The organism is Pseudomonas sp. EA_65y_Pfl2_P78, from assembly GCF_963970495.1.
GTDB lineage: Bacteria > Pseudomonadota > Gammaproteobacteria > Pseudomonadales > Pseudomonadaceae > Aquipseudomonas > Aquipseudomonas baetica_A.
The window spans coordinates 1-57671 of the sequence record NZ_CAXAON010000021.1; the positions used below are offsets into that span (position 1 = coordinate 1).

The following is a 57671-nucleotide window of genomic DNA, read 5'->3' on the forward strand; positions in this document are numbered from 1 at the left end:
AAAGTTCGCAGCGATAGACCGATTTCCCGGCAGGCTCTGATTTTTCTGGCGCCTGCCGTGATCGCGCTACCCAGCCAGGCAACGAGCAACTGGCGCTCTGGCAAAGACGTTAGTTGTCCTCGTTGTCTTTGGTCCCCCAGTAGTCGTTGAGCTTTTTTCGCAGCACCAACAACGCGGCTGTTTCAGCGAGCGCCTTGTCTTTGCGGCGCAGCTCGCGCTCAAGTTCCTGGATGCGTTTCTTGTCTTTGCGAGATTGTTCCCGATCTTCTTTTTGCTGGGCCTTTTCCGATTTCTGTCCGGTGATGAAAGCTCGTCGCCAGGCGGTGATTTGTTCGGGATAAAGGCCTTTGCGGCGGCAGTACTCACCCAGGTCGATCTCAGACAAACCGGCGGCTTCAAGCACGACAGCAAACTTGGTTTCGGCTGACCAGTTCTCGGTCAACGGCTTGTTTTCAGACACTGCATTTCCTTCAGAACTGAGCTGCTTGCGCCAGTTGGACAAAGACATTTCGCTGACCCCTTCTCGCCGGGAAACCTCGGCCATCGACAGGTTCAGCGGGGGAAGCAGCATCTTAAGTAACGCGGCTCTGCGTTCAGGTGAATAGTACGGCACGACCAGTCTCTTTCCGCCCCCGATATGCTTTTTTTGGAAAAACCGGAGAGGCGACAACTATCCTGACACCGGGGGTGATAGCCCAAATGCTCAGTCCGCAAGCCTCAGGACTTAAGCAAAGCGCATCCCCCGAAAACGCACCGTCCTACGCCTTCGGCAGTGCCAAGAACGCCGATTCTTCCCTCGAGACAAAATTCCGAACCACTAGATTTGGATGTCGGTGAGCGGGTTCGCTATCGGCACAAAGCTAGCGCGCGCGGCTGCTTCTGGCCCAATGTGTGTGAAAACGCGTCGCCAAAACTGAAGTGAGCGTGTTTGCGTTAGATCTGAAATTTATAGGCCGGGAAGAGTCGGGATAACGGGACGGATCTATTTCGGGATGCATGACGGGAAGAGAGCTCGATAAACACCAGCGTTTAAAAAGAAATTTCCAGACACTCTCTCAGGCTATACACCCTTGCGCCTTTGCCTACAGCTACGCCAGAATCCGCCGGCTTGTGCGCTTTGTACCTGGTCTTTATCGTCTACGTGTCGCTGGCAACCCAGCGACCGGGTTTAGCGACCCGACCAGGTATAAGTGCAACGACGCTCCAGTTTGTCGCAGACGTTTGCGACGACGATATGGTGGCTGTGCGTGGGAGACCTTCGGGTCTGCCGGGTCTTATACCTCTCGGTTCGCTAACCCGCGTACAGCTGCCACCCTTACTTGTTTAGCGACAGGTGTCGGTGGTTCCACCAGGTATAAAAATGGAGCTTCACCGTGATCAAACCCACACCCAACCCGCCCGAAACCGACTCGGTTTCCCCCTACGAATCCCTCGACTCAAAAAAACTCCACGAAGCCGCCGACCGCGCGCTCGACCATTACCTCTGTCCGCCCGGTTCCACGCCGCCGCCACGCAAAACCCGCGGGATGTACGCCGTGACGGCGGACAACAAAAACGAAGAACTGCTGATCGATGCCAGTGAAACACTCGCTTCGGCGCAAACCATCGCGCAGAACGTCGCCAGTCTGTTGCCGGCATCGCAGCGTCGGGCGTTGTTGGGGATTGCGCAGTTGATCATGCTCGGGGAGTTGGCGGTGAATCGGGCGTTGGATAATTTGCAAGTGCCGGGGTGATGCGGGTGCCGGGATCACCTGGTGATTGATCGGGTGTTCATTCTGGCGCCTTCGCGAGCAAGCTCGCTGGGTTTTATGCTGATTGCAGATTTTGTGTAAGACGCTGAAACCGGTGGGAGCCAAGGACAGAGGGGACGGATTCATGTTCGAAAAATAAATCCGTCCCCTCTGTCGCGTTTGCTGTTTTTGGCTCTGCATTTCCTTGAACACGGGGAAATGCAGCTACCGCTAAGGTGGCCCGTTATGCAGTCGCCACGTCTTTTGGTGTAAATGTATCGCGCGCTACATTACCGATGGTGTTGGTCGTGTAGGCATCGAAACTTCCGCCAATCAGACCTCCCAGCAGCGGCACGGCTTTGCCAAGATTGATCACGCCTTTTTCACCAAACTTGGTGAACAGCTTGAAGCCGACCTTTTTGTTTATCTCTATCAAAGTCTTACCGGAAATCGACTTCACGGCGTTCATCGCGAGTTTGTTGCCCACGGCAATACCGATGTCTTTCAGCACTTCTTTGGCGGAGTTGGCTGTGAGACAGGCGAAAACGAGGGTCTTTACCTTGTCATCCTTCACATCGTAACCACCTAGGTGGGCGATGGCAGCGATCATGCGAATTTGTACGAAAAGCACACTTGTGATGTTGGCGGGCAACGCTACGGGCAGTGTAATTAATCCACCCAGGCCGGTAATGAAGCCTGAGGTGGCCGATTTGGTGTTCTGCCAGCGAATCAGGGAGTTAGCTTGATCGTAAGCAGGGCTTTCTTCCTTGGCGTAGCTGGCTGCGAGCTCCTCGGCGGAATCAAGACCGGAGAACCCATTCACAGATCTTTCGTAGGCCCAATCAAGTACCTGCATTATCTTTTCTTGACTTATCAGTTCCATCTTCAGTCTCAGCGTTTGAATGATGGCCTTATGATGCCATGTCTGCCTGGTTATTTGCATCACTCCGCTTTGAACAAATTCCCTCCCAATACCTTCGCCGCCGCGCTGACGGCATAACTCCACTTTCTAAATAATCGCCCAGCCCCCCGCGATTAAATGCTGCAGGACAGAGGGGACACCTTTGTGGGCGCGATAAACGCCAACGTTTAAAAGTCAAAGTCAAAGTCAAAAGATCGCAGCTTTCGGCAGCTCCTACAGGGGGCGGCTTAGTAGGGTTTCTAGTCGGGCCAACGGGGGGGCGTCCTGGTTGCGGTCGAAGACCTGGATGCCGACTTTGAGCAATCGGCCGTTTTCGGCTGTTGCTATGGCTTGTTCGCAGCGGAGTAGCAGACTTCCTTGGTCACAGTCCTGCGCCTTTAGTCCTATCGGTAATTGACCTTCCAATTGCAGCTCAGCCATCCGACTCTGCGCCGCAATCATCGCCACCGACCGATCCCTTAAAACCCCGCTACTCTGCGTCATCAACCCCGCCACGCGCACAGCCGCCGACATCGCCACGGCAATAATCGCCAGCGCCACCAGCACCTCAATCAATGTGAAACCCGCTTCTCGGGAACGCGCACGCATAAATGGCCCAAAACCAAAGCACAGCCCTCGACGCTAACCCCCGTCCTTGACGGCTTGACGACGAAAACTCCCGAGGTTTTTCAACATCCCTGACATATCTTCTTGCAACACTGCGCGTCGAATCGAATCAAGCCAAAGGAATGTCGAGATGGATATCGCACCGTGCACACCGCCTGAACAGTCGCCGCGCAAGCCCCGTGGGCAGCAGGGTTTTACCCTGATCGAGATCATGGTGGTGGTGGTGATTTTGGGGATTCTGGCGGCGATGGTGGTGCCCAAGGTGCTCGACCGGCCGGATCAGGCGCGGGCGACGGCGGCGAAGCAGGACATTGGCGGGTTGATGCAGGCGTTGAAGCTGTATCGTCTCGATCACGGCACTTACCCGAGCATGAATCAGGGCTTGAAAGTGCTGGTAGAGCGCCCGGCGGATGCGAAGAACAGCAACTGGCGTTCGTACCTGGAGCGTTTGCCGAATGATCCGTGGGGCCGTCCTTATCAGTACCTCAATCCGGGTGCCAACGGCGAGATCGACATTTTCTCGCTCGGTGCCGACGGTCAGCCGGACGGCGACGGCGTCAATGCCGATATCGGTTCCTGGCAGCTTTAAGGCCGGCCATGAACAGACGTTCGCCTAATGGGGCGAAGCAACAGGGCATGGCGATCATCAGCGCGTTGCTGATTGCCGCCGTGGTGGCGGTGATTGCGGCGGGCATGTTGACGCGCCAGAGCGTCGCCACCCGTGCGCTGGAGGCCGATCAGCAGCGGGTGCAGGGGCGTTGGATGGTGCAGGGCGGCGTGGAGATCAGCCGCCAAATTCTTTGGGATGCCCGCCAGCGCGATCCGTTGACCCGGCTCGATCAGCCGTGGGCACAGCGCTTGGTGGCGCAGGGTTTTGAGGGGCGACTGGAAGACGAACAAGGCAAGTTCAACCTGCGCAATCTGGTGGCCAACGAACGTGTCGATGAGGCGCAGGTGCAGGCGTTTGAGCGTTTGTGCGAGTTGATCGGGGTCAGTGCCGCTTTGAATCAGCGTATCCGTCAGCGGGTGATCGAGTCGTACCCGCGCCTGTTGAATGTGCAGATTGCCGAGAACAACAACGGCTTCGACAGCGGTCGCGCCACATCGCCTAACGCCTCGCGCAAACCACAAAATCCGACGCTGCCGATGCTGCGCAGCATCGATGATTTGCGCAGTGTTGACGGTGTGAATGACGCGGTGATTGGCAAACTGGCGCCGTACCTCACGGTGATTCCCGCGACCACCTGGATCAACGGCAATACCGCCACTGCACCGGTGCTGGCGGCGTATGTGCCGGGGCTGTCGCTGGCGCGCGCGCAGGCGTTGATCAATGAGCGGGACGCCGGACGCTGGTTCATCAACCGGGGCGACTTCGTCAACCGCTTGCGCATGCCGAATCTGGAAGTCAGCAGCGTCAAGGTCGGCATCACCAGCGACTGGTTTCGCCTGCGCGGTGAAGCGCGACGCGAGCTGCGCCGGGTCAGCCTTGATGCGTTGTTGCATCGTAGCCAGGACCGTTTGCCGCAGGTGATCTGGTCGCGGGTGGGCGTATGACTCAGTTAAGGGTTGCGCTGCCGCCATTGGCGGAACTGGACTTGGACAGCACGCTGAATTGCGCATGGCTGGATCGTCAGGGCCAGGTCAGCCGTGAAGACTGGCTGACGTTGGCGCAGTTGATTCAGCTGCCGAAACTGCCGCCACTGCTGTGTTTTCTGCACCCGGCGGACAGTCTGTTGGCGAGTATCGATCTGCCGCCGCTGCCCGCAAACAAGACCGCAGCGGCGGTGCAGTGCGCGGCGCAGGCGCTGATGCTCGGCGACAGCAGCGAAATGCACATCGCCCACAGTCCGCGTGACGAGGCGGGGCGGGTGCAAATCGCGTGGGCGTCGCGTCAACGCCTGCTGCACCTTGCGCATCTCCTCAAGCATTCCGGCCTGAACCTGCGCGGTCTGTACCCGGCGGTCTACAGCTTGCCGGTGCTGCCGGGCCTTGTCGCGTACGTGCAGGACGGCCATCTGTTGCTGCGCGAAAGTCTGCAATCGGCACGGGTGCAACCGTTGTTTGATGAAGGCGTCGACAACTCGCTGTGGGAGCCGGGCGTTACGCTGCACTGGATCGGCGCTGCGCCGCCACCCGGTGCCGAACTGCCCATGAGCGAAGCCCAGCGCTGGACCGGGCCGGTACCGGGGTGGGGCTTGCACGGCGCGGTGCAACAACAAAGCCATGAACATCGCGGCTGGGGGCGGGCGATTGGTTTTTGCGCGTTGGCCGTGGCGGTGTGGGTAATCGGATTGAACCTCTATGCCGCCCGCGAAGCGAGCCAGGGCCAGCAACTCAAGGCACAAATGAGTCAGCGGGTAAAACAGGCTTTCCCGCAGTTACCGGTGATCCTCAATCCGCTGCAACAGGCTCGTCAGCAATTGGCGGCGCGGCGCAAAGGCGCGGCGGATGATCCGGCGCAAACCTTCAATCGCCTGGTGCTGCAGGCCGGCACTGGCATGCCGTTCATGGCCGGCAGCGTCGAGCGTCTGGCCTATGTCGACGGGATGTTGCAATTGACTCTGCCGACCGACGCTCGCCGCAGCGGCAATGACAAGGATTGGCAAAGCGCCCTGGCCCAGGCCGGGACCAGCGTGACAGCCGACGACGAGGGCTGGACGTTGCGCCCGGCCGCTGAAGCCAGCACCCATGAAACCGAAGACAACAGCAGCGAGGCAGACGATGAATAAGGCTGCGTTTGTGGTGTACCGCGCCCGCTGGCAGGGCTTCAATCGTCAGTTGCAGGCGCGTTGGCAGCCGTTGGCGTTGCGCGAGAAACGTATGGTCGCGGGGATGGCCATCGCGCTGTTCGGGTTGCTGGTCTGGGTGGCGCTGATCCAGCCACCGCTGAAGAAAATCGCCTATTGGCAAGCCGAAACGCCAAAACTGCGCGCCCAGACCGAGGCGCTGCAAGTGCTGCTGCGCGAGGTCAACGTGCGCCCGGACGGGCAAAGCGTCGGCCAGTCACTGGAGCAAACCCTGCAGGCCAGTGGTCTGGCCGGACACTACCAATTACACGCCGCAGGCGCCGGTTCATGGCAACTGACCTTCGACGCCGCACCGGCCGACGCGGTGCTCGACTGGCTGCTGAGCCAGCCGTCGCAACGTTCTCTGCAAGTGGTCGAGGCCCGTTTGCAACGCACCGACAACACCTCGACCGAGGTTACTGCCGGCACTCTGTCAGGCACCGTTCGCATGGATCAGGCGCTGGGCGCTAAGGAAGCTTCATGAAGGGGTCAGGATCCAAACCGGCACGCATGGCATTGCCGATGCTGCTGATGGCATTGAGCGCGTGCAGCAACACCTCTACACCGCCAAATCCGCCGCCGTTGCTGGTCGACAGCGAACTCGGCCGGCCGTTGGCCAACACTCAGCGCAGCGGTGATGCGGTGCTTGATCGCGAGCGGGCTCAGGCGCAAGTCAGGCCCGCGCCCAAGCAATTGCACAACATCACCCAGCGCGCTCGTGGTAGCGCCGCCTCACGGGGCAGCGCCGTGCGGAGCAATCCGCTGGGTGATCAACCGGTGACGCTGAATTTTGTCGAGGCCGATATTCAGGCGGTGGTGCGCGCCTTGTCACGTTCGACCGGTCAGCAGTTTCTGGTCGATCCGCGGGTCAAGGGCACTCTGACGCTGGTTTCGCAAGGGCAGGTGCCGGCGCACCAGGCCTACGACATGCTGCTGTCGGCTCTGCGCATGCAAGGCTTTGCCGTGGTCGATGTCGGCGGGGTCGCCCACGTCGTGCCTGAGGCCGATGCCAAACTGCTCGGCGGGCCGATCTACAGCGCCGACAAGCCTGCCGGCAACGGCATGCTCACCCGCACGTTTCGACTGCAATACGAGAACGCGGTGAACCTGATTCCGGTGTTGCGGCCGATTGTCTCGCCGAATAATCCGATCAACGCCTATCCCGGCAACAACACCGTGGTCATCACCGATTACGCCGACAACCTGACCCGCGTCGCGCAGTTGATCGCCAGTATCGACACGCCAAGCGCCATCGACACCGACGTGGTACAGATCCAGAACGGCATCGCTGCTGACATCGCGCCGATGGTCGCTGATTTACTCGACACGCCGGGCAATGATCCGACGCAGAAAATCGCGGTGATTGGCGATCCGCGTTCGAACACCATCATCATTCGCGCCGGCAGTCCGGAGCGCACGGAACTGGCGCGTAATCTGATCTACAAACTGGATAACGCGCAGAGCAATCCGAGCAATCTGCATGTGGTGTATCTGCGCAATGCGCAGGCGTCGAAACTGGCACAGGCGTTACGTGGTTTGCTCACTGGCGAAAGCGACAGCGGCACCAGTGACAGCGCGCGTTCGGTGCTCAGTGCCATGGGCAGCAGCGGCAGTAATGGTGGTTCGAGCGCTCAGAGTGGTACGCAAACTAGCGGCACTACTTCGACCACTTCCAGCAACGGTAGCACTGGCGGCAGTTATGCCCAGGGCAGCAGCGCCACCAGCGGCAGCGCCCAAAGCACCGAACAGAACGTTGCGTTCAGCGCGGGTGGCGTGACGATTCAGGCGGACGCGACCACTAACACCTTGCTGATTTCCGCGCCGGAGCCGCTCTACCGCAACCTGCGCGAAGTCATTGATCTGCTCGACCAGCGCCGCGCGCAAGTGGTGATCGAAAGCCTGATCGTTGAAGTCGGCGAGGATGATGCCAGTGAGTTCGGCGTGCAGTGGCAGACTGGCAACCTGGGCGGCAATGGCGTGATCGGCGGGGCGAATCTCGGTGGTTCCGGGATCAACCTTAGCGGCAAGACCAGCCTAGACGTGTTGCCGCAAGGCTTGAACCTCGGTTACGTCAACGGCACCGTCGACATCCCCGGCATCGGCAAGATTCTTGATCTGAAGGTGTTGGCGCGAGCGCTGAAGAGCAAGGGCGGTACCAACGTGCTGTCGACACCGAACCTGCTGACGCTGGACAACGAAGCGGCGAGCATTTTCGTCGGCCAGACCATCCCGTTTGTCAGCGGCAGCTACGTCACCGGCGGCGGGGGCACCAGCAACAACCCGTTCCAGACCGTGACGCGTGAAGAAGTGGGGTTGAAACTCAACGTGCGCCCGCAGATTTCCGAGGGCGGTACGGTCAAACTCGACATCTATCAGGAAGTCAGCAGCATTGACGAGCGCGCGTCCAACAGCGCGAGAGCGGCGGGCATTGTCACCAACAAACGTGCGATCGACACCAGCATCCTGCTCGATGACGGACAGATCATGGTGCTCGGCGGCTTGCTGCAGGATGGCTACAGCCAGAGCAATGACGCGGTGCCGTGGCTGTCGACCATCCCCGGAATTGGCGCGCTGTTTCGCAACGAGCGCCGGGCGATCAGCAAGACCAACCTGATGGTGTTCCTGCGCCCGTACATCATTCGCGACAGCGAAGCGGGACGCAGCATCACACTGAACCGTTATGACTTCATGCGCCGCGCACAGGGCGGTTTGCAACCGGAGCGCAGTTGGGCGATGCCGGACATGCAGGCGCCGCAATTACCCACGGCGGCGCAAGGCGTTCCGGTGAGCAGGCCGACGTCGGGGCCGCGCGCCACGATTAAAGCAGTGCCTTTGCAATGAGCGTCTTGCCTTACGCCTGGGCCAAGGCTCAACGCATTCTGTTGTGTGACGGCGTGCTGACGGTGTGCCCGTCAACGCCCGGCTGGTCGATCAGCGAGGTGCGACGCCAGTTCGGCGCGGCAAAAGTTGCGCGGGTGCGCGATGACGAACTCGACGGTTTGCTCGCCGCCGCCTACGCCGACACGGGCAGCGCCGCGGCGGTGGTCGGCGCTGCTGAAAACGAAGTCGACCTTGATCGTCTGATGCAGGACATGCCGGAAATCACCGACCTGCTGGACACCCAGGACGGCGCGCCGGTGATCCGCATGATCAACGCGCTGCTCACCCAGGCCGCTCGCGATGAGGCCAGCGATATTCACATCGAACCGTTCGAAACCCATTCAGTGGTGCGCTATCGGGTCGACGGCACCCTGCGTGACGTGGTCTCGCCGCGCAAGGCGTTGCACGGTGCATTGGTGTCGCGGATCAAGATCATGGCCCAGCTCGACATCGCCGAAAAACGCCTGCCGCAGGACGGTCGAATTGCCCTGCGGGTGGCCGGGCGGCCGATTGATATTCGAGTTTCCACCGTACCGACTGGACATGGCGAACGCGTGGTGATGCGTTTGCTCGACAAACAGGCCGGGCGTCTGCATCTGGAAACCCTCGGCATGGACGCGCAGGTGCTGGCCAAACTCGACCACCTGATCCGCCAGCCCCACGGCATCGTCCTGGTCACCGGCCCCACCGGCAGTGGCAAGACCACCAGCCTTTACGCGGCGCTGGCGCGACTCGATGCCAGCACCAGCAACATCCTCACCGTCGAAGACCCGGTGGAATACGACCTGCCGGGGATCAGCCAGATCCAGGTCAACGCCAAGATCGACATGACCTTCGCCCTCGCGCTGCGGGCAATTCTGCGCCAGGACCCGGACATCATCATGATCGGCGAGATCCGCGATCTGGAAACCGCGCAAATCGCTGTACAGGCTTCGCTGACCGGTCACCTGGTGTTGGCGACATTGCACACCAACGACGCGGTGTCGGCGGTCAACCGCTTGATCGACATGGGCGTCGAGCCGTTTCTGCTGGCCTCGTCGATGCTCGGCGTGCTGGCGCAGCGCTTGGTGCGGCGCCTGTGCAATCAGTGCAAACAGGAAGACCCGGCAGCCCCCGGCACCTGGCGCCCCATCGGTTGCCCGGCGTGTAATCAAACCGGCTACAGCGGCCGCACCGGCATTCACGAATTGTTCTGCATCGACGACGACATTCGCACCTTGATTCACCAAGGGGCAGGGGAGCAAGCCTTGCGCGCTTCGGCAGCCAAGGCCGGCATGTTCAGCTTGCGCGAGGACGGTGAGCGCTGGATTCGCAGCGGTGCCACCGCCCCCGAAGAAATCCTGCGTGTGACACGGGACGCCTGATGAATCGCTATCGTTTTGAAGCCGCCGACGCCAGCGGCAAAATCGAATCCGGGCACCTGGAAGCGGACAGTCAAACCGCCGCGTTCAGTGCCTTGCGTGGGCGCGGCTTGACCGCGTTGTCGGTGCAAAAGGAAAGCAACGTCGCCCATCAGGGCGGTGGTGGATTGTTCAGTGCCAAGCTCTCGGACAACGACCTGGCCTGGGCCACCCGGCAACTGGCGAGCCTGCTCGGCGCCAGTTTGCCGCTGGAAGCGGCGTTGAGTGCCACGGTCGAGCAGGCCGAGAAAAAGCACATCGCCCACACCCTCAGCGCGGTGCGCGCCGACGTGCGCAGTGGCATGCGTCTGGCCGAATCGCTGGCGTCGCGACCACGGGATTTTCCCGAGATCTACCGGGCGCTGATCGCGGCGGGGGAGGAGTCCGGTGATCTGGCGCAGGTCATGGAGCGGCTCGCGGATTACATCGAGGAGCGCAACAATTTGCGGGGCAAGATTCTCACCGCGTTTATCTATCCGGGCGTGGTCGGGCTGGTGTCGATCGGCATTGTGATTTTCCTGCTCAGTTATGTGGTGCCGCAGGTGGTCAGTGCGTTTTCTCAGGCGCGACAGGATCTGCCGGGTTTAACCCTGGCGATGCTTAACGCGAGTGATTTCATCCGCAGTTGGGGCTGGCTGTGCGCGGGGATCATGGCCGCAAGCTTCTGGAGCTGGCGCCTGTATCTGCGCAACCCGGCGGCGCGTTTGAGTTGGCATCATCGGGTGCTGAAACTGCCGCTGATCGGGCGCTTCATCCTCGGCCTGAACACCGCCCGATTCGCCTCGACCCTGGCGATTCTCGGCGGCGCCGGGGTACCGCTGCTGCGCGCACTGGAAGCGGCGCGGCAGACCTTGTCCAACGACCGCTTGAGCCTGAGTGTCAGCGACGCCACGGCCAAGGTGCGCGAGGGCGTGAACCTCGCGGCGGCGTTGCGGGTGGAGAACGTGTTTCCGCCAGTGCTGATTCACCTGATCGCCAGCGGCGAGAAAACCGGTTCGCTGCCACCGATGCTCGAACGGGCGGCGCTGACCCTGTCCCGGGATATCGAGCGGCGGGCGATGGGCATGACCGCGCTGCTTGAGCCCTTGATGATTGTGGTGATGGGCGCGGTGGTGCTGGTGATTGTGATGGCAGTGTTGTTGCCGATCATTGAGATCAATCAGTTGGTGCAGTAGCGGGTTTTGATGGTGTCTGATCGGGCCTCTTCGCGAGCAAGCCCGCTCCCACAGGAGGAACGCATTTCAACTGTGGGAGCGGGCTTGCTCGCGAAGAGGCCAGTCAGGGCAATAAATAATCCAGATTTTTTCCCAGGACTTCAGCATCACCCGACCGTTGACTCAACCATCCTCGGGTTCTCCTTTCTGTCATCTGCAACGACCCGTCAACGGCTCCAGCCCGATTCAGCCAAAACCCTGATCCAGACACCCCGCCAGCCACTGCAAACACCCGAGAAAATCGCGCAAAAATCACCGCGCACCTCCCGAGGTTTTTTCCTTTATCTGTCACCGGAACCTGCGAATTTCTCAGTGCGACTTAACCCGGGCCAACGCCTGCGAGGGCCAGGTGAGTCTTTCAAGTGTCATGCAGCCCCCTGAAAACCTGTGTTCACACCCTAGTTGAAAAGGAGATTCTTCATGTTCAAGCGCACTCTGATCGCCGCTTCCCTGACCGTCGCCGCTCTGGCCTCCGCTCAAGCCATGGCCGTTACCGGTGGTGGCGCAACTCTGCCAGCCGCTCTGTACAAAGGTTCTGCCGACAGCATCCTGCCAGCCAACTTCAGTTACGCCGCCATCGGTAGCGGCGGTGGCAAGACGGCTTTCCTGACCAACAACCCAGCCGGTTTCGGCACCACCGGCACTGTGCACTTCGCCGGTAGCGACTCGATTCTCAGCGCTTCGGAAATCAACACCTACAACACCAACTTCGGTGCGTCGTACGGCCCGCTGATCCAACTGCCATCGGTTGCCACTTCGGTTGTCATTCCGTACAAAAAAGCCGGCCAGACTGCTCTGAACCTGACCAGTGCTCAGCTGTGCGATGCTTTCTCTGGCGCAAAAACCACTTGGGGCGCGCTGCTGGGTACTTCCGACTCCACCAAGATCCGCATTGTTTATCGCAACGTCTCCAGCGGCACTTCGGAAATCCTGACCCGCCACCTGACTTCGGTCTGCCCGGCTCAGTTCACCACCAGCACCACCTTCACCAACGCTCGTCTGCCAGCCGGTTCGACCCTGCCTTCGAACTGGGTCGGCGTCGCCAGCACTTCTGAAGTCGCCACTGCCGTGAACGCGGTTGACGGTTCCATCGGTTATGTCGGCCCGGACGGCGTTGATGCGACCAGCAACGCGGTCGTTGCTCGTGTGAACGGTGTTCAGCCGACTTCGGCTAACGTCAACCTGGCACTGGCCGCTGTTGCTGCTCCGTCTACCGCTACTCAGGCTGCCAACCCAGCCAACTGGTCGCCCGTGGTACCTAACCCTGCCGTGGGTTACAAACTGGCTGCCTACACCAACTTCATCTTCGGCCAGTGCTACAAGGATGCAGCGGTGGCCGCTGACGTCAAAGCCTTCCTGACCACTCACTACAGCAACCCGGGTAACAACACCGCGACTCAGGCTCACAAATTCGTCGCTGTGCCTAACGCCTGGAAAACCGCTGTAACCGCCAACTTCATCACCAACACGTCGGGCTACAACCTGGACATCAACAACGCCAGCGTCTGCAACGCTATCGGTCGTCCTTTGTAAGCTCAAGCTGGCGTAATCGAAATGGCGGCAACCTTCGGGTTGCCGCCATTTTTTTGCTCGAATACACCCCGAACATGAAGTTTGTGTGACATCCGTTCGGTCGTGACTCTCGCCAACGGCCTATGTCGTAACAGCAGGTTTTTGCACGCCTGCGGCCTTGCGTGGCAACCCAAGTGTGGCAATCAAAAAGGATCTCGTAGTGATGCTCGCTCGCCCATCCCGTCGTCGTACCAACGTTCCGTCCTTCAAGCGTGATGCCGTGGACCCGGCGCTGTGGCTGCTCAAGCCGTTGGCGCAAGCGGTGGCGTTGTGTCTGGTGGCGGGCAGCGCGCACGCGCAGACGGCCTTCAGTTCGAGCTGGTTCGCTGCCAAGGGCGCCGCGCAGCAAGCCGCGGCAGCGCGGCCGAGCGTCGGTGGTTTGCCGGGGATGACGCCGCCATTGGCTCAGCAACAGAGGGCCAATCAGCAGTTGCAGCGGTCGATCCAGACCTTGAACAACACCGTTGCCGCGATTGCAGCACAGCAAGCGGCGCAGGCGGCCGGGCGCGCAACGGCGCTGGGTTCGGTGCAGTTTGTCCCGGACGGTCTGGGCGAGGGCGGTTTGAAGGTCGATAACAGCCTTGCGCAAGGTTGGCAGAACGCCAAGGGGCCGCAACAGACCCTGGCCGACGGCAAGACCACGGTGAAGATCGAGCAGACCGCCGACAAGGCGATTCTCAACTGGGAAACTTTCAACGTCGGTCGTAACACCTCGGTCGAGTTCGCCCAACAAGCGAACTGGGCAGTGCTCAACCGCGTCAATGATCCTAACGCACGCGCCAGCCAGATCCAGGGTCAGATCAAGGGTGACGGCACGGTGATGCTGATCAACCGCAACGGCATCGTCTTCAGTGGCAGCAGCCAGGTCAACGTGCGCAACCTGGTGGCGGCGGCAGCGAATATCACCGATATCCAGTTCCGTGATCGTGGCCTGTACTTCGACAGCACCGGCACAGCGCCGACCTTCACTGATGCCGCCGGCAAGGTGCTGGTGGAGCGCGGCGCCTCCATCGCGACGCATAAACCTGTGGCCTCCACCGATGCCGGGGGGTACGCGTTACTGCTCGGCAACGAAGTGCAGAACGACGGCAGCATTGGCACCATCAAGGGCCAGACGGTATTAGCGGCCGGTGACCGTTTCTACATCCGTAAAGGTTCGGGCACCGAAGGCAATGCGCTGTCCACCACCTTCGGTAACGAAGTCATTCCGGGCTTCAAGGCCGGGGCTGTGGCGGGCAAAGTCACTAACAATGGGTTGATTCAATCCGCCACCGGCGACATCACCCTGACCGGTCATGAAGTGGTGCAGAACGGCGTGTTGCTCGCCAGCACTTCAGTGGCGACACGCGGCACGATTCACCTGACGAACCCGATCACCGACACCAGCGGTAGCGTCACGCTGGGGCAGGGCAGTGCCACGGCGATCATGCTCGACAGCAGTGAACTCACGGCCCTCGACAGTCAGCGCGACGCGGCCCTGACCGCCGTCAGCGCCAACAACCGGATTCGTGGCGATCAGTCGCGCATCGAAATCCAGAGTGGCGCCAGCGTCGAGTTCCAGAACGGCTCGATCACCCTGGCCACTGGTGGTCAGGTTGCGGTCAATGCCCAGCGCCGCAGTCTGGTGCGTGACGGCGCGATGATCGATGTGTCCGGTGCTCTTGGCGTCAAAGTGGCGATGGAAAACAACAACATCAAGATCAATGTGCAGGGCAACGAGCAGCGCGATGCCTCGGTCAACCGTGAGAAAGGTGCGCTCAACAGCAATGACATCTGGGTCGATGTGCGCGAGCTGGTCTACGTGCCGGCCGGCACCAACGGCTATGCCACGGATCGTTGGTACACGGCGGGCGGTTTGCTTGAAGTCGGCGGCTACTTAGGCACTCAGGGCCACCGCGTTGGCGAGTGGATGGCGCAGGGCGGCACGGTGAGTTTTGCCGGCAACGATGTGGTCACTGAAAAGGGCTCGCTGATCAACCTGTCCGGCGGCACCCTGGATGTGCAGAGCGGGCAGATCCGCCAGAGCTGGTTGCGTGGCGCGGATGGGCGCTTGTATGAAGTTTCCCGTGCTCCGGGGGATCTGCTCTATACCGGGCTGTACAAAGGTTATGAAGACAACAGCGAGCGCTGGGGCCAGACGAGCTACTTCTACAATCCGCTGATTGCGCCGCGCGCACGTTTCGAGTCGGGGTACACCGTGGGGCGTGATGCCGGGCAACTGGTAATCGCCACCGCCAACGCCGTGCTCGAGGGGCAGATGATTGGCCAGGTGTATCAGGGCGAGCGGCAGAATCAGGCGCCGAAACCGTTGCTTGATGGCTACGAACAAAGCCAGACGGCGCTGGCACGTCGTGCGCAATTGATTGTCGGCAGTTATGACCCGGCGTATGTGGCGGCGGCGAGTGGATTGCTCTACACGCTCAATCCGTTGCTGGATCAGGTGCAGATTGGCGGCGAGCGTCCGGTGGCCGGCAGTGATCTGGATCTGGCCGGCGCGGTATCCGATTCGCGCAAGGGCAAGCTGTTTCTGGATAACGGTCAACTCAATGGTTTTCGCCTCGGCGCGCTCAAGGTTTCGGCCAAGGATCAAGTCGCCGTGGATGGCGCGCTCGCGGTCGATGCCGGTGGCGACATCACCCTGTATGCCCCGGATGTGCAAATGGGCGCCGACCTGACGGCTCGCGGTGGCAGTGTGCGGCTGGGTAACGTGCTCAATCAGTTCAACGGCTCGACAACCACCGACACGCAACTCACGGCGAAACCCGGCAACGCGGCACAGGTAGTGGTTGCCGAAGGCGTGCGACTGGATACTCGCGGTGTGTGGAGCAACCTGCGCACCAATCCGGATGATGGCGCGAGCCTGGCGTATCTCAACGGGGGGCTGGTGTCGATTCGCAGCAGTGGCGATATCGATATCGACGCCGGCAGTCTGCTCGATGTGTCTTCTGGCGGCGCGCTGCTCGCCAACGGCAAGACCCGGGGCGGCAAGGGCGGTGATTTGACGCTGGAATCCAGCGCCATTAGCGCACCGGGCCAATCGCATTTGAACCTTGCTGGCGAAGTGCGTGGCTACGGTGTGACGGGCGGCGGCACCCTGACCGTGCAGGCTAACAAGCTACTCATCGGGCAGGCTGACAAGGTGCTGGCCGACAACACCCTGCAGTTGTCCGCCGACCTGTTCAACAAGGGCTTCAGCGCTTACAACCTGATCGGTCTGAGCGGGCTCGACGTTGCCGAAGACACGGCGATTGACGTGAGCATGCCGGTGTACCGCTTTGCCGAAGCCGCGCCGGATCAGGTCAGCGGTGTTGATCCGCAATCGGCACTGGAACTGTGGACGCCAATGCTCTTCCAGGAAAACCCGATCAAGGGAGTGCTGACCCAACGTGCCGGAGCCAGCCTGACATTGCAGGGCGGGGCCAGTCTGGTCGGTCTGATCGACGCGGCCAACAGTGCGTTGACGCTTGGCCGTGGTTCGCGCGTCAGCGTCGATCCGGGGCAGAGCATCAAGCTGCGCGGTGCCGGGCAGATCACGGTTGAAGGTGAGCTCAATGCCTGGGGCGGCACGGTTGATATCCGCCAGCAACAGTTCGGCTCGATCAAACCGGATACGTCGATTCAATTGGCCGATCCGACTGCGCATAACCGTTCTATCTGGATCGGCGAGCAGGCGGTGCTGGATGTCGCTGGACGCGCCAACACCGCGCTCGATGCCTTGGGTCGAACCTACGGGCAGGTCGGCAAGGGTGGCAGCATCATCATCGGCGGTGAAATCGATTCGAAACGCGCGACTGCCACGGCTGCCGACGCCTACGTGATTGTGCGTCCGGGCGCGCGGCTTGATGCCTCTGGCACCGAGGCGATTCTGGATGTCGCCGGTCAGGGGCCAACCCGCGTTGCGACAGATGGCGGTCGCATCAGCCTGGGTTCCTACAACGGCCTGTTCATTGATGGTCACTTGCGTGCGGCGGCGGGCGGTGTCGGCGCTGCCGGCGGTCGTCTGGACATCGCCCTTGAGACGCCGCTTTACGCTGACTCGGCAAGCAATGCGGTGCGGGCGCCGAGGGAGATCATCATCGGCCAAGGCGCAGGTGAGGAATCGCTGGCCGTCAATCTGCGACCGGGCCAGGGCGCCGAAGGCTTGCGCTATGGCCAGGCTCGTCTGAGTGCCGACGGCTTGATGGCGGGCGGTTTCGATAACCTGGGCCTGTTGAGCAACGGCCTGCTGTCGTTTGACGGCGACGTCAATCTGCACATGAACCAGAGCCTCAATCTGTACGCCGCAGCGTTGTCGCTGGCCGAAACGTCCAGGGAAACGACACGTGTCGACTTGAGCGCTCCGTACTTGCGTTTGTCCGGTGTGGGCAGCTACTTCGCGGGCGTCAACAGGATCCGGCCGCGGTTGACCAATAACCCGACGGCTCAACTGTCGGACGCGACATTCAATGCGTCGGCAGACTTGCTGGACGTGGGTAATGGCCTTTCCGTCGGCACGCAGGGTTCGATTCTGCAACTCAATGCCCCGGCTGTTGAGTACAGCCGCCGGGCGTTCGGTGTGGTGTCACTTGACAGCCGCGGCGACCTGCGTTTCCTCGCGCCAAACGATGGTGCCGAGAAAACCCGGCTGTGGACGCCGGGTGACTTGAATCTTGGTGCTGCGCAGATCTATCCGGGCACTGGCGTCCAGGCTGAAGTGCGGGTCGGTTATCAGGGCGCCGTTGCGGAATCCGACCACACCCTGCGCATCAGCGGCCACGGCGCGGCGCCCGCTGAGGTGCCGTACTCGGTTTTCGGCAATCTGAGCTTTTCCGCTGCGTACATCGAGCAGGGCGGTGTTGTGCGGGCACCGTTGGGCAAGATTGTCCTGGGCGACGATTTGCTGACTACCAGCCACGAGGTACGCTTGCTTTCTGGCAGTACAACGTCGGTGAGCGGTGCCGGTCTGGTCATGCCCTACGGCGGCACCACCGACGGCATCGATTATCTCTACAACGGCAAATCCGTGGTGTTGAACGGCATCACTGGCGAAAAAAACGGTGTGGCAATCGGTGGGCAATACGTTGATGTGCAGAGCGGTGCCCTGATTGATCTGTCCGGTGGTGGCGATCTTCGCGGCGCTGGTTTCATCTCCGGGCGCGGCGGTTCTACCGATGCGCGTTTCAATCCGCTGGTGCGCAATGCCACCGACGGCACTTTCAGCTTGCCGGGGCTGACGAGCAACCCGGTCTATGCCATCGTTCCGGGCAATCAGAGCCGCTATGCGCCAGTGCTGGCGGAAGCGGGCGCGGTCGATCCGCGCGTGGGCCAGCAAATCACCATTGGCGCCGGTGTCCCGGGGTTGGCGGCGGGAACTTACACGCTGTTGCCATCCACCTTTGCCTTGTTGCCGGGGGCGTTCCGGGTCGAAGTCAACGGTCAGGCAACACCGACTGCGACGACGGCGGCGCTGCAACTGCGCAATGGTTCGTGGACCAGCAGCGGGCAGATGTCGATTGCCAATACCGGCCTGCGCGACAGCCTGGCCAGTCAGGTCATCCTGACGTCGGCGGACGTGCTGCGCCGTTACTCGCAGTACAACGAAACCGGGCTTACCCCATTCATCCGCAATGATGCCGCCAGGCGCGGGCTGCCCCGTGCATTGGCGCCTATGGACGGCAAGACCCTGGATCTGCGTTTGAGTACCGGTGGTCAGCAAGACATTGCTTTGCAGTTCAACGGGCGCGCGCTGTTCAACCCCGCCGAGGGTGGGTTGACCGGGACGGCGGTGGTGCGCGGTGGTTATGCCGGCAGTGACCTGGAAATCCTCGGAACCGGGCAGGCGCCGACCGCGCACGTCGCTGGTGTGTCGTTGTATGCCGACACGCTGAATAACCTCAACGCCGGGCGTTTGACCCTCGGTGCAATGCCGGACGTTGTGTACAACACGTCAGGCAATATCATCAGCTTCCTCGGCACCACCGCCAATATCGTGTTGCGTGAGGGGGCCGTCCTTTCTGCGCCGGAAGTCTTGCTGCGCACCACCTTGACCACTGGCGGTATTACGGTCGAGGCGGGTGCCGGGATCAACACGCTCGGTCGCGGCAACGTACCTTACGATTCAACGGCGGGCTTCATATATCAGCCGGGGGCATCAAGCCTGTTGCTCGTGTCGAACGGCTGGACCCACGTGTTGGCGCCACAAGCGGGCTCAAATCTGAGTGGTGCCGGCAGTATCCGAATTGGCACCTGTGCGGCTGATTCATGCAGTAATCCGGCGCTGCTTTATTCGAACGGCAGCATCACCGCTGCCACGGATAACCAGTTTGAGCTCGGTGAAGCCGTGCGCTTCGGCACGCGTCATCTGGCGTTGTCGGTCGGTTCGGTGAATGCCGGCAGTGCCGAGGCGCTGGCGGCGGCAGGCAATCGCGTACCGGCAGGTTTGACCCTCAACCAGAATGTGCTTGATCGACTGTTGCGCGGCGATACCCAATTTGGCGCTCCGGCACTGGAAACCTTGAGCCTGACTACCCGCGATGCTTTCAATTTCTACGGCAGTGTAAGCCTCGATACGCTTGATCCGCAGACCGGCCAAAGCAAACTGCAGAACCTGGTGCTCATCACTCCGGCGATCTACGGTCTGGGCGATGCCAACGATGTGGCGACCATCCGCACCGCCAACCTGGTCTGGAACGGCGCCACCCAAACACCCGGCAGCGTTATCACTGGCGGCGCCGGCACGGGCAGCGGCACGCTGGATATCCAGGCGCAACGCATCGAACTGGGTTACGGCCCGATGCCACAGCCCAGCGGCCTGGATCAGAACAATCGTCTGGCGCTGGGTTTTGCCAACGTCAACCTGACGGCCAGCGAACGCATCACCGCCAACCACAAGGGCAGTCTGGCGGTGTATCAGGAGCAGGGCGCTTACGACCCGGTCAAGGGCTACAGCTACAGCGGCGGCAATCTGAACCTGCGCACGCCGCTGCTCACCGGTGAAGCAGCATCGGTCAGTTTGCTCAAGGCCGGCAACAGCCTGACGCTCAGCAGTGGCGGGGCTTATGGGGTGGCGGATGCCTTGGGTGCGGAACTCAACCTTGAGGCTCGCAACATCGTTCTCGATAGCCGTATCGCCTTGGCCAGCGGCAAACTGACCGTGAAGTCCGAAGATGATTTAAGCCTTGGCAACGCCGCCGTGCTGGATCTGACCGGGCGTACCTTGCCGTTCAACGATGTCAGCAAGTACAGCTGGGGCGGTGACATATCGCTGTACAGCGCCAACGGCAATATTCGTCAGGCGGCGGGCTCGCGAATCGATCTGTCGGCGAAGAACAATCAGGCCGGTAATCTCAGCGTCGTCGCGTTGGCCGAGGCGGCCGGTATGGTCGATCTGCAAGGCGAGATCCTTGGTGGCAGCAGCGGTTACTACGACGCCGGGGGCACGTTGGTGCCGTACAAGGCCGGCGGCGTTGACATTCGCGCGCAGCGTCTGGGGGGGGATGCCACTGAACAGTTCGCCGCGCTCAACCAGCGTTTGAATGCCGGGCAGGTCTTCGGCAGCCGCAGCTTGCAGCTCAAGCAAGGCAACCTGCTCATCGGCGACGGCCTCAAGGCTGGCGAGGTCAATGTCTCGGTGGACAATGGCAGTCTGACGGTGGCCGGTCTGATCGACGCCAGCGGCGAGCGTGTCGGCAGTATTCGTCTGTCGGCGAAAAACGCTCTGACCCTGACCGGCAACAGCGTGCTCGATGCCCATGGTCGTGTGCTGCGGGTCGACAGCTACGGCAAGATCATCGATGCGCCGAACCGGGCGACGGTCGAGCTCAATTCCGGTGATGGTCTGCTCACCCTGGCTTCTGGTGCGCGGATCGATCTGCGTCACGGCACTGATGCGGTACCTGGCATTCTCGCGGGGCAAAACGATGGAATGCTGCGTGGCACGCTGGAGCTGAACGCGCCGCGGCTGGGCAGCAATGACATCGCCATTGATGCCAGTGGTGCGTTGACCATTCAGGGCGCACGTTCCATCGGTCTCAATGGCGTGCGTCGCTACACCGATGCTCGCGATGGCACCGATCAGGCCGTCACTGGCCGCCCGTATCAAGTGCTCGATCAGGCCATGCTCGATCGCATTCACGGTGACAGCAACAACTTCATCAACGCCGCTCTGGGCAACAATGATCTGTTGCAACGCAAACTCGCCGGGCTGAACAACGCCACCTATGCCGATGCGTTCCATCTGCGCCCGGGCGTAGAGATTGCCAGCAAGACTGCCGACGGCGACCTGGCGGTGGAGGGTGATCTGGACTTGTCTGGCTATCGCTACGCGAGCCTCAATCCGCATACGCGACTGGACCCGTCGGTTTACGGCTCGGGTGAGGCCGGCAGTCTGGTCATCCGCGCCGGCGGCAACCTCGATATTTACGGCAGCATCAACGACGGCTTTGCGCCGCCACCGCAAACCCAGGATGACGCCGGTTGGAAGCTGATCACCGGTGTGCAGCCGTTCGGTGGCGATCTTATCGTGCCGGGCACTGGCGTTTCACTGGCCGAAGGCACGCAGTTTCCGGTGGGGGCCGTGCTTAATTACGACGTGATGATTCAAGGCGCGGTATTGGCCAGCGGCACCTTGCTGCCGACTCAAGCGGTATTGGCCCAGGCCTATACCTTTGGCGCTGGCACCGTGCTGGCGGCGGCGATTCATGACGGCAATGGCAATCTGTTGTTTGCCGCCGGCACCTTGCTCTCCGAGAGTGTGACGTTGCCGGCGTCAACGCGCCTGGGGGCGGGGATTCGCCTGAACGACGCCACGTCGCTGCAAGCTATGACCTGGCCAAAAGGCGTGCCGCTGCCGGCCGTATACGATGTGGATGTGGGAACCGTTTCCGGGGTGAAATTGAGCGGTTCACTGGCATTGCTGCGCGGGTCACTCATCCCGTCCATGACGGACGTGAAGTTGGCTGATGGGACAACGATTATCGAATTGCGGTCGTTCAACGGCACCCAGCAGGGCAAGAACTGGGCGGTGGCGAGCATGCTGCCTGCAGGCACTGCCTCGTGGTCGATGCGTGTGGTGGCCGGCGCTGATCTTGACGCGGCGGATAATCGCACGGTCCAGCCGTTGACCAGCGGAGGTCATCTGCGGCTGGCGGACACTCACTATGGTGCGACGATTACGCAGGGCGTAGCGAAACTGGTCTGGGCCGTAGACAATCAGTATGGCTTCCCGCCCTACGAACCCATCCCCGACGAGTATCTGATTCTTTGTGAAATCGGCCCAAGCGATTGTGCGCCGATGGCGCGTTGGGTCTGGGCGCCGGGTAGCGGCATGGGCGCTGATTACGAGCCGGTTCCTGATGATTATCTGATCCTCTGCGAACTGCAGCCGGACCTGTGTCTGGAAAACAACCCGCAAAAATCCGCCAAGGTGCACACCCAGATGTTCAGCGTGCTGCGAACCGGCACGGGCGATCTCGACTTGATGGCGGCCGGCAATCTGAGTATGGATTCGCCTTTCGGCGTGTACACCGCAGGGACGCAGTCGGCCAATGTCGACCCGCTCTACAACCAGATGCGCGGGCACCTGTCCGATACAAACTCGGTTTTAGGCAGCACGGGAGCCGATTACGAAAAATGGGTCAACGGCGGCACTGACAGCCTCTATCAGGCCTGGTATCCGCAACTGGGCGGTAACCTCAGCATCAATGCCGGTGGCTCGATCTCCGGCGATTCGGTGGGGCGTAAAGAGCAGAAGTCGGGCGGTACTCGTGAGCAGATAGCCAGTGTTGCCGTTGGCAACTGGCTGTGGCGTCAAGGCACGGGGAATGCCGATGTTCCAACGGCCTGGTGGATCAATTTCGGCAGCTACATCACTCAACCGATACCCGACAGCAATATGAGTACCGAGCCGTACCTGGTGGGTTTCACCGGCTTTGGTACGTTGGGCGGCGGCAACATCAGTCTGCGCGCCGGGGCCGATGCGGGCATGTTGAAGCCGCTGGGAGACGCGACGAGTTACCTGCGCAGCCAGGGGCTCAACGTTGCAGTCGGCAGCACCGGCAGGGTCGGCAGCGATGGCCGCGTGCAAATGACGGGTGGCGGTGACATGGATATCCGCATTGGCGGCCAGCTCAACCCGTCACTGCAGGCCCGGGCTGGCGATACCGGCGGGGCGCGGCCGTTTCACGACCTGCAAGGTGCGTTGGTCAACCTGCGCGGCGCGGTGCAATTGACTGGCGGCGCCTTGGGCGGCATCGATCTGCAGTACGGCGCCGCGTCACGTTCGCATGACATCAGGGAAACCCGCGCGCTTGACCCGTTTACATCAACTACAAGCACAGCCTCTGGTGGTCTGGTATTGATCCCCGGTGACTCGGGGATGAGCCTCAGCACCCGTGGCGATCTGGTGCTGGGCGGAGCAAGCGACCCGGGACGCGTCAGCCTGCAGAACGCTACCCCGGTCTTCGACGCCAATGGTGACATCCAGAGAGGCGGGATCCTCAGTGGGTTTTCATTGTGGACCGAGCACACCGCCATCGACTTGTTTTCGGCCGGGGGAAACCTTACGCCTTCTACCCAAATGGCAGAGTTTAATGAGTTCAACAACTTCAGTTTACCGCTGGGGCGAAACACATCGCCTACAGACGGTCGATTCGTCTATCCGTCGATTTTGCGCGCAGTGGCGGGTCAGGGATCGATTTATGCCGGGCCTTCAGCATCGGTAAAAAGGAACGATTTCCCGCTGTCCGCCTACTCATTGCTCTTGGCGCCGTCGACAGCTGGCCAGCTGGAAATGCTGGCGGGCGATTCCATCTACGCCGGCGGCTATGCGATCAATCAGTCCGGAGCGAGTCCAGCGTCCATTGCCACGCCGTTCAATCCGGCGTTCAACCGCTTTGACAACAACGCGCAAGTCAGCCCCGTCGCCACCAATTACAGCAGTGACGGCGTCGCATCGGACGGCAACTTGCGTTATCCGTTGTTCGCATTTGGCCCCAACACGTATTCGGGTCTCAGCGGAGTGCAGGGGCCCGCACGCTTCTATGCATTAACTGGCGATCTGGTGGGCGTACGCAACGGCGAAACTCTGAATTTCACTACGTCCAAACGTACTTGGTATGAGGCGGCGGGGCCGGTGTGGATGATTGCCGGTCGCGACATCGTGGCGTCCGGGACCAATCTGGGCCAGCCCACTCAAGTCCAGTCGGATGAAATGGGTGTCGGGCGAGAGCTCATCACCTCCGCTGGCAACCTGTTCATCCACAATAATCCGCGAGACGTTTCACGGGTTTCGGCAGGTCGCGACATCCTCTATAGCAGTTTCGATATCGCCGGGCCGGGTGTTCTGGATATCAACGCCGGACGCAACATTCTCATGGAAAACCGTGCCAGCATCACCAGCCTCGGGTCGTTGGTGGCGGGGGATAATCGTGCGGGTGCCAGTGTGGTGCTGCAGGCCGGCGCGGGGGCGCAAGGCCCGGATTATGCGCAGTTCATCGCGCGCTATCTGAGCCGGCAGAATCTCGCCAATCCGGAAAGGTCCCTTACCGGGCAACCGGGCAAAGTGGTCAAGACCTACCTTGACGAACTGCAGAGCTGGCTGACCCTCGGCTACGGCTTCAGTGGCAACGCCGAACAGGCGCAAGCGTTCTACGCCGCGCTGCCAAGTGCCCAGCAGGCGATTTTCGCGCGGCAGGTGTACTTCGCCGAACTGCGTGCCGGCGGCCTGGAGTACAACGATGTCGACGGCCCGCGTCAGGGCAGTTATTTGCGCGGTCGCAACGCCATCGCGGCGCTGTTCCCGACTACCGACGTGGCCGGCAATCCGATCCGTTACGACGGCGACATCACGATGTATGGCGGAGCAGGGGTCAAGACCCTGTTCGGCGGCGACATTCAGATGCTCACCCCGGGCGGTGGTCAGGTGTTCGGCATCGAAGGCGCGGTGCCGCCATCGACGGCGGGGATCATCACTCAGGGTTCGGGCAATATTCAGCTGTACTCGCAGGGCAGCATTTTGCTCGGCCAGAGCCGGATCATGACCACGTTCGGCGGGTCGATCCTCGGCTGGTCGGCCGAGGGCGACATCAACGCCGGTCGTGGTTCGAAAACCACCGTGGTCTACACGCCGCCAAAACGCATTTACGACACCTGGGGCAACGTGAGCCTGTCGCCATCGGTACCGAGTACCGGCGCCGGTATCGCCACGCTCAACCCGATTGCCGAAGTGGCGCCGGGCGATATCGACCTGATCGCGCCGCTGGGTACCATCGACGCGGGGGAGGCGGGGATTCGTGTGTCGGGCAACGTCAACATCGCCGCGCTGACGGTGGTCAACGCCGCCAACATTTCGGTTCAGGGCAAGGCGACGGGGGTGCCGGTGGTATCGGCGGTGAATACCGGGGCGATCACTTCGGCCAGCTCCGCCGCATCATCTGCCACGCAAGCGGCAGAAGACGTCGCCCGTCAGCAGCAGGCAGCGTCGCGGCAGAACCAGGCCTCGGTGTTCACCGTGCAGGTGCTGAGCTTCGGCAACGAACAGCTCGCGCCTTCTCGCGATGGCGCGAGCCGTGCATCGGCGCCGGGTTACAACCCGAACAGCCCGGTGCAGGTGTTGGGTGCCGGGGCGCTGGATGAACAGGCGAAGCAGCAGTTGACCGAGGAGGAACGTGGGCAACTGACGTTGTAAAAGACTCTCGTGCGCAGTACGTTTGGGCGGCCGGTGGGTCGCCCTTTTTTTGCATGCCTTATTCCATTCTGTACAGCGGACAGCGTACGTCCAGGGCAGCAGTCGCTGATTCGTCATTGACCGACCCACAATTGAACCCGCACCCAAGGCGCGCAAGCCGGCGGATTCTGGCTTGGCTGTAGGCAAAGGCGCAAGGATTTGTAGCCTCGAAGGCGTGCCTGAAGGTGTCTTTTAAACACCTGAGTTTAAAGGTCCATTTGCGCTGACTTCACTGGCCCCTTCGCGAGCAAGCTCGCACACATTTGCAATGCATTTCCCTGTGGGCGAGCTTGCTCGCGAAAGGGCCATCCCGGTCAGCAGAAAAATCTCGATCAAGCTAGTTTTTGCAAGTTATTTTTTTGATCCAAATCTGTACATGTCCGTAGGGAGGCTTCGTAGATGCTAGTTGCACTATCTCAAAGCCGCTATATGACTGTTCTCCAGGCATTGTGTACTCACGTATAACGTATTCGCCTGCATCGCTGAGTATTGATTGAGTATGAAATACACCTTGTGGTCCTATAAAATTAAAATAGCCAATGACTTCGGTAACAGGGTCCATAACTTTATAGCTTTTTAGTACTACTGTTATCGTTTTTCGAGATTTGTTTTTCAAGTCAAAAATTGCTTTGTGTTGGCCTACTTGATTATTAATAAATGTATTCTGAATTAGTAACTCTTTGGCGTTGTTGGCGTACATGGTAGGGTTTCCGCTAATAACTCTGTAAGTGATGGTGGCATTTCCTATGTCACGGGTTTCGCCATTTGAAAAGGCGCCTGCTCCGAACTGGTCGATAACAATATCTTCTTTTGTCACAGTCAGGTCATACGGAGGCTGTGATTCCTGCCCGGTGCCATACAGTCCTTTGACGGTGAAACTATGCGGGCCTAGTTCCAGGTCGGAAACGGTGTGTGTCCACACACCGGTTAATACATCGGCTTCTGCTTGCCCTTCCGAATGCTTGCCATCAAAAACTTCGACCTTCTGCCCCAAAGCAGCAGCCCCTTTCAGCTTTACTGCGGTCTCTACTGTATTTTCGCCGTTGCCGATGTCGGCGCCACTCGGGGAGCCTTTGATTGACGTTAATGTCGGTGCCATGTCGTCTGTCACCGTCAGCGTTCTGGCTGCGGACACGAGGCTCGGTTGCTCCAGATCTCTGGCCGTAAAACTGTGTTTGGCTTTACTCAGGTCTGAAACGGACAGACGCCAGATGCCGGTTACTCCATCGGCGGGCTCTTTACCTTTGATATCCGTACCGTCGAGCACTTCAACGTCTCGCCCGGCTGCGGCAACGCCGCTCAAGATGACGGCCGTTTCCACGGTGAAGCCATTCTCGGGGATCTCGTTGTCGCTCAGCGAGCCTTTGACGGACGATAACGTCGGCGCCCTGAGGGCTTCCACCGTCAGGAGTCGCACATTGGAATAGGTCGATGTGGGGTGATAAAGGGATTTGGCATACAACCGGCGCGCGCCGACTACAACCGTGATCGTGCATTGCCACAGGCCTGTGATCGTATCCGCGGTCGCGGTTCCCTTGAGCACTGCGCCTGAACCGCTGCCATCGTAAACCTCGACATCCTGACCCTTGCTGGCGGTGCCTTTGAGTGTCAGCGATGTACTGAAGGTGGTTTTACCCTCCGGCACTTCGTTGTTGCGGTCGTCCAGCACGTTGCTCAGCGTCGGCACAATGACGGCCGTGACGGTGAGGGTGTAGGCAGCGGAGGCAGGTTCGGCACCATACTTTCCTGTCGCGGCAAAACTGTGTTTCGTCACAGTCAGCCCCGACACGGTGCATGTCCAGATTCCAGAGACCGGATCGGCCGTGACCTCATCAACGACGGTGGCGCCATTGCGTATTTCAACGTTCTTGCCCTTGGCGCCCGTGCCGCTCAGCACCACGCTGGTTTCAACGGTGGTGCCACCCTCGACAATGTCCTTGCCGCTTGGCGAGCCCTTGACCGAGTCGATGGTCGGCGGATCGAGTGCCACCGGCTCGCCGATGACAAACTCCAGCACATTCGAATAACTGGTCGTGTTGCTCGCCGCCCGGAAGATTTCGTAGTGCACCTGCACTTTTTTCCCGCGATTAGGTTCGATGTGCTGGGCCACAAACGCCGCGTTCAGCGGGAAAGCCACGTCCCTGTCCTTGGACAGTGCATTGAGTTTTTTAAAGTCGGTAACAGGCTCATTGCCTTCAACGATCCAGAAATACTTCACGATATCGTTGGCCTCGCTCGGAACAGCCACCGGCCGTGGCGCGGTGATTTTGCTGACACCACCGGGCAGGTCTTTGGGGTCCAGCACGCCATCCTTTTCCCCCTGCACGATGGGTTTCACCAGTTCGCGTTGCGCTTCGCCAATGTTCAACAGCGAGGCGTGCAGGGACGCGCGACGGGTGATGGTGCCGTCTTCATCGCTCAGCAGGCAGTACGACAGACGCAGCGTGCCGCCCTCGATGGTTTTGCCGTGTTCGCCGGCGACGGTGACGATGAACCCTTCGGGGGCATTGGCCTCGTCTTCGCTGGGGGAATACCAGTCCAGGTCCGGGTCGTAGGTGGTCAGGTCGGGCCGGGTGCCGAACCATTTCAGTTCGATCGCGTTCTCCGGGGTGATCAGTGGATCGGGGGGAATGCAGATGCGGTATTCGGGCGCGTCGGGGTCGAGCGCGCCACTGATCTGGTCGATTGCGATGGGCGCGGCCAGGCGTGTCGGTTCACCGATAACGCTGTAGGCGCGGGACTTGGATATGGAATTGTCGACCACGGTGCCGCCGCGGCGTACATGATAGGAGTACACCACCGTGCGTTTGGCCAAGGTACGCAGGGTGCTGTTCTTGTGCGCGATCGAGACCCGCACTGGCGGCGTGCTTTCAATACGCTGGATCACCACTTCGCTGATCTCTTTACCTTCGTCGTCGGTACCGAAGACGCTGAGGTAGATCTCGTCGTACTTTTTGAAGATGTTCACGTCCTCCGCCCAGACTTCCACCAGCGGCTGTTCGTCCCCCAGCACCTCCAGATCGACGATGAGACCGTCGGCGTGTTTGAGGATGGGCGCACCCAGGCGCAAGCCCTGGGTGTCGACGACAATACGCACGGCCTCGCACCAGTCTTCGGACTCGTTGTACACGCGGTCGCGGATCTTGTAGCTGACCGACACGCCGTCGGAGTCTCCGGCTGAGAGGATGGTGGACTGGTCGGCCAGCACCACGATGGGATTACCCTCCGGATCGTCGATTTGTTCCTGGGTGACGGGCTCGGACTCCACGGTTTTCCCGGCCCAGGCCAGGATGAGCACGTCACCGACGGCGCAGTTCAGGTAGAGCCAGCCATCGCCGGGCTTGGGTTTGGCGTAGATCAGCACGCCTGCCTCGGCGGTGGCCTTGTCGACACCGTCGCGCACGACATCCGGCGGATCGAAGGCCATGGTCAGTTCGGAGTGGCCATAGTCGGGATTAATATCCTGGCCACCGGGCAGTTCGAGTTTGACGAAGAGCTTGATCATCGGTCCTGGCTCGGGCCTCTGCCCGAAACGCGTGATCTGGTAAGACAGCTCCCAGTCGCCGCTGGGCAAGCGCGGCGGCTCGATGAACAGAGTGACGTGCTTGTCCACCTCGATGTCTTCGGTGATGGTCTTTTGCGCGACCATGGTGGTGCCCAGGTACACCTTGCAGTTATCGCTCTTGCTCATGTCGTTCCAGGCGGGAATCTGGACTTTCAACCCCTTGTCGGGGTAGTTGAGTCGTGCGGCGGCGAGGTTGATGCCCCTGGAGCCGTCATCCAGCATCCGGCCGCCGGGGATTTCCGGATCGAGCAAGGCCAGGACGGAGATTGGTTTGCGCGGTTGGACGAGCATCGCGGGGCACTCCTGCCGAAGGTGGGGCGATGGAGTGATTAGGGGATAAAACCGGGAAATGCGCACCTGTCAGATCTGACAGGTGTACGTTGAACTCAGACGAACGGTATCGTTGCTTTTCAGTTCGTGACCGGAAATCCATTCTCTGACGTAGAGAACGGATTTCACGGTTTGACATCAAGCAGGGCAATCGCGATTTTAATAGCGTATTTCACTCCGCGAGTCAGCGAATCCCGACAATATTCGAGGCATGCCCGAATTCTTTCGCGTCGCCATAGCCGCCCCAAACCAGATACTTGGTTCTTCTACTTTTGAATGGCCACCAATCGCTGCCCCTATCGGTAGACCAATAATGGTGATTTCCCATGGGCCATGATGCGCCATACGCGGCGTGTATTTCGTTCAATTCCCCCATGCTGGGAATACGTGCCCCAACTGCGGCGACGTTCCTGTTGGCCATGTTCCAGCCACCATTCCCACCGCCAAAACAGAGAATGACGTTCGTCACTGTTACGGTAAAGCTTTTGGATTGCTGGGCAGTGTCTCTGGCCGTGATAGTCGCTGTGCCTCTCCCCCTGGCGGTGACAAAACCTCTGGAATCAACTGCTGCCACCGCTGAGTTGCTGGTGCTGTAAGTGATGGTTCCTGTTCCCCCGGTGGCTGATCGCAATATCGAGTTACCTGAATTCGGAGTGGGGAACAGGTTAGGGTAGCCCGCACAAATATAGGTCTTGCCACCCAATGTGACCGGATTTTCGTTGAAGCTCATTGGATGGATTCTGCGAAATGTTCGCGTTGTGGAGATCTGCTCGGTACTCAATGCTTTGGCGTACACCGAATGTTCACCAAGGGCGATTGCAAAGGGGGTCGTCCAGATTCCTTTGGCATCGGCGGACACGATGATATGTGTGGCTGCACCCAAATCATAAATCTGCACTTGATACAAAGGCGTGACCCCGCCCGTCAAAACAACCGACGTATCGACAGTAGGTCCCCCGTTACTCAACTCGCCTCCCGAGTGCCTTACCGATGTCAGCGTCACGGCCTTGTGGGGGGTGACCGTAAAGTTGTGGGCGGGGGATTCCAGTTGTTCACCATAAAGGGCTCGTACCTTGATGGCGTAGGATTTCAGGGCCAGCGTCGATAGTTTTGTCGAGCCGTTGCCCTCACCATCCAGAGTGACAGGGTCGCCGATGGGAGCGTTTTCGTCATAAAGCTGCACACGCTGGTCGGGATCTGCCATTACGGCAACGGTGATTTCTCTGTCGTAAGTTATGCCGTTGTGCGCGACCGATCCTTTGGAGTCATTGACTGCCGTGATACTGGGTTTGGTGGCAATGCCGATGGTAAATGTGCGTGGATTGCCGTCCGGTACATCGGCGTCGTACAAGGCTTTCACGGTAATGGTTTGCAGGCCTTCGACGAGGCCGTCTGCAGGAGATTCCCACTCCCACAGATCCGTGGCTTGCGGTGTGCCTTTGGGAACACCATTGACCCTGATCTCGACCTTTTCACCGCGCGTCGCCGTGCCATGGATCGTCACGCGCTTGTCGTAGGTCAACCCGGCTTCGGGAATTTCCTGGCCTTGCGGATTGAGGATTCTGGTGATGGCCGGGGTCACGTAGTCGTAACGTGTGCGGATAGTCAGCGGCAGGGCAGGGAACTCGATTGCAGCGGTCTCTTCCGTGCTGTTGTCGAAAATCACTTTGCATTTCACCACGGCGGGAGAACTGTGCCGCAATTTCAGGATTTCACTTCTGAGCAAGGGTTCGTCGAGGCCTCCAGCCACTTGCTGGTCACTGATTTGATGATCTCTCAGTACATCGATCCGGTAGCTGCCGGTGCTGGTTTCGCCCTCGACATAGAGCCACGTGCGCTGGCCCTTGGCAATAAATGGCCATACGTTCACCAGCACCCTCGCATCGCCGACAAACTCCATCAAGTCCAGAACCGCCTTGTCTGCCTGAGGTACATGCGGAGTGGGCAGATCGTTTTCCGGATCCTGGAAGTCGAGGATGTTCAGCGGCAGCGCTTCGGAGGGTGTCCACAAGCCATAGCGCTGTACGTCATAGTTGACGTCAACCGAGCGCCGAATGTTGGCACCCACAAACGAGGAGGGCAGGTGAAAGGTGACGATGCCGGAAGGTTCAGCGGGTTGTTCCAGGTCCTCCGAAGTGCCGGCCCCGGGCGTCCCCCGCCATTTCAGAGCGAGGGTGTCGAGTGCTTCGTCCATGCTGAGATAACTGCACTCGATATCGACACCGTTGAGCGCATCCATCGGGTTCAGCGAACCGTTGGGTGCTTGTAAAACGGTAGGCGCAGGCAAAAGCCCCACGGGGATGCCAACCATCACCTCGAAGGGCGCCGAATAGCTGTACTTTCCCGTCGCGGCATGCAGCAGGGTGTAACGGACAGTGACCGTATAGCCGATATTGGCCGAGACGTATTTGACATCCACCCGAAAGCGCGCGTTCTTGTCGATCGACAACTCAGTGATGGGTCTGCTGCCTTTGGTTGAGCTGAAGGCGGAGAGTCCGATCCAGTGATACGTCAGCGTGTCGCCCTTCATCCAATTGACCGGTTTGACCAGCACATGAGCCTGGGTATAAACCAGCGTCGGGTCGATCACGCCATCTTTTGCTTCTTCTACATCGGGGGCCGGCAGAGTGGCGGGAACTGCGCGCACCTCGACCCGCAGAAAGTCAGACTCACTGAGTCCATAGTCGGCAGGATCATCGTTGTACACCCGGTAATAGAGTTTGAGGCTGCCGTTGTTCAACGGGAGAATGTGCTCGTTCATCACATAGATGTACGTAAAGCCTGCCTGCTCATCATTATTGCTGACGTCATACGCTTCCTCATACTCATAGGCGCTGCCATCTGGTTTCTTGCCTTCCCAGATCACGTTGATCGAGTCGCCGACTTTAAGGCTCGGATAAGCAAGTCTGACGGTCGCTGTTTTGCTGTCGGCGGGCAAAATGGCACCGATAACCTCTTCGATAATCGGCGCCGGCAACAGCGCCGGGTTGCCGATCACTTTGACGAAGGTGCGTTTGGAGTAGAGCTTCGAGCCATCGCTTTTTTTGTGCAGTACATAGGAGCCATCAAGCGTCCCGGTGGCGAAGAGACTGACAAATGCGAAAGGGATCGGGAACTCGAGAATGTAGGGCAGCTTGCCGACGGTGACTTCTTCGGTCAGCGTGCGAGGCGCTGTTCCGGTGCCCCCGACACCGGCGACATTGATTATTATCGTGTCGCCCGTGGTGAATTCTTTATTGATTTCGAGGCGGATCAGCAGATTGGTCGCCTGATGGTCCAGTTGGTCGAGATGGAGCTCGCGATCATCGGCATCTTCGAAAATGGCCGGATCCAGGCGAGCGGCACCGGCATCCACCTGAACCGTAGTCTCCTTCGACCATTTCTCGCACCAGTTCCAGACCTCATCATGGATTTCGTACCTGATCGGCAACGAATTGCCATCGCCGGCGGTCAGGATGTCACCGGGCGACGCGGTGATGACAATTTCTTGCGTGCCTTCGACCTCGGCTTCTGTTACTACGTGGGGGGGCAGAGGAACACTGCCCCAGCGCACCCAGATGACATCGCGCACCGTCATCTCTCGATAGCGCTTGATGGTCATGGGCACGCCCTTGCTCGACCATTCTTTGCTGACACCATTGTCGATGACATCCTGCGGCAACCCGACAATGTCGAGGTGTGAGTGCCAGGGAAGATGCTGCTCCTCATCCTTGCCGGCGGGCAAATTCAATTTGACCAACAGCGTCAATACGGGGGAGGGATTATCCGGCAGCGGTTCGCCTGAACGGGTCACCTGGCAATAACACTCGGAGTAGCCGGGGGCGATTTCAGTGGTCGGGAGAAAGAAGAACAATCTTTTACCGACATCTTCGGGCTTTATTTTCAGTTCGAAGATGACGTTGTCGTTCCAGAAAACCTCGATTTCATCGCCAGCCCCCATCCCGGGGTAAGGGTCGATAATACTGAATATGCCGGCCTCGGAATTTTCGAACGTTGCCAGGTTGATACCGCCGTCGCCATTCGCAACCGGCTGAGTCATGTCAGCGATGTACACCGGATAGATTTGCAACGGTGTGACGGATAAATCTCTTCGCGGGGGAAGCCGAAATAATCTGAAAGAAGTCATGAGCAACGCCGCCTGAAAGGGAAAAACGAGTGATTCCCTTTTAGTCCCATTGATTGTTCATTGACTACTGTCAGATCTGACAGGGGTAAGCGGTTTTCAGACGGACGGTCTGGTGCGGGATGAGTCTGTTTATTGGGCGCCCGTCTGAGTACTGTTCGCATCTGAGCGCAATCTGGCAGGGTCAGAAGGCGTACGGAATACTCACCTTCGCCCACAACATTTCCCCCTTCGGCCGGTTCTCCACGTCAAATTCCTTGGCCCAGCGAATCTCCGCACTGGCGTACTTGAGAAAGGTGAAGTGCAGTGCCGGCCCGATTGCGAACACCTTGCCGCGCACGCCGTCATCCACATCCTGCCCGGCGAACTGCACGGTGCGGCCGAACTGTTTGTCGTCTGTGGTCTGCTTGAGGTAGTAGCCGTTGATGCCGAGCATCAGGTCGTCGGTAATCTTGTAGCTGGCCGAATAATCGAAGTGAAAGATCTGCCCGGATTTGTAGTCGGTGTCCTTGTTCTTCTCGTTGAAACTGTAGCTGGTCTTCATCGAGACTTCGGTGTTGTCGGTCGGCAGCCAGGTGAAGGAGAACATGGGTTTGTAGGTGTAGAAATTGTTGCTGGTGTTGGCCAGCCGGTCGACGCTGTATTCACCGGTGGGCACAGTGATTTCCAGGGCGGCGCCGAGGGTCAGATGCTTGCCCATGTCCCACAGAATGATCGGTGCGATGGTGGTATCGCCTATGCCTTCACGGGTGTCGCTCAAGCCGAACACCGAGACTTCCTGCTTCAACCACGGCTGGGCGATGTAACCGGCCAGGCGCCCGCCGAACACCCGTACCGGGCTTAAATAATCGAGACGCGGAATCACCGCGGTGGATTCGATTTCGACATTCTGCACTTTGCCGCCCAGTGAACTGATGTTGAGTCGGGTCGACTTGTAATGGTTGTAGTAGAGGTTGAACGCGACCATGTTCTGCGCAAGGCTGTCGACCTCCAGCGGCAGCATGAAGAAGCCATCGGTGCCCGGGCCGATGTTGTCGACGCCGGCTTCGGTGGCGAGCGCCGGCAGGGTCGCGGTGCAGCCCAGCAATGTCAGGGCCAGGCGCAAGGGGGATGTCGCGCGGTTCGGGTACATATCCGTCCTCATTATTATTGTGTTTGGGCGAAACGCCGGCACGCAGGACGCCCGGCACTCTAGAAATAAGCGCTTGGAGCCTGACGGGGCAGGGTATTGGCGGACACGTAGGGGGGCTTCTGCGGACAGTCGATAAACCCTGTGCTAACTTTCTTCGACATAACCGGTAACAAAAATAACAATCAAGCGTAATCCGGAATGTCAGCCGCTCATGAACGTAAAAGTCCAAGACCCGACCTTCGAACTGGCGCTGGTGTCGCCGTTCCTCCTGCAAACCCTGGCTGAAGTCGCGCAAATCAACGGCGTCGAGCCCGAGAGCCTGTGCCGTGGTCTGGGTTTTACCCTCGAAGACCTGCAGGATCCGGCGCAACGGATTTCCTATCGCCAGGCTGTGGCAATGATTCAGCGTGCGCTCAAAGTGCTGCCCAATCAGGGGCTCGGCCTGTGGGTCGGGGCGCAGAACGTGCTTGGCACGCTCGGTTTGCTCGGACATGTGCTATCGCTGTGCAGAACCTTGCGTGATGCGTTTTCCGTAGGGATTCGCCATCAGCACACCTCCGGCGCGATTGTGGTGTCCAGCGTCGATGTGGTGGGTGACCGAGTGCATCTCGATGCCGAATGTCGCTTGCCGTTCGCCGATGTGCAGGTGTTTGCGGTCGAGGAGTTTTTCGCCAGCCTCCTGGTGTACGGTCGGGCGTTGGCCGGGGCGGATTTCAAGCCGATCGCCGTGCAATTTGTCCATGCCGCGCCAGGCTACCTGAGCGAGTACCACCGCCTGCTTGGGCCGGACGTGCGCTTTGGTTGCCTGCACAACCGTATGCTGATCGATGTGCAATGGCTGGACGTCAAGCTGCCCAATCATCATGCGCTGGCGTTGCGTCAGGCGGTGGCCTTGCTGGAGCTTGAAGCCGCGCAGGTGCATCAGAAGCTCGATCTGATTCAGGCCGTGGAGCGGGCGATAGCTCGGGATCTTGCTTGTGGCACTCATATCGAGAAGATTGCTTGCGACCTGAACATGAGCAGCCGCACCTTGCGCCGGCGTTTGACCGAGCATTCGCTGACGTTTGAAGCTTTACAGGAGCAAGTGCGGCAGGCGCGCACCCTGAGTCTGCTGGCCAATCCGGATATGTCTATCGAGCGCATCACCGAAGAGGCCGGTTATAGCGATGTGCGCAGCTTTCGCCGGGCGTTCAAACGCTGGACAGGGATGAGCCCGAGTGCGTGGCGTATTGAGAACGGCCCTTCGTCTCTGAGACAAGACTAGGGTGAGGGTTTTGCGGCATCTGAACCCACACAAATCCTCTGGCCAGGGGTAAACTCCCGCGCACTTTCCCAAGGAGTTCACATGAGTTACTACCAGCCGGGCATTCTCGCCACCCCTGTTCCTGCGCAAGCACGTCATCTGTTCTTCGCCCTTGAGTCGGTTGCAGCACTGCCGCAGGCGATCGACAACCTGATGAATCTGGTGGATGGCAAGTCGGTGGTGGTCGGTTTCGGTGAATCCCTGACCAGGGCCCTCAACGTAGAAATCGACGGCCTGCGCAGTTTCCCGGCCATGACCGGCGTCGGCGTGGAAAACCCGTCGACCCAGCACGCGCTGTGGGTCTGGCTGCACGGTGTCGACCGTGGTGAACTGCTCAATCGTTGCAATGCTTTTGAAGCCGCTCTGGCGCCGGCCTTGTGTCTGGTAGAGGCCCAGGAAGCCTTCCGCCACAAGGAAGGTCATGACCTGACGGGCTACGAAGACGGTACTGAAAACCCGCACGATGAAGCGGCTATTGCCGCTGCGTTGCTAGCAGAGGGCGCTGAAGGTCTGGTTGGTGGCAGCTTCGCGGCGATCCAGCAGTGGCAGCATGACCTCAAGGGTTTTCACACATTGTCCGCCGAAGACAAGGACAACATCATGGGCCGTCGCTTGAGCGACAACGAAGAAATCGACGACGCACCCATTTCCGCCCACGTCAAACGCACGGCGCAGGAAAGCTTCGCCCCTGAGGCGTTTGTCGTGCGTCGCTCGATGCCGTGGATCGAGGGTCATCGCGCCGGTTTGATGTTCCTCGCGTTCGGTTTTTCGCTGGATGCCTTCGAAGCGCAACTGCGCCGCATGAGCGGTCTGGAAGATGGCATCACCGATGGTCTGTATCGCATCAGCCGGCCGATCACCGGCGGCTACTACTGGTGCCCGCCGCTCAAGGACGGGCGCCTCGATCTGCGTGCCTTGCGTATCGGCTGATCGTCAAGACACAGGGAGGCAACAATGGACGTGGTGCGTTGGGGCATGATCGGTTGTGGCAGCGTCGCCGAGCGCAAGAGCGGGCCGGCCTTTTACAAGGCTCCCGGTTCGGCGCTGGTGGCGGTGATGGGACGACGTCTTGAGGCGGTGAGCGATTACGCCGCGCGCCACGGCATCGAACGGGTCTACACCGATGTCGATGCGCTGATCAACGATCCCGAGGTGGACGCGGTGTACATCGCCACGCCTCCCGACAGTCACCACGCCTACAGCCTGAAAGTCGCTGCCGCCGGTAAACATGGCTGCGTGGAAAAACCCATGTCGCTCAATGCCGGGCAAAGCCGTGAGATGCAGCAGGCGTTTGCCGACGCCGGGTTGCACCTGTTCGTTTCCTACTATCGGCGTTCGTTGCCGCGCTTTGCGCAAGTGCGGCAATGGCTGGAGCAGGGGCGTATCGGCGCGGTGCGGCACCTGAGCTGGACACTGACCAAAGCGCCGTCCTCCGCAGACCTGGATGGGCGTCACAACTGGCGTACGGATCCGGCGGTCGCCGGTGGCGGTTACTTCGCCGATCTGGCCAGCCATGGCATTGACCTGTTCCAGTATTTGCTCGGCGACATCATTGATGTCGCTGGTTTCACCGCGCATCAGGCCGGGTTGTACGCGGCGGAAGATGCGGTCAGCGCCAGTTGGCGCTTCGCCAGCGGAGCGTTGGGCATGGGGTGCTGGAGCTTTGTTGCCGATCGGCGCGAGGATCGGGTCGAGATCATCGGCAGCCAGGGGCGAATCAGCTTTTCGGTGTTTGATGAACATCCCGTTCAATTGCATACCGATCAAACCGTCAGCCTGGACATCCCCCATCACGAACACATCCAATGGCACCACGTCTTGGGCATGAACGCCCACATTCGCGGTGATTCGCAACACCCGGCGATGGCCGAACAGGCCCTGAAAACCGACTGGGTCATGGACCAGATCCTCAAGCGTCAATGACCTCTCAAGCGACACACCATCCCCTGTAGGAGCAAGCCCGCTCCCACAAGGGGGTTGTGGGGGCGGGTTATTGTGCGGCGGTCATGGACGGGCGGCAGCCGTGGAAAATATCCAGCCCCGGCTGATACAGCGAGGTCTTCACCCCGAACAACCCCAGCACCGAATGAAACAGGTTGTCATGGCTCAGATCCGCCTGGCCGGTCTTGCCTTGCAGGCAGCCCCGGTCGATGCCTTCGCTGGCCAAGGTGTTGTTGCCAAACCACATCACCATCGGCACATGGGTCTGTGCCTCGGGTGCCAGTGCATAAGGCGCTGCATGCAGATACAACCCGTTTTCCCCCAACGATTCCCCGTGATCAGAGACGTAAACCATCGATGTATCCAGTGCATCCTGATTGCGCTTGAGCAACTCGATCACCTTGGCCAGGAAATGGTCGGTGTAGAGGATGGTGTTGTCGTAGACGTTCACCAGCTCATCACGGCTGCAACTGCCCAATTGGTTGGTGTGGCAGATTGGTTTGAAACGCTCCATGTCCTTCGGATAGCGCTCGTAGTATTCCGGGCCATGGCTGCCATCGGCATGCAGAACAATGATCGCGTGGCCCTTGAGGCTGTCGATGTAGCTTTGCAGATCGGCCAGCAAGGCTTCGTCGAGGCAGTTGTTGCCGTCACAGAACGGTCCCGGCTGGTTCTTCGAAATATCGCGATGCGGTACGCGCAGGCAGGTGCCTTTGCAGTCGCTGTTGTTGTCCAGCCACAGCACTTGCACGCCGGCGCGCTGGAGGATGTCCAGCAGGCCTTCGTAGGTTTTGCCTTTCTTGTCGCTGTAATCCTCGCGGGGGAACATCGAGAACATGCACGGCACCGACACCGCTGTCGACGTGCCGCAGGAATGCACCTGGGTGAAGTTGAGGATGTCCAGTTTGCTCAGCTCTGGATTGGTCTCACGCTCATAACCGTTCAACGAAAAGTGATCGGCGCGGGCGGTTTCACCGACCACGAACACCATCAGCGATTTCTTCTCGCGGCTGGCAGCCTTGGCGCTCATCACTGCGTCTTCGCCGACAGCCTGCACCACGAAGTGCTTTTTGATGCCCAGGCGTTGCTTGGTGTATTTGCTGATCGCGTAGATGTAGTTGGTCGGGTTGATGAAGTGGGTGAGTTTGTCTTCTTCGCGAAAGATCGGCGCGTAGGTCGAATAGAACGTGCCCACCGAGGCCGCGATCACCAGCACGCAGGCGATGATCACCAGAATCTTGTTCAGCAGGCCGCGAAAGAACGGTCGATAGCTCACCGGCCAACGCCAGATCAGCGCCGCCGGCAGTACGCCGAGCACTAGCACATAGGCCATCAGCTTGCCGCTCAACAGCGCGGTGGCTTCACCGGGGTTGGTTTCGAACACGTTCTGGATCATCACCGTGTCGATGGTGATCCCGTATTCGTTCATGAAATACGCGGCGCAAGCCGAGAGCAGGGCGACCACGGTCAGCACCGGTTTCAGCGTCCAGCGGAACGACACCAGGGTCAGCAGCAGAGTGATTGCGGACCATAAAAACAGCCCGAAAGAGGCGAAAAATGCCAGTTTGTACGCGCCTTGCAGGGTGATCAGTGTGCCCAGCGCCTTCCAGGTCGCCAGGTTGTACAACGCCACCAGCGCCAGGGAAACAGCAACACCAGTCGCGTAGAAGTGATGGACGGTGAACGCAGTCCGTTGCCCAAAGCCATGTCAAACCTTCCTCTACATGAATAGAAAACACACGCAGTAACGTGTGTAACTGTAGAAGAACATTAGTAAAAAAATCGTAAACATCCTGTCACATGTTTCACATTTTTCTGTCGCGACACCCACCTGACTGATGGTGCTTGTCAGGAAAATCCTACAGGAGTACAAATGTACTCCATGACCAATCTGACTCCCCGCCGCACCGCCATCCTGACCTTTATCCGCGAACGCATCGCCGAACACGGTCAGCCCCCAAGCCTCGCTGAAATCAGCGAGGCTTTTGGTTTTGCCTCCCGTAGCGTGGCGCGCAAGCATGTGCTGGCGCTCACCGAAGCCGGGTTTATCGAGGTCAACCCGCATCAGGCCCGGGGCATTCGCTTGCTCGGGCAACCGGCGCGCCCGGAGTGGCTCGATATCCCGGTGCTTGGTCGTGTGGCCGCCGGTGCGCCGATTGGCGCCGATGCCGAGATTCATAGCCGCTTGATGCTCGACCCGGCGCTGTTCTCTCGCACACCGGATTACATGCTGCGGGTGCAGGGCGACTCAATGATCGAAGACGGCATTCTCGACGGTGATCTGGTCGGCGTGCGACGCCATCCCGAGGCGCTGAATGGCCAGATCGTCGTGGCGCGCCTCGACGGTGAAGTCACCATCAAACGCTTCGAACGTGTCGGCGATGGGGTGCGGTTGTTGCCGCGCAACCCGGCGTACCGGCCGATTGTCGTGGGCGATGATCAGGATCTGGCCATCGAAGGGGTGTTCTGCGGTCTGGTGAGGCAAGGCTGATGGGCGCCGTCATTGCGCTGGATACGCTGTTCAATGGCGGCCAGGTCTGGAAGGGCCGGCCTGCGCCACCGGCCGCCAGTCCGCAACCCACCGGGCATGCGGCACTGGATGCGGCGCTGCCCAGCGGTGGCTGGCCGGAAGCCGCGTTGAGCGAAATCCTGTTGGCCGGCCCCGGTGTCGGCGAACTGCAACTGGTCTGGCCGACATTGGCGCGGTTATCGGCGGCAGGTGAACGCATCGTGCTGGTTGCACCGCCCTTCGTGCCGTACCCCCAGGCGTGGGAAAACGCCGGGGTCGATCTTCGCCAGTTGTCGGTCATTCAGGCCAGTGAGCGCGATGCCTTGTGGGCGGCGGAGCAATGCCTGCGCTCAGGCAGTTGTGGTGCGGTGCTGTGCTGGCCGCACAAGGCGGATGACCGCGCGTTGCGGCGTTTGCAGGTAGCGGCGGAAACGGGCCAGACCCTGGCATTTGCGTGGCGGCCGTTGAGCGAAGCGATCAACCCTTCGCCCGCTGCCTTACGGATTGCCATCGACGCCAAACCCGCGCAATTACGTATCCTCAAGTGCCGTGGCGGACTGGCGCGCCCGGCACCGATTGCTTTTGCCGTGGGGCACTGAGGCCGTCATGCGCTGGGTGTGTATTGTGTTTGCGCAATTGGCGTTGGACGCGGTGCTGCGTCAGCGTCCCGATCCCGACGAGCCATTGGTGCTGCTCAGCGGTCCGGCCCAGCGCCGGGTGCTGCAAGCGGTCAACCCGGCGGCGCGCCAACTCGGGCTGCGGCCCGGTCAGTCAATGACCGCCGCGCAAGCCTTGAGCAAGGGCTTTGCCACGGCGGATTATGATGTTGCCGACGTCGAGCACTGGCAGCAGTTTCTGGCCGCATGGGCCTACCGTTTCAGTGCGCAAGTCAGCGTGCATTACCCGCGTACTGTGGTGTTCGAGATCGAGTCGAGCCTGGGCCTGTTCGGGTCCTGGGCGCAGTTCGAGGCGCGATTGCGCAAGGAACTGACGGATCTGGGTTTTCGTCACCGTATCGTCGCCGCGCCAAACCCGGTGGCGGCGCGGGTGTTGGCCAATGCTTATGACGGCCTGGTGGTACCGGACGACGAAGCCTTGCAGCATCACCTTGGGCAATTGCCCGTCGATCGCGTTGGCTTGGAGCCGGCTGTAGCCACGGCGTTGTCGCGTATGGGCCTGCGCAACCTCAGTCAGGTGCAAAGCTTGCCGCGTCAGGCGCTGGCCCGGCGTTTCGAGGCGCAAATGCTCAAGCACCTCGACACCTTGTCCGGCGCACGTCCACTCGCGCTGGCGTTCTACCTGCCACCGGACCGTTTCGATGTACGTATTGAACTCAATTTCGACGTGCAATCCCATCAGGCGCTGCTGTTCCCGTTACGACGTCTGACCGCTGACCTGTCGGCATTCCTTTGTGGACGCGACAGCGGCGTGCAGCGGTTCGATTTGCATCTTGAACACGCCGGGTTGCCGGACACAGTGATCAAAGTCGGCTTGCTCAGCGCCGAGCGCGATCCGGCGATGCTCTTCGAACTGGCCCGTGGGCGACTGGAACAAGTGCAGGTCGAAGCGCCGGTACGCGGTTTTCGTTTGCGCGCCGAAGATCTGCCGAGTTTTGTGCCGCAATGTCAGGAACTGTTCGACGACCGCCCACAGCAGACCTTGCCCTGGGAGCAATTGCGCGAACGTCTGCGCGCACGACTGGGCGATGATGCGGTGCAAGGGCTGCGCTTTCAGGCCGATCACCGGCCCGAATGCGCCTGGCAGAACGGCGTCGACAAACAACGCTGTGCAGGTTTGCCCAGTGTCTATCGTCCGGGCTGGTTGCTGGGCGAACCGCAGAGCGTGCCGCAAGGTTCGGCGCGGATTCTCATGGGCCCGGAGCGTATCGAGTCAGGCTGGTGGGACGGTGACGATGTGCGCCGCGACTATTACCTGATCCAGAACCGCGCCGGTCAGCAAGGCTGGGCTTATCGAACCGTGGGCGAGGGTGGGCCGTTGTGGCTGCAAGGCTGGTTTGCATGAGCGATGGTTATGCCGAATTGCACTGCCTGTCGAACTTCAGTTTCCAGCGTGGTGCGTCCAGTGCGCTGGAACTGTTCCAGCGGGCGAAACAACACGGCTATCAGGCACTGGCGATCACCGACGAATGCACGCTGGCCGCAATTGTGCGTGCCTGGCAAGCGGCGAAATCCGTTGAACTGCCGCTGATCATCGGCAGTGAAGTGCGCATCGACAACGGCCCGAAACTGGTCCTGCTGGTGGAGAACCTCGAGGGTTATCAGGCGTTGTGCGGTTTGATCACCCGTGCCCGGCGGCGCACGCAGAAAGGCCAGTACCAGGTGCTGCGCGAGGATTTCAGCCAAGCGCTGCCCGGGTTGCTGGTGTTGTGGGTGCCGGACTCGGTGGATGACAGGGAAGAGGGTCGCTGGTTGAAGCAAACCTTCGGCGAGCGGCTGTGGCTGGCGGTGCAGTTGCACCGCGGGCAGGACGATCAGCGGCGGCTGGCGGCGTTGTCGAGTCTGGCCGCTGAGCTGGGAATCACGCCGGTGGCCAGCGGCGATGTACACATGCACGCCCGTGGCCGGCGCGCCTTGCAGGACACCATGACCGCGATCCGTCATCACGTTCCGGTGGCTGAGGCCGGTTTACGCCTGCACCCCAATGGCGAGCGGCATTTGCGCAGCGTCGAGGTGCTGCGCGAGGTCTACCCGCCGGCCTTGCTGCAGGCCTCGGTGAGCCTGGCCCGACGCTGCACTTTCGACCTGGGCCAGTTGCGTTATCAATACCCCAAGGAACTGGTGCCTGAGGGGTATAGCGCCAGTACCTGGTTGCGTCACCTGACCGAAGAGGGCATCGCCTGGCGCTGGCCGAAAGGGCCACAGCCCAAAGTGCTCAAGCAGATCGACGATGAGCTGGAACTGATCGCCGAACTCGGCTACGAAAGCTACTTCCTCACTGTGCACGACGTGGTGCGCTTCGCCCGCGAGCAAAAAATTCTTTGTCAGGGCCGTGGTTCGGCGGCCAATTCGGCGGTGTGCTTTGCCCTGGGCATTACGGAAATCGACCCGGATCGCACCACGCTGCTGTTCGAACGCTTCATGTCCAGGGAGCGCAACGAGCCGCCGGACATCGACGTCGACTTCGAGCACGAACGCCGTGAAGAAGTCCTGCAATACGTGTTCCGCCGCTACGGCCGACATCGTGCGGCACTGACGGCGGTGGTCAGCACCTATCACGCCGCCGGCGCGGTGCGCGATGTGGCCAAGGCCTTGGGCCTGCCGCCGGATCAGATAAACGCACTGGCCGATTGCTGCGGCCACTGGAGCGATGAAACGCCGCCGCTGGCGCGTTTGCTCGAAGGCGGGTTCGACCCTGACAGCCCGGTGTTGCGCCGGGTGCTGAGCCTGACCGGGCAACTGATCGGTTTCCCCCGGCATCTGTCGCAGCACCCCGGCGGTTTCGTGATTTCCGAACAGCCCCTGGACAGTCTGGTGCCGGTGGAGAACGCGGCGATGGCCGACCGTACGATCATTCAGTGGGACAAGGACGATCTCGACGCGGTCGGGCTGCTCAAGGTCGATATCCTCGCCCTCGGTATGCTCAGTGCGATCCGCCGCTGTTTCGATTTGCTGCGCCGTCATCGCCATCTGGATCTGAGCCTGGCGACGATTCCGCCCGAGGACAAACCCACCTACGACATGATCAGCCGCGCCGACACCATCGGCGTGTTCCAGATCGAGTCCCGGGCGCAGATGTCGATGCTGCCACGCCTGAAACCGGCGAAGTTCTACGATCTGGTGATTGAAGTGGCTATCGTCCGGCCGGGGCCGATTCAGGGTGGAATGGTGCATCCGTACCTGCGCCGCCGAAACAAGGAAGAGGAGGAGACCTACCCGTCGCCGGAACTGGAAGTGGTGCTCAAACGCACCCTTGGCGTACCGCTGTTTCAGGAGCAGGTGATGCAGATCGCCATTGTCGCCGCCGATTACAGCCCCGGTGAAGCCGATCAGTTGCGCCGCTCCATGGCCGCGTGGAAGCGTCATGGTGGGCTGGAGCCACACAAGGAAAGACTCGCCGCCGGCATGAAGAAAAACGGTTACACGCCGGAATTCGCCGCGCAGATTTTCGAGCAGATCAAAGGTTTCGGCAGTTACGGCTTTCCTGAGTCCCACGCTGCCAGTTTCGCCTTGTTGACGTATGCCAGTTGCTGGCTCAAGTGCCACGAACCGGCGGCGTTCGCTTGTGCGCTGATCAACAGTTGGCCGATGGGCTTCTACAGCCCGGACCAGATTCTCCAGGACGCCCGTCGGCATCAGTTGCAGATCCGTGCGGTGGATGTGCGTGCCAGTGACTGGGATTGCAGCCTGGAACCCATCACTGGCGCACAACCGGCGATTCGCATGGGCCTGCGCATGATCAAGGGGTTTCGCGAGGACGATGCCCGGCGCATCGAAGCCGCAAGAGTGCGTGGGGCGTTCGCCGATGTTGCCGATCTGGGGGAACGGGCCGGGCTCGACAGTCGAGCGCAAGCCTTGCTGGCCGATTCCGGGGCGTTGCGCGGCTTGGCCGGTCATCGGCATCGGGCGCGCTGGGAAGTGGCCGGGGTGCAGAAGCAACTCGGGCTGTTCGCCGGGCTACCGAGTCAGGAAGAGCCCGGCGTGGTGCTGCCCAAACCCAGCGTCGGCGAGGATCTGCACGCCGATTACACGACCGTTGGCACCACATTGGGGCCGCATCCGCTGGCGTTGTTACGAGGCGAGCTGAAGGCGCGGCGTTGCCGCAGTTCGCAGGAGTTGCTCGAAATCGAACACGGGCGCCCGGTCAGCGTTGCCGGGTTGGTGACCGGACGCCAACGACCAGGCACCGCCAGCGGCGTGACGTTTGTGACCCTGGAAGACGAGTTCGGCAACGTCAACGTGGTGGTTTGGCGCGATCTGGCCGAGCGTCAACGCCAGGTACTGGTCGGCTCGCAATTGCTCAAGGTTGATGGCCGCTGGGAGCGCGAGGGCGAAGTGCGCCACCTGATCGCCGGCCGCCTGAGCGACCTGAGCCCGTTGCTCAACGGCATCCGCGTGCAGAGCCGCGACTTCCACTAAACCCCTGATCAACACAAACCCTTTGGGAGCGAGCTTGCACGCGAAAGCAATCTGCCAGCCAGAGAGTATTCATCGGGTACTCCATATACGCGAGCAAGCACGCTCCCACAGTTGTTTTGGTATGCGGGGATTGGCCAATCCATTGGCGTCAAAAAAATCTGTCATCAATGATGGCACTTTGTCATAATGCGGCCCCTTTTCCGCGCCCCATCACGTTACCGTGCCGGGACATACCGTTTTTCAAGAAGGAATATTCAGTGAGAATGATCTCCCGGATGCTGGTCTCAGGCGTTGCAATCGCCGTGCTTGGCACCATCGCCGGCACGCTGGCCGGTTGCGCCACCGAAAGCTCCCGCGCGCTGCCGGTGGCCAAGGTAGAAAGCGCCACTCAAGTCTGGACTGGCGTTCGCGTGCCGATGGCGGTGGGCAAGTTTGATAATCGCTCCAGCTACATGCGCGGGATCTTCTCCGACGGTGTCGACCGTCTCGGCGGTCAGGCCAAGACCATCCTGATCACGCATTTGCAGCAGACCAACCGTTTCTCCGTGCTCGATCGCGACAACATGGGCGAAATCCAGCAGGAAGCCGCGATCAAGGGCCAGGCTCAGCGTCTCAAAGGCGCCGATTATGTGGTCACCGGTGACGTCACCGAATTCGGTCGCAAAGAGATTGGCGACCACCAGTTGTTCGGCATTCTTGGTCGTGGCAAGACCCAGATCGCTTACGCCAAGGTCAACCTCAATATCGTCAACATCAGCACCTCCGAAGTGGTCTATTCGACCCAGGGCGCCGGCGAGTACGCCTTGTCCAACCGCGAAATCATCGGTTTCGGCGGCACCGCTGCTTATGACTCCACCCTCAACGGCAAAGTCCTGGATCTGGCCATGCGCGAGGCGATCAATCGTCTGGTTGATGGCATGAACGCCGGTGCCTGGAAACCGGGCAACTGATTGACGCCCACTGCAAGGAGCAACATCCAATGAATTTGACTTTGTCGCGGTCGCTGATGGCCCTGACGCTGGCCGCCAGCGCTCTGCTGGCCGGTTGCAGCAGCCCGCAAACCCTGTACCAGTGGGAAGGCTACGAACCCCAGGTCTACGAGTACTTCAAGAGCGAAACACCGAAAGAAGCCCAGGCAGAAGCACTGGAAGCCGATTTGCAGAAGATCCGTTCCACGGGTAAGGCCGTGCCACCGGGATACCACGCGCACCTCGGTCTGCTGTACCTGAGCATGGGCAAAGACGATCAGATGGTGCAGCAGTTCCGTACCGAAAAGACCCTGTTCCCAGAGTCCGGCACGTACATGGATTTCCTGCTTAAAAACGCCAAGACCGGAGATGCGAAATGATCCCGCGTGCGGTGAAGCTGCTGGTGGGCGTGCTGGCGCTGAGCATGCTTGGTGGCTGTGTAAAACCCAAGACCGTGGATTATTCGGCGTACAAACAAGCGCGCCCGAAGAGCATTCTGGTGCTGCCGCCGCTGAACACCTCGCCGGACGTCAAGGCGTCGTACAGCCTGTTGTCGCAAGTGACGTTCCCGCTGGCGGAAGCCGGTTACTACGTACTGCCGATCGCGCTGGTTGATGAGACGTTCCGTCAGAACGGCCTGACCACGCCAGACGATATCCATCAGGCACCGCCCAACAAGCTCAAGGAAATCTTTGGTGCGGATGCGGCGCTGTACATCACCGTGACCGAGTACGGTACGCGTTACATGGTGATCAGCAGCGAAACCGCAGTCACTGCGACGGCGAAACTGGTCGACTTGAAATCCGGCATCACACTGTGGACCGGCTCCGCTCGGGCGTCGAGCGAAGAGGGCAACAATAACGGCGGCGGTGGCCTGATCGGCATGCTGATCACGGCGGCAGTGAAGCAGATCATCAACAGCTCGACCGATGCTGGTTACCCGATTGCCGGTGTGGCGAGCAATCGTCTGTTGTCAGCCGGGCACCCGGCAGGCCTGCTGTACGGACCACGCTCGCCGAAATACGGCACGGATTAACCGCGAACGTCAAAAGATCGCAGCTTGCGGCAACGCCTTGGGATGACTTTTCCAAGCCACTGCCGCAGGCTGCGATTTTTTTTGCCCGGACATTTCTCGAGCCACCCCGGTCACGACTTGCCATCAAGAGCCTGCATCTTGGGGCCGAAGGCGATATTCTGCGCCACGGTTCATGCGCCACGGCAGCGTTGCCAGCAATGAAGGAGCTTTGGAGTGACCGAAAAGAAACTGGAAACCACGGTCGACCGCGTCTACCAAGGGGTTTACGAGGCGATCTGCAAGCGCTCACTGCGTCCGGGAATGAAACTGGGCGAGGCCTCGCTCGCGCAATTATTTAATGTCAGCCGCACCTCAGTGCGGGCCGCGCTCAAGCAATTGGAAGCCGAGGGCCTGGTGACCACCGAACCCAACAAAGGGGCATCGGTGTCGTTGCCCAGCAACGAAGAAATTCGCTCGCTGTTCGAAACCCGCCGTCTGATCGAGATTGGTATTGTCACCGAGCTGTGTCGACGCAAGGACGCTGCGGCGATGCAGGTGCTGCGCGATCACTTGTTGCTGGAAGATCAAGCCCATGAAGCCGGCGACCACGAGCGGTTGATTCATCTGCTTGGTGAGTTCCACCTCAAACTTGCACGCAGCCTGAATAACCCGGTACTGCTCGACTGGTTTCAGAAGCTGATTTCCCGTGCCTCCCTGTACATCGCCGCATTGGACGACGACAGCCACGAAGCCTGCCGCGACAACGAACACCTGCGCCTGATCGAGTACATCGAGGCCGGCGATCAGAGCGCCGCGATCGAGTTGACGTGCGTGCACCTGAACGGTATCGAGAAAGCGATTCTCGACGTTGCCGCCAAGATGAAAACGGGCTATCACCCGCTGAAACATCTGATCGGGGTTTGAACCTGAGCAGGCTATGAAACCGGCTATACCTCTTATGAAACCAATACGACCTGCGATGCTCGAAACACAAGGACGCCGCGTCGTTTGGGCGTAGTGATTGATCGGGCAACCACCACAGGACACCGAGTCAGGCGATGCAGTTTCTATCCGATAGCCACGGTTGTGAAGGTTGGAAAGGCGAAATGGCCGGACGCATTTGCGCGTTCGACTGGCGTCAAACCGAACTGGGGCCGCTGGAGACATGGCCCGCCAGCCTGTGCAGCACCGTGCAAATGATGCTGGCGTCGCCGTTGCCGTTGGTCATGCTCTGGGGCCGTGCTGGCTACATGATCTACAACGACGCCTATTCGACGTTTGCCGGTGGCCGCCATCCATTTTTGTTGGGCTCACCGGTGGAGCTGGGCTGGCCGGAAGTCGCCGAGTTCAACCGCCATGTCGTCGATACCTGTCTGGCCGGTGGCACCTTGTCGTTTCGCAATAAGGACATGGTGCTGCTGCGTGATGGCATTCCCGAAGAAGTCTGCCTGGATTTGTATTACAGCCCTGTCGCCAACGATGAAGGGGTGCCGTCCGGGGTCATGGCGATAGTGGTTGATACCACGGAGTTCATGCGTTCCGAGCGTTTGCGCCAGGCCGCTGAAGACGCTTACCGCGCTGATAATGAGCGGGTGCGTCTGGCGCTCAATGCCGGTGCCTTGCTCGGCTCGTTTGTCTGGGATGTGCGCAATGATGTGTTATCGGCGGATGAGCGTTTCGCTCGGACGTTCTCGTACCCGGCGGATCAGGATCTGACCGATGTGCCTCAGGCGCTCACCGATGCCAGGATTCACCCTGATGACCTGGCCTGGGTGCAGGAGCGGGTCAATCAGGTATTGCAGACCGGTGAGCCGTACAACGCCGAATACCGGGTTTTGCGTCCGGACGGCAGTTATATGTGGGTACTGGCCAGTGGAGCCTGCGAATTCAACGAGCAGGGTGAGCCGTTTCGCTTCCCTGGCGTGTTGATCGATATTCATGAACGCAAGATTGCCGAGGAATCCCTGCTCAAATTCACCCGCAACCTCGAGCAGCGTGTCGCCGATGAAGTCGGTGCGCGACTGGCCGCCGAGGAGCAGTTGCGCCAGTCACAGAAACTGGAATCCATCGGCGGGCTGACCGGCGGCGTCGCTCACGACTTCAATAACCTGTTGCAGGTGATCGCCGGCAATCTGCATTTGCTGGCTCGCCATGAGCCCAATAACGCCAACGTGCAGCGTCGGGTCAGCGCTTCGTTGGCGGCGGTCGAGCGCGGGGCCAAATTGTCTTCGCAATTGCTCGCGTTTGCCCGGCGTCAGCCGTTGTCACCGGCGGTGTGCAACCTGCAGCAGATTTTCGAAGGTGTCGGTGAATTACTCCAGCGGGCGCTGGGCGAAACCATTCAGATTGATGTGCAACTGCCGCAAGCACCGTGGCACATCAATGTCGACCGCAATCAATTGGAAAACGCCATTCTCAATCTGGCCATCAACGCACGGGATGCGATGAAGGGTGAGGGCACCATTGTGCTCAGTGCGTCCAACGTTGCTCTCGATGGCGAGTTCTGTGTCGGTAAGGGCATCACCCCCGGTGACTTTGTCCGGGTCGCGGTCAGCGACATGGGGCCCGGCATCCCGCCACAGATGCTGGAGCAAGTGTTCGAGCCGTTTTTTACCACCAAGGCTGACGGTCAGGGCACGGGGCTGGGCCTGAGCATGGTTTTCGGTTTCGTCAAACAGAGTGGCGGGCATGTCGAGATCGACAGTACGCCAGGTGAGGGGACATGCGTGCAGTTGTACTTTGCGCGCAGCCTGCGACCGATCCGCGAAGAAGCGCCGAACATCGAAAGTCAGCTGAGGGGTGGTCACGAGACGATTCTGGTGGTCGAGGATAACGAGGCTGTGCGCGCTTCGGCGGTCGAGTTGCTGCGCGAGGAAGGTTATCGCGTGCTGACCGCCGGCAATGGCGACGTGGCGATGCAGATGTTGCTCGAAGGCTGCGACGTGGACTTGATTTTCACTGACGTGGTCATGCCGGGGCTGATCAAAAGCTCCGATCTGTTTGCCTGGTCCAAGGTGCAGACGCCACCGGTCGCGGTGTTGTTCGCCTCGGGGCATACCCGCGACATCATTTCGCGCAATCACCAATTGAGCCCCGACACGCATTTGCTCAGCAAGCCTTACAGCCCGGACGCATTGTTGCAGATGATTCGTGACGTGCTCAGTGGCTGAGCTTGAACATTCCATTACCAAGGCAGGCAGATGACTTCCAAGCGTACCTCCAAGGCAACCACCGGCATGGTTCGGGTGCGCGGTGCCCGTGAACACAATCTGAAGAACGTTGACGTCGACATTCCCCGCGATGCCTTGGTGGTGTTCACCGGAGTATCGGGGTCGGGCAAGTCATCGCTGGCGTTCTCGACGTTGTATGCCGAAGCCCAGCGGCGTTATTTCGAATCAGTGGCGCCGTATGCGCGGCGCCTGATCGATCAGGTCGGCGTGCCGGATGTCGACTCCATCGAAGGCCTACCACCTGCCGTGGCGCTGCAACAACAACGCGGTACACCGAGCACGCGTTCATCGGTGGGCAGCGTCACCACGTTGTCGAGCCTGATCCGTATGCTGTATTCGCGTGCCGGCAGTTATCCGCCGGGGCAGGCGATGCTGTATGCCGAGGATTTTTCGCCCAATACGCCACAGGGCGCGTGCCCCGAGTGTCATGGGCTCGGCCGGGTGTATGAAGTCACCGAAGCCTTGATGGTGCCTGATCCTGGCCTGACCATTCGCCAGCGCGCGGTGGCTTCCTGGCCCTTGGCGTGGCAAGGCCAGAACCTGCGCGACATCCTCGTGACCCTGGGCATCGACGTCGATATCCCGTGGCGCAAACTGCCGAAAAAGCAGCGCGACTGGATTCTGTTTACCGAACAGACCCCAACCGTTCCGGTGTACGCCGGGCTGACCCCGGAAGAAACCCGGTTCGCCCTCAAGCACAAGAAAGAGCCGAGTTACCAAGGCACGTTCACCGGCGCCCGGCGCTACATTCTGCACACATTTACCCACTCGCAAAGTGCGCTGATGAAGAAGCGTGTTTCGCAGTTTATGCTCGGCAGTCCTTGTCCTCTGTGTGAGGGCAAACGCCTCAAGCGCGAGGCGTTGTCGGTGACGTTCGCCGGGTATGACATCGGCGAGTTGTCGCAGATGCCGTTGTTGAAGGTGGCCGAGGTGCTGAAACCGGTGGCGGCAGCCAGCTATCTGGATCGCGCTGAAGAGCGCGGCGAAACCCTGAGCCATGCGCAGACTCGCGAGGCCCGTCAGCAGCGTGTAGCCCACGGCGCCAGCGGACACACTAGCGCGCCGGATGTGCGGCACACCCCGAACCTGTCCCTGGAAAAACGCCTGGCAGCGCAGCGTATTGCCGAGGACTTGCTCGAGCGGGTCAGTACCCTGACCGATTTGGGCCTCGGTTATCTGGCGCTGGAGCGCAGCACGCCGACCTTGTCGTCCGGGGAGTTGCAGCGCCTTAGACTGGCCACGCAACTGGGCTCGCAATTGTTCGGCGTGATTTACGTGCTCGACGAACCGTCCGCCGGTTTGCACCCGGCGGACGGCGAGGCCTTGTTCGAAGCCTTGCAGCGCTTGAAAGCCGAGGGCAACACGCTGTTTGTGGTCGAGCATGATCTGGAAACCATGCGCCGAGCCGACTGGTTGATTGACGTCGGGCCGGCGGCGGGAGAGCAGGGTGGTCAAGTGTTGTACAGCGGCCCGCCGGCGGGGTTGGCCGCCATTGAGCAGTCGCAGACGCGCGCCTATCTGTTTGCCCAAGCGCAAGGGCAGACGCGGACGGCGCGCAAGCCGACAGCGTGGCTGAAACTCGACGGTATCACCCGCAACAACCTGACCAATCTCAGCGCCGAGTTTCCCTTGGGTTGCTTCACTTCGGTGACGGGCGTGTCCGGTTCCGGAAAATCGAGTCTGGTCAGTCAGGCGTTGCTGGAACTGGTCGGCGCGCAACTGGGGCGGCCGACGGTTGATCACGAGTCGGAAGCACTCACCCTCGAAGACGACGCACCGCAGGTCAGCGGCGGACACGTCAGCGCCGGACTGGATTCGATCAAGCGACTGGTGCAAGTCGATCAGAAACCCATCGGTCGCACGCCACGCTCCAATCTGGCGACCTACACCGGGTTATTCGACAACGTGCGCAAGCTGTTCGCCGCGACACCCCAGGCGCGGGCGGCGGGTTATGACGCCGGGCAGTTTTCCTTCAACGTCGCCAAGGGTCGTTGCGCGACGTGCGAGGGGGAAGGCTTTGTCAGTGTCGAATTGCTGTTCATGCCCAGCGTGTATGCACCGTGCCCGACCTGTCATGGCGCACGGTACAACCCGCAGACGCTGGCGATAATGTGGCAAGGCTTGAGCATCGCTCAGGTGTTGCAACTGACTGTCGACGAGGCGGTGAGCGTGTTCATCGAGCAACCGGGCATTCGGCGTTCACTGGAGGTGCTGCGCGACATCGGCCTGGGTTATTTGCGCCTGGGGCAGCCAGCCACGGAACTGTCCGGCGGTGAGGCGCAGCGGATCAAACTGGCCACCGAGTTGCAGCGTAACCAGCGTGGCGCCACCTTGTATGTGCTGGATGAACCGACCACCGGATTGCACCCGCGCGATGTCGATCGGTTGCTGGAGCAGTTGGATGCGCTGGTGACGGCGGGGCACACGGTGATCGTGGTCGAACATGAAATGCGCGTGGTCGCGCAGAGCGACTGGGTGATCGACATCGGCCCGGGGGCGGGTGATCTGGGCGGCAAGATTGTTGCGGCGGGTACGCCGCAGAAAGTCGCGGCGAGCAAGAAGAGCCGGACTGCGCCATTCCTTGCCCGCGCCATGAGTCGTTAAATGTATCGTCTCCAATGGCCTCATCGCTTCAGGCCACCGGCCACAGTTTTTTGAGCGACAGGCGATTGAGGGCGCGCAACGAGCAAAGGCTTTATCGCAATAGCGACAGGGCGACGAACGGGCGCCGCTGGTCTGACAGGTGGTCGACAGAAGCGTTCAACCAAGGCCATTCTGATAACGGGTCAGCGCAATCGGTCGCGCTGGCCTCCCGATCAACTGATGGAGGTGTTCCATGCCGGTTCCCCATGACCTGTTTCAGGACTTGAGTTGCACGAAGGAAGAGATCCAGCAAAAACGCACCCAGGATCCACGACTGGATTCACTGATCAACAAGTATTCCCAGGCTGATGCCGATGTGGTCAAGGCCGAAACGGCCACCTCGGATGCCCCCAGCGACGATGAACTGAAAAAACTCAAAGAGAAGCGCCTGAAGGTCAAGGACGAGATCGTCAGCCATTTGCAGCCCCCGTCCTGATCCGCCGACCTACGGTTGTAGATTGACTGGAACGACAACCACGCCCGGCACCTCGAATGTTCAGAGTCCGAATTCATCGACTCCTTGCGAGGTGCCCCATGACCGATCCCACAGGTTTGTGGTTATCGAATGATTTTCGATGTTTCACAAACCGCGTGGGAGCAGGCTTGCCAGCGATAGCGTCAGTCAGTCCAGTGCCTTTAATGCGGGCTCATTTGAGCGCATCTGCCAAGGGCAAACGCGCCATATGCGAAGCCTTCAACGACCCGAAATACAACCACGGCCCATACTCGCGCGCCGTCGTTATCGGTGAGTAATTACCGCTGCTGGCATCCTGCAGATTGGCAATCACCTTGCCGTCCAGATCCAGCCCCAGCACAAACCCGCGCTTTTCCACCGGTTTGGGCAACACGGTCAGCGCTCGCACGATCATCTTGCGTACGAGCGGATACCCGGCAGTGCCATCGAGCAAGGGATTGCGCGGTGCGTACAGCGCCACCCAAAACCGGTCGCTGCCGTTGAAGGCGAGGTTGTCCGGCAGCCCCGGCAAATTGTCGATGAACAGGTCATGGGTGCCGGCCTTGGGCCCGGTCAGCCAGTAGCGGCTGATGCGGTAAGCGCCGGTTTCGTTGACCAATACATAGGCGTCATCTGGGCCGAGGGTCACGCCGTTGGCGAACTCCAGTTTGTCCAGCAGTACGCTGGTTTTGCCGGTCTGAAAGTCATAGCGCAACAGACGTCCGTCACCGCCATGCTCGATAATCGCCTCGCCGTCATGGCCATAACCCCAACGGCTGGAGGCATCACTGAAGTAGGCGTAATGCCCGGATTGGTCGATGGCCACATCGTCGGTGAAACCGAACGCCAGGCCATTGGCGGCTGTCGCCAGGGCAATCAAGCGCCCTTGTGCATCGAGCGAGAGCAAACCTTTGACGCCGTCGGCAATCACCAGCAAACCGTTGGGATGTCGGGCCAGACCCAAGGGACGTCCGCCGGTATCTGCGAGCACTTGGCGTTCCTGACCGTCGAGACTGCTGCGAATCAGCCGACCGTCATGCAATCCAGTGATCAAAAAGTCACCTTCCAGCAGCAGCGCCTCTGGCCCTTCGATGTCACTCGGGCCAACCTGTGCAACGCCTTTGAGTTTTTGGTTTTCGGCGTAGATTCCGTTGGTCAGCGATGGCGCGGCCTGTGGTTTCCAGGCAACCGGCTCAACCCGGGTGGGCATCAGCAACAAAAACGCGAAAACGAGAATGATCAGCAGCATCAACCCATGTCCCAACTTCATGCGCTTGCCCTCGCCGATGCAATGTATTGCGTGGCCATGTCGCGTAACGCGAGCATCGACGCAGCCGACTCGCGACCAATACGGCGTTTGAGCAGCAACTGATTGGCGATGCGCATGCCCAGCCCCTCGAAGCGATACTCCAGGGTGCGCACAAACCGTGTGCCGCTGCCTTCGGTCGAGCATTCGTAAGTGAGCAACAATGACAACCCGTGATCACCGTGCGCCTGCGCACACCAGCGCCGACCGGGCAGATACTCCGTGACTTCCCAGCTCAAGTGACCTGGCCGCCCACCCGCATGAATATCCTCCTCGAAGTGCGAACCCGCATGCAGGGGGCCCTGTGGGCCGTTGATTTTCAGCGAAGACGGGTGCCACTCTGGCCAGCGGCTGACGCTGGCAGCGTAGGCCAGCACGGCAATCGGTTCACCGGCGATATCGATCGGGTGTTGCAGGCGCGTCATGGGCATTCTCGAATGGCTCAAAGGGGCGGTTTCCGGCTCCCAGTAAAGGGTGCCGAACAAGTAGTCCATCAAGGGCAAGACAATGTTGAAGTTGCATTCCTGCATGCGCTCGCGGCGGTGATGCAATTCGTGCAGGCGACGCATCTGGCGGATCCACGGCAGCCGGGTCAACGGATTGTCCGGCGGCAGATGCTCGCAGGCGTGAAACACCTCGTAGGCAAGATAACCGAACACCATGCAGCCGCCGAACAGCCCGGCAACGTTGACATTGGCCTGCACGAGCAGCCACCACCCCGGCAGGGTGATGAACAGCGTGTGAATGACGATCAGCCAGGCCGGGAACAGAATCACCCGCCAGTCGCGGGCACTGTCGTAGGTCATGTGGCCGGGGGTGAAGAAACTGTGATGATCGCCCGCATGTCGGGCGTAGAACATTTTCGCGAAGGCTTTTTTATGGTGGCCGAGATGGCGATGCACGCTGTACACGCCGAAATTGAAGAACAGCAGGGTCAGCGGCACGGTCAGCCATTGCAGCGGTTGCACCTGCTGCACATTGCTCCAGAACATGCCGATGGCCAGTACGCCGAACAGCAGCACGAAGGCGCCATGCAACCACGGGTTGTAAAGCGGATGGATCGCCGCACGGTAGCGACTGCGAAATGCCTCGGTGGTCTGCCTCACTGCGTCACCTGCGGGGATCGTTGTCATACCCGGCAGATTAGCCGATCCGCTCGTTTATGCAGGCCAGACCTTGGGGCACATGCGCCATGATCGGCTGTAAAGCGGCCGCCTCAGCTCAGTGGGTTCCAGCGTTGCGACCAGTCGTCATCGTTGCGAATCACTTCGCGCAGCAGATTGAAGGCTTGTTGCAGCGTCGCCGAGTCGCGATCGCGCGAGTACACCAGATAGGTCGGGTAACCGAATTCAGGGGCTTTGGTCACCGGCTCCAGGGCGCCGCTCTCCAGGTAGGTGCGCACGACGCGAGTGCGGAAGTAGCCGCTGCCACCGTGTTCGAGGATGTATTGCAGGGCCAGAGGGCCGAGGTTGAAACTCAGCGCGGCTTTGGCTTTTTCCGGCAGAGCGGCATCGTGCTGGCGGCGAAAATCCGGGCCCCAGTCGATGTAGACGTAGGGATCCGGGCGATCAGGCGCGCGCACCAGGATCAGCTTTTCTTCCAGCACCTGCTCGACCTGCAACCCCGGCCAGTATTCGGGCTGATAGACCAGCGCCGCGTCGAGCACACCGAGTTCAAGTTGGCGCAGCAGGTTTTCGCCGTCGCGGATTTCCATGCGCAACGCATGCCCGGGAATTTTCTCGCGCAGTTCGGCAGCCCAACTGAGCATCAACGGATTGCACAGGCTGACTTCTCCGCCGATGTGCAGCACGTTGTGATAACCCTCGGGCAGCGGCAAGTCGCGGCGCGCGGCCTCCCAGGTCTGCACCAGTTGATTGGCGTAGACCACAAAGGCCTCGCCGTTGGGCGTCAGTTTCGCCCCGGCCCGATTGCGCACGAACAGGGTGCTGCCCAACTGGCTCTCGAGTTTCTGCACCCTGGCGGTGATTGCCGTTTGTGTGACGAACAGCTTCTGCGCCGCCGCGGCGAGGCTGCCGTGGCGGACGATTTCCAGAAAGGTGCGGGCGAGGTCGATGTCCATGGGCGGGCCAGTGTTTGAGGTGGGCGCATTGTATGTGCAGCCTCTACACTGCGTCATCGTTCAATCGCCATTAGGGTCGCGGCCACGGTTTGATATCTGTGAGCGCTCGCTTGCCGGCGATGAGGCCGTGGCGGGCGGTGACGATCAGTCCGTCAGCTCAACT

33 protein-coding genes and 3 pseudogenes (1 of these 36 running past the window's edge) are annotated in these 57671 nt (G+C 60.3%); 25 read left to right on the forward strand and 11 right to left on the reverse strand.

The window, feature by feature from the left end:
• Positions 1 to 613 (reverse strand): annotated as a pseudogene (locus AACY02_RS16640) (transposase); the annotation flags it as partial.
• Positions 614 to 690: 77 nt separating this feature from the next.
• Between AACY02_RS16640 and AACY02_RS16645 the strand changes: the two are divergent.
• Positions 691 to 795 (forward strand): annotated as a pseudogene (locus AACY02_RS16645) (tail assembly protein); the annotation flags it as partial.
• A gap of 578 nt (positions 796 to 1373) precedes the next feature.
• Positions 1374 to 1733: a DUF6124 family protein gene (locus tag AACY02_RS16650; RefSeq protein ID WP_339432888.1), complete on the forward strand. Its 360-nt coding sequence runs from the start codon at positions 1374 to 1376 to the stop codon at positions 1731 to 1733.
• A gap of 241 nt (positions 1734 to 1974) precedes the next feature.
• Here the strand turns inward: AACY02_RS16650 and AACY02_RS16655 are convergent, their stop codons facing one another.
• Both AACY02_RS16655 and gspI read right to left on the reverse strand, forming a co-directional pair.
• On the reverse strand, positions 1975 to 2613 hold the full coding sequence (locus AACY02_RS16655) for an EcsC family protein (protein WP_305438237.1): 639 nt from the start codon (positions 2611 to 2613) through the stop codon (positions 1975 to 1977).
• 252 nt (positions 2614 to 2865) lie between these two features.
• The gene (gene gspI / locus AACY02_RS16660; protein WP_339432889.1) at positions 2866 to 3240 is read right to left on the reverse strand and encodes a type II secretion system minor pseudopilin GspI; all 375 of its coding nucleotides are present in this window, start codon (positions 3238 to 3240) and stop codon (positions 2866 to 2868) included.
• A 148-nt stretch (positions 3241 to 3388) separates the two neighbouring features.
• On the opposite strand from gspI, the gene gspG reads away from it, so the two are divergent.
• The 9 genes from gspG (at position 3389) to AACY02_RS16705 (ending at position 25774) form a co-directional block, all read left to right on the forward strand.
• A complete protein-coding gene (gene gspG / locus AACY02_RS16665) occupies positions 3389 to 3847 on the forward strand; it encodes a type II secretion system major pseudopilin GspG (protein ID WP_123533611.1) in 459 nt (152 codons plus the stop codon).
• Positions 3848 to 3855: 8 nt separating this feature from the next.
• Complete coding sequence (gene gspK, locus AACY02_RS16670; protein WP_339432890.1) at positions 3856 to 4812, forward strand: type II secretion system minor pseudopilin GspK; 957 nt, start codon at positions 3856 to 3858, stop codon at positions 4810 to 4812.
• Positions 4809 to 5987, forward strand: coding sequence for a type II secretion system protein GspL (gspL, locus tag AACY02_RS16675; protein ID WP_339432891.1), 1179 nt, complete (start codon positions 4809 to 4811; stop codon positions 5985 to 5987). Before gspK ends, gspL begins: the two co-directional genes overlap by 4 nt.
• Positions 5980 to 6528 carry a type II secretion system protein GspM gene (gene gspM, locus AACY02_RS16680; RefSeq protein ID WP_339432892.1) on the forward strand — a complete coding sequence of 183 codons (549 nt, stop codon included), beginning with the start codon at positions 5980 to 5982 and terminating at the stop codon, positions 6526 to 6528. Before gspL ends, gspM begins: the two co-directional genes overlap by 8 nt.
• On the forward strand, positions 6525 to 8885 hold the full coding sequence (gspD, locus tag AACY02_RS16685; protein WP_339432893.1) for a type II secretion system secretin GspD: 2361 nt from the start codon (positions 6525 to 6527) through the stop codon (positions 8883 to 8885). The genes gspM and gspD overlap by 4 nt, the downstream gene beginning before the upstream one ends.
• Positions 8882 to 10288 carry a type II secretion system ATPase GspE gene (gene gspE / locus AACY02_RS16690; protein ID WP_339432894.1) on the forward strand — a complete coding sequence of 469 codons (1407 nt, stop codon included), beginning with the start codon at positions 8882 to 8884 and terminating at the stop codon, positions 10286 to 10288. The genes gspD and gspE overlap by 4 nt, the downstream gene beginning before the upstream one ends.
• Positions 10288 to 11499: a type II secretion system inner membrane protein GspF gene (gene gspF / locus AACY02_RS16695; RefSeq protein ID WP_339432895.1), complete on the forward strand. Its 1212-nt coding sequence runs from the start codon at positions 10288 to 10290 to the stop codon at positions 11497 to 11499. The genes gspE and gspF overlap by 1 nt, the downstream gene beginning before the upstream one ends.
• A gap of 459 nt (positions 11500 to 11958) precedes the next feature.
• Entirely contained in the window at positions 11959 to 13071 is a 1113-nt protein-coding gene (locus AACY02_RS16700) for a substrate-binding domain-containing protein (RefSeq protein ID WP_339432896.1), read from the forward strand.
• Between the two features lie 202 nt (positions 13072 to 13273).
• Positions 13274 to 25774 carry a filamentous haemagglutinin family protein gene (locus AACY02_RS16705; RefSeq protein WP_339432897.1) on the forward strand — a complete coding sequence of 4167 codons (12501 nt, stop codon included), beginning with the start codon at positions 13274 to 13276 and terminating at the stop codon, positions 25772 to 25774.
• A gap of 376 nt (positions 25775 to 26150) precedes the next feature.
• On the opposite strand, the gene AACY02_RS16710 is transcribed toward AACY02_RS16705, so the two are convergent.
• The 3 genes from AACY02_RS16710 to AACY02_RS16720 form a co-directional block, all read right to left on the reverse strand.
• Positions 26151 to 29669: a hypothetical protein gene (locus tag AACY02_RS16710; RefSeq protein ID WP_339432898.1), complete on the reverse strand. Its 3519-nt coding sequence runs from the start codon at positions 29667 to 29669 to the stop codon at positions 26151 to 26153.
• A 223-nt stretch (positions 29670 to 29892) separates the two neighbouring features.
• On the reverse strand, positions 29893 to 33834 hold the full coding sequence (locus AACY02_RS16715; protein ID WP_339432899.1) for an Ig-like domain repeat protein: 3942 nt from the start codon (positions 33832 to 33834) through the stop codon (positions 29893 to 29895).
• 181 nt (positions 33835 to 34015) lie between these two features.
• On the reverse strand, positions 34016 to 34963 hold the full coding sequence (locus tag AACY02_RS16720; protein WP_339432900.1) for a SphA family protein: 948 nt from the start codon (positions 34961 to 34963) through the stop codon (positions 34016 to 34018).
• A 211-nt stretch (positions 34964 to 35174) separates the two neighbouring features.
• On the opposite strand from AACY02_RS16720, the gene AACY02_RS16725 reads away from it, so the two are divergent.
• The 3 genes from AACY02_RS16725 to AACY02_RS16735 all read left to right on the forward strand — a co-directional run bounded on the left by AACY02_RS16725 (position 35175) and on the right by AACY02_RS16735 (position 38189).
• A complete protein-coding gene (locus tag AACY02_RS16725; protein WP_339432901.1) occupies positions 35175 to 36227 on the forward strand; it encodes an AraC family transcriptional regulator in 1053 nt (350 codons plus the stop codon).
• A gap of 81 nt (positions 36228 to 36308) precedes the next feature.
• Positions 36309 to 37196, forward strand: coding sequence for a Dyp-type peroxidase (locus AACY02_RS16730; RefSeq protein ID WP_339432902.1), 888 nt, complete (start codon positions 36309 to 36311; stop codon positions 37194 to 37196).
• A gap of 24 nt (positions 37197 to 37220) precedes the next feature.
• Entirely contained in the window at positions 37221 to 38189 is a 969-nt protein-coding gene (locus AACY02_RS16735; RefSeq protein WP_339432903.1) for a Gfo/Idh/MocA family protein, read from the forward strand.
• Between the two features lie 67 nt (positions 38190 to 38256).
• Here AACY02_RS16735 and AACY02_RS16740 read toward each other — a convergent pair.
• Positions 38257 to 39914: pseudogene (locus AACY02_RS16740) on the reverse strand (phosphoethanolamine transferase).
• Between the two features lie 166 nt (positions 39915 to 40080).
• Here AACY02_RS16740 and lexA point away from each other — a divergent pair.
• The 11 genes from lexA to AACY02_RS16795 all read left to right on the forward strand — a co-directional run bounded on the left by lexA (position 40081) and on the right by AACY02_RS16795 (position 54104).
• Positions 40081 to 40698 (forward strand): transcriptional repressor LexA, encoded by a 618-nt coding sequence (gene lexA, locus AACY02_RS16745; protein ID WP_339432904.1) that lies wholly within the window; start codon positions 40081 to 40083, stop codon positions 40696 to 40698.
• Positions 40698 to 41315: a translesion DNA synthesis-associated protein ImuA gene (imuA, locus tag AACY02_RS16750; RefSeq protein WP_221732761.1), complete on the forward strand. Its 618-nt coding sequence runs from the start codon at positions 40698 to 40700 to the stop codon at positions 41313 to 41315. The genes lexA and imuA overlap by 1 nt, the downstream gene beginning before the upstream one ends.
• Positions 41316 to 41322: 7 nt before the next feature.
• Positions 41323 to 42738, forward strand: a complete 1416-nt coding sequence (locus AACY02_RS16755; RefSeq protein ID WP_339432905.1) for a Y-family DNA polymerase — start codon at positions 41323 to 41325, stop codon at positions 42736 to 42738.
• A complete protein-coding gene (locus tag AACY02_RS16760; RefSeq protein WP_339432906.1) occupies positions 42714 to 45812 on the forward strand; it encodes an error-prone DNA polymerase in 3099 nt (1032 codons plus the stop codon). The genes AACY02_RS16755 and AACY02_RS16760 overlap by 25 nt, the downstream gene beginning before the upstream one ends.
• 263 nt (positions 45813 to 46075) lie before the next feature.
• Complete coding sequence (locus AACY02_RS16765) at positions 46076 to 46762, forward strand: CsgG/HfaB family protein (protein ID WP_221732772.1); 687 nt, start codon at positions 46076 to 46078, stop codon at positions 46760 to 46762.
• Between the two features lie 29 nt (positions 46763 to 46791).
• On the forward strand, positions 46792 to 47160 hold the full coding sequence (locus AACY02_RS16770) for a DUF4810 domain-containing protein (RefSeq protein WP_339432907.1): 369 nt from the start codon (positions 46792 to 46794) through the stop codon (positions 47158 to 47160).
• A complete protein-coding gene (locus AACY02_RS16775; RefSeq protein ID WP_339432908.1) occupies positions 47157 to 47816 on the forward strand; it encodes a DUF799 domain-containing protein in 660 nt (219 codons plus the stop codon). Before AACY02_RS16770 ends, AACY02_RS16775 begins: the two co-directional genes overlap by 4 nt.
• Positions 47817 to 48029: 213 nt before the next feature.
• Entirely contained in the window at positions 48030 to 48719 is a 690-nt protein-coding gene (locus AACY02_RS16780; protein ID WP_221732756.1) for a GntR family transcriptional regulator, read from the forward strand.
• A 134-nt stretch (positions 48720 to 48853) separates the two neighbouring features.
• On the forward strand, positions 48854 to 50965 hold the full coding sequence (locus tag AACY02_RS16785) for a hybrid sensor histidine kinase/response regulator (protein ID WP_339432909.1): 2112 nt from the start codon (positions 48854 to 48856) through the stop codon (positions 50963 to 50965).
• Between the two features lie 30 nt (positions 50966 to 50995).
• Entirely contained in the window at positions 50996 to 53629 is a 2634-nt protein-coding gene (locus AACY02_RS16790; RefSeq protein ID WP_339432910.1) for an excinuclease ABC subunit UvrA, read from the forward strand.
• A gap of 232 nt (positions 53630 to 53861) precedes the next feature.
• Positions 53862 to 54104, forward strand: a complete 243-nt coding sequence (locus AACY02_RS16795; protein ID WP_221732752.1) for a DUF465 domain-containing protein — start codon at positions 53862 to 53864, stop codon at positions 54102 to 54104.
• Between the two features lie 211 nt (positions 54105 to 54315).
• Here the strand turns inward: AACY02_RS16795 and AACY02_RS16800 are convergent, their stop codons facing one another.
• The 4 genes from AACY02_RS16800 to AACY02_RS16815 form a co-directional block, all read right to left on the reverse strand.
• Positions 54316 to 55392, reverse strand: a complete 1077-nt coding sequence (locus tag AACY02_RS16800; protein WP_339432911.1) for an SMP-30/gluconolactonase/LRE family protein — start codon at positions 55390 to 55392, stop codon at positions 54316 to 54318.
• Positions 55389 to 56534, reverse strand: a complete 1146-nt coding sequence (locus AACY02_RS16805; RefSeq protein ID WP_339432912.1) for a sterol desaturase/SRPBCC family protein — start codon at positions 56532 to 56534, stop codon at positions 55389 to 55391. The genes AACY02_RS16800 and AACY02_RS16805 overlap by 4 nt, the downstream gene beginning before the upstream one ends.
• A 110-nt stretch (positions 56535 to 56644) precedes the next feature.
• Positions 56645 to 57508, reverse strand: a complete 864-nt coding sequence (locus tag AACY02_RS16810; RefSeq protein WP_339432913.1) for a LysR family transcriptional regulator — start codon at positions 57506 to 57508, stop codon at positions 56645 to 56647.
• 144 nt (positions 57509 to 57652) lie between these two features.
• Positions 57653 to 57671 carry the 3' end of a hydrogenase maturation protein gene (locus AACY02_RS16815; RefSeq protein WP_339432914.1) on the reverse strand. It continues 1700 nt past the right edge of the window, so the window shows 19 of its 1719 coding nt (coding positions 1701-1719); its start codon lies off the right edge, out of view; the stop codon is at positions 57653 to 57655.

Coding starts and splice junctions, on each gene's coding strand:
- AACY02_RS16655 (WP_305438237.1), bottom strand. CDS start 2,613: ATGGAACTGATAAGTCAAGAAAAGATAATGCAGGTACTTGATTGGGCC.
- gspI (WP_339432889.1), bottom strand. CDS start 3,240: ATGCGTGCGCGTTCCCGAGAAGCGGGTTTCACATTGATTGAGGTGCTG.
- gspG (WP_123533611.1), top strand. CDS start 3,389: ATGGATATCGCACCGTGCACACCGCCTGAACAGTCGCCGCGCAAGCCC.
- gspK (WP_339432890.1), top strand. CDS start 3,856: ATGAACAGACGTTCGCCTAATGGGGCGAAGCAACAGGGCATGGCGATC.
- gspL (WP_339432891.1), top strand. CDS start 4,809: ATGACTCAGTTAAGGGTTGCGCTGCCGCCATTGGCGGAACTGGACTTG.
- gspM (WP_339432892.1), top strand. CDS start 5,980: ATGAATAAGGCTGCGTTTGTGGTGTACCGCGCCCGCTGGCAGGGCTTC.
- gspD (WP_339432893.1), top strand. CDS start 6,525: ATGAAGGGGTCAGGATCCAAACCGGCACGCATGGCATTGCCGATGCTG.
- gspE (WP_339432894.1), top strand. CDS start 8,882: ATGAGCGTCTTGCCTTACGCCTGGGCCAAGGCTCAACGCATTCTGTTG.
- gspF (WP_339432895.1), top strand. CDS start 10,288: ATGAATCGCTATCGTTTTGAAGCCGCCGACGCCAGCGGCAAAATCGAA.
- AACY02_RS16700 (WP_339432896.1), top strand. CDS start 11,959: ATGTTCAAGCGCACTCTGATCGCCGCTTCCCTGACCGTCGCCGCTCTG.
- AACY02_RS16705 (WP_339432897.1), top strand. CDS start 13,274: ATGCTCGCTCGCCCATCCCGTCGTCGTACCAACGTTCCGTCCTTCAAG.
- AACY02_RS16710 (WP_339432898.1), bottom strand. CDS start 29,669: ATGCTCGTCCAACCGCGCAAACCAATCTCCGTCCTGGCCTTGCTCGAT.
- AACY02_RS16715 (WP_339432899.1), bottom strand. CDS start 33,834: ATGACTTCTTTCAGATTATTTCGGCTTCCCCCGCGAAGAGATTTATCC.
- AACY02_RS16720 (WP_339432900.1), bottom strand. CDS start 34,963: ATGTACCCGAACCGCGCGACATCCCCCTTGCGCCTGGCCCTGACATTG.
- AACY02_RS16725 (WP_339432901.1), top strand. CDS start 35,175: ATGAACGTAAAAGTCCAAGACCCGACCTTCGAACTGGCGCTGGTGTCG.
- AACY02_RS16730 (WP_339432902.1), top strand. CDS start 36,309: ATGAGTTACTACCAGCCGGGCATTCTCGCCACCCCTGTTCCTGCGCAA.
- AACY02_RS16735 (WP_339432903.1), top strand. CDS start 37,221: ATGGACGTGGTGCGTTGGGGCATGATCGGTTGTGGCAGCGTCGCCGAG.
- lexA (WP_339432904.1), top strand. CDS start 40,081: ATGTACTCCATGACCAATCTGACTCCCCGCCGCACCGCCATCCTGACC.
- imuA (WP_221732761.1), top strand. CDS start 40,698: ATGGGCGCCGTCATTGCGCTGGATACGCTGTTCAATGGCGGCCAGGTC.
- AACY02_RS16755 (WP_339432905.1), top strand. CDS start 41,323: ATGCGCTGGGTGTGTATTGTGTTTGCGCAATTGGCGTTGGACGCGGTG.
- AACY02_RS16765 (WP_221732772.1), top strand. CDS start 46,076: ATGATCTCCCGGATGCTGGTCTCAGGCGTTGCAATCGCCGTGCTTGGC.
- AACY02_RS16770 (WP_339432907.1), top strand. CDS start 46,792: ATGAATTTGACTTTGTCGCGGTCGCTGATGGCCCTGACGCTGGCCGCC.
- AACY02_RS16775 (WP_339432908.1), top strand. CDS start 47,157: ATGATCCCGCGTGCGGTGAAGCTGCTGGTGGGCGTGCTGGCGCTGAGC.
- AACY02_RS16785 (WP_339432909.1), top strand. CDS start 48,854: ATGCAGTTTCTATCCGATAGCCACGGTTGTGAAGGTTGGAAAGGCGAA.
- AACY02_RS16790 (WP_339432910.1), top strand. CDS start 50,996: ATGACTTCCAAGCGTACCTCCAAGGCAACCACCGGCATGGTTCGGGTG.
- AACY02_RS16795 (WP_221732752.1), top strand. CDS start 53,862: ATGCCGGTTCCCCATGACCTGTTTCAGGACTTGAGTTGCACGAAGGAA.
- AACY02_RS16800 (WP_339432911.1), bottom strand. CDS start 55,392: ATGAAGTTGGGACATGGGTTGATGCTGCTGATCATTCTCGTTTTCGCG.
- AACY02_RS16810 (WP_339432913.1), bottom strand. CDS start 57,508: ATGGACATCGACCTCGCCCGCACCTTTCTGGAAATCGTCCGCCACGGC.